General features: G+C 69.2%; 36 protein-coding genes and 2 tRNA genes. 12 read left to right on the plus strand and 26 right to left on the minus strand.

Annotation, left to right across the window (positions count from 1 at the left end; all coding sequences use genetic code 11):
• The 5 genes from VGR06_RS12790 to VGR06_RS12810 all read right to left on the minus strand — a co-directional run.
• On the minus strand, positions 1 to 2,137 hold a 2,137-nt coding region (locus VGR06_RS12790), incomplete at its 3' end, for a hypothetical protein (RefSeq protein ID WP_327559257.1).
• Positions 2,137 to 2,973: a carbohydrate ABC transporter permease gene (locus tag VGR06_RS12795; RefSeq protein ID WP_327559258.1), complete on the minus strand. Its 837-nt coding sequence runs from the start codon at positions 2,971 to 2,973 to the stop codon at positions 2,137 to 2,139. The genes VGR06_RS12790 and VGR06_RS12795, both read right to left, overlap by 1 nt.
• Positions 2,970 to 3,998, minus strand: a complete 1,029-nt coding sequence (locus VGR06_RS12800; RefSeq protein WP_327559259.1) for a sugar ABC transporter permease — start codon at positions 3,996 to 3,998, stop codon at positions 2,970 to 2,972. Before VGR06_RS12800 ends, VGR06_RS12795 begins: the two co-directional genes overlap by 4 nt.
• A gap of 73 nt (positions 3,999 to 4,071) precedes the next feature.
• Positions 4,072 to 5,388, minus strand: coding sequence for an ABC transporter substrate-binding protein (locus tag VGR06_RS12805; protein ID WP_327559260.1), 1,317 nt, complete (start codon positions 5,386 to 5,388; stop codon positions 4,072 to 4,074).
• Positions 5,385 to 6,491, minus strand: a complete 1,107-nt coding sequence (locus VGR06_RS12810; RefSeq protein WP_327559261.1) for a LacI family DNA-binding transcriptional regulator — start codon at positions 6,489 to 6,491, stop codon at positions 5,385 to 5,387. The genes VGR06_RS12805 and VGR06_RS12810 overlap by 4 nt, the downstream gene beginning before the upstream one ends.
• A 159-nt stretch (positions 6,492 to 6,650) precedes the next feature.
• On the opposite strand from VGR06_RS12810, the gene VGR06_RS12815 reads away from it, so the two are divergent.
• Positions 6,651 to 8,495, plus strand: a complete 1,845-nt coding sequence (locus tag VGR06_RS12815; RefSeq protein ID WP_327559262.1) for a glycogen debranching N-terminal domain-containing protein — start codon at positions 6,651 to 6,653, stop codon at positions 8,493 to 8,495.
• A 52-nt stretch (positions 8,496 to 8,547) separates the two neighbouring features.
• On the opposite strand, the gene VGR06_RS12820 is transcribed toward VGR06_RS12815, so the two are convergent.
• The 7 genes from VGR06_RS12820 to VGR06_RS12850 form a co-directional block, all read right to left on the minus strand.
• A complete protein-coding gene (locus VGR06_RS12820; protein ID WP_327559263.1) occupies positions 8,548 to 9,504 on the minus strand; it encodes an acyl-CoA desaturase in 957 nt (318 codons plus the stop codon).
• 111 nt (positions 9,505 to 9,615) lie between these two features.
• Entirely contained in the window at positions 9,616 to 10,398 is a 783-nt protein-coding gene (locus VGR06_RS12825) for a serine protease (RefSeq protein WP_327559264.1), read from the minus strand.
• A gap of 96 nt (positions 10,399 to 10,494) precedes the next feature.
• Positions 10,495 to 11,481 carry an SMP-30/gluconolactonase/LRE family protein gene (locus VGR06_RS12830; protein WP_327559265.1) on the minus strand — a complete coding sequence of 329 codons (987 nt, stop codon included), beginning with the start codon at positions 11,479 to 11,481 and terminating at the stop codon, positions 10,495 to 10,497.
• Positions 11,482 to 11,528: 47 nt separating this feature from the next.
• Positions 11,529 to 12,164, minus strand: coding sequence for a histidine phosphatase family protein (locus VGR06_RS12835; protein WP_327559266.1), 636 nt, complete (start codon positions 12,162 to 12,164; stop codon positions 11,529 to 11,531).
• Positions 12,164 to 13,219 carry a phosphotransferase family protein gene (locus VGR06_RS12840; protein WP_327559267.1) on the minus strand — a complete coding sequence of 352 codons (1,056 nt, stop codon included), beginning with the start codon at positions 13,217 to 13,219 and terminating at the stop codon, positions 12,164 to 12,166. Before VGR06_RS12840 ends, VGR06_RS12835 begins: the two co-directional genes overlap by 1 nt.
• Positions 13,216 to 14,010, minus strand: a complete 795-nt coding sequence (locus tag VGR06_RS12845) for an SDR family oxidoreductase (RefSeq protein ID WP_327559268.1) — start codon at positions 14,008 to 14,010, stop codon at positions 13,216 to 13,218. Before VGR06_RS12845 ends, VGR06_RS12840 begins: the two co-directional genes overlap by 4 nt.
• Positions 14,007 to 15,215, minus strand: coding sequence for an acyl-CoA dehydrogenase family protein (locus tag VGR06_RS12850; protein WP_327559269.1), 1,209 nt, complete (start codon positions 15,213 to 15,215; stop codon positions 14,007 to 14,009). Before VGR06_RS12850 ends, VGR06_RS12845 begins: the two co-directional genes overlap by 4 nt.
• Before the next feature lie 86 nt (positions 15,216 to 15,301).
• Between VGR06_RS12850 and VGR06_RS12855 the strand changes: the two genes are divergently transcribed.
• Together VGR06_RS12855 and VGR06_RS12860 are read left to right on the plus strand one after the other, a co-directional pair.
• A complete protein-coding gene (locus VGR06_RS12855) occupies positions 15,302 to 16,216 on the plus strand; it encodes a hypothetical protein (RefSeq protein WP_327559270.1) in 915 nt (304 codons plus the stop codon).
• Positions 16,216 to 17,268 carry an LLM class flavin-dependent oxidoreductase gene (locus VGR06_RS12860; RefSeq protein ID WP_327559271.1) on the plus strand — a complete coding sequence of 351 codons (1,053 nt, stop codon included), beginning with the start codon at positions 16,216 to 16,218 and terminating at the stop codon, positions 17,266 to 17,268. Before VGR06_RS12855 ends, VGR06_RS12860 begins: the two co-directional genes overlap by 1 nt.
• Here the strand turns inward: VGR06_RS12860 and VGR06_RS12865 are convergent.
• Together VGR06_RS12865 and VGR06_RS12870 are read right to left on the minus strand one after the other, a co-directional pair.
• Positions 17,226 to 18,098 (minus strand): carbon-nitrogen hydrolase family protein, encoded by an 873-nt coding sequence (locus VGR06_RS12865; protein WP_327559272.1) that lies wholly within the window; start codon positions 18,096 to 18,098, stop codon positions 17,226 to 17,228. The genes VGR06_RS12860 and VGR06_RS12865 overlap by 43 nt on opposite strands.
• A 24-nt stretch (positions 18,099 to 18,122) precedes the next feature.
• Positions 18,123 to 19,703, minus strand: a complete 1,581-nt coding sequence (locus tag VGR06_RS12870; RefSeq protein WP_327559273.1) for a carbamoyltransferase family protein — start codon at positions 19,701 to 19,703, stop codon at positions 18,123 to 18,125.
• Positions 19,704 to 19,921: 218 nt separating this feature from the next.
• Here VGR06_RS12870 and VGR06_RS12875 point away from each other — a divergent pair, with 218 nt between their 5' ends.
• Positions 19,922 to 20,854, plus strand: coding sequence for a prenyltransferase/squalene oxidase repeat-containing protein (locus VGR06_RS12875; RefSeq protein WP_327559274.1), 933 nt, complete (start codon positions 19,922 to 19,924; stop codon positions 20,852 to 20,854).
• 25 nt (positions 20,855 to 20,879) lie between these two features.
• On the opposite strand, the gene VGR06_RS12880 is transcribed toward VGR06_RS12875, so the two are convergent.
• The 3 genes from VGR06_RS12880 to VGR06_RS12890 all read right to left on the minus strand — a co-directional run bounded on the left by VGR06_RS12880 (position 20,880) and on the right by VGR06_RS12890 (position 23,716).
• A complete protein-coding gene (locus VGR06_RS12880; protein ID WP_327559275.1) occupies positions 20,880 to 21,290 on the minus strand; it encodes a PPOX class F420-dependent oxidoreductase in 411 nt (136 codons plus the stop codon).
• A gap of 46 nt (positions 21,291 to 21,336) precedes the next feature.
• Positions 21,337 to 21,897, minus strand: coding sequence for a GNAT family N-acetyltransferase (locus VGR06_RS12885; RefSeq protein WP_327559276.1), 561 nt, complete (start codon positions 21,895 to 21,897; stop codon positions 21,337 to 21,339).
• A gap of 184 nt (positions 21,898 to 22,081) precedes the next feature.
• Positions 22,082 to 23,716 (minus strand): acyl-CoA synthetase, encoded by a 1,635-nt coding sequence (locus VGR06_RS12890; protein WP_327559277.1) that lies wholly within the window; start codon positions 23,714 to 23,716, stop codon positions 22,082 to 22,084.
• Between the two features lie 241 nt (positions 23,717 to 23,957).
• Between VGR06_RS12890 and VGR06_RS12895 the strand changes: the two genes are divergently transcribed.
• Positions 23,958 to 25,580 (plus strand): bifunctional 3'-5' exonuclease/DNA polymerase, encoded by a 1,623-nt coding sequence (locus tag VGR06_RS12895; RefSeq protein ID WP_414637240.1) that lies wholly within the window; start codon positions 23,958 to 23,960, stop codon positions 25,578 to 25,580.
• Here the strand turns inward: VGR06_RS12895 and VGR06_RS12900 are convergent, their stop codons facing one another.
• From VGR06_RS12900 to VGR06_RS12915, 4 genes are all read right to left on the minus strand, one after another.
• A complete protein-coding gene (locus tag VGR06_RS12900; RefSeq protein ID WP_327559278.1) occupies positions 25,581 to 26,744 on the minus strand; it encodes a lactate 2-monooxygenase in 1,164 nt (387 codons plus the stop codon).
• Positions 26,741 to 27,133: a hypothetical protein gene (locus VGR06_RS12905; protein WP_327559279.1), complete on the minus strand. Its 393-nt coding sequence runs from the start codon at positions 27,131 to 27,133 to the stop codon at positions 26,741 to 26,743. The genes VGR06_RS12900 and VGR06_RS12905 overlap by 4 nt, the downstream gene beginning before the upstream one ends.
• A gap of 37 nt (positions 27,134 to 27,170) precedes the next feature.
• Positions 27,171 to 28,178, minus strand: coding sequence for a tetratricopeptide repeat protein (locus VGR06_RS12910; protein WP_327559280.1), 1,008 nt, complete (start codon positions 28,176 to 28,178; stop codon positions 27,171 to 27,173).
• An 85-nt stretch (positions 28,179 to 28,263) separates the two neighbouring features.
• Positions 28,264 to 29,499, minus strand: coding sequence for an NAD(P)/FAD-dependent oxidoreductase (locus VGR06_RS12915; RefSeq protein ID WP_327559281.1), 1,236 nt, complete (start codon positions 29,497 to 29,499; stop codon positions 28,264 to 28,266).
• A gap of 274 nt (positions 29,500 to 29,773) precedes the next feature.
• Between VGR06_RS12915 and VGR06_RS12920 the strand changes: the two genes are divergently transcribed.
• Positions 29,774 to 29,977: a hypothetical protein gene (locus VGR06_RS12920; protein WP_327559282.1), complete on the plus strand. Its 204-nt coding sequence runs from the start codon at positions 29,774 to 29,776 to the stop codon at positions 29,975 to 29,977.
• Between the two features lie 128 nt (positions 29,978 to 30,105).
• On the opposite strand, the gene VGR06_RS12925 is transcribed toward VGR06_RS12920, so the two are convergent.
• Both VGR06_RS12925 and VGR06_RS12930 read right to left on the minus strand, forming a co-directional pair.
• Entirely contained in the window at positions 30,106 to 31,581 is a 1,476-nt protein-coding gene (locus tag VGR06_RS12925) for a glutamate--cysteine ligase (RefSeq protein ID WP_327559283.1), read from the minus strand.
• 49 nt (positions 31,582 to 31,630) lie between these two features.
• A complete protein-coding gene (locus tag VGR06_RS12930; protein ID WP_327559284.1) occupies positions 31,631 to 33,154 on the minus strand; it encodes a helicase HerA-like domain-containing protein in 1,524 nt (507 codons plus the stop codon).
• 110 nt (positions 33,155 to 33,264) lie between these two features.
• Here VGR06_RS12930 and orn point away from each other — a divergent pair, with 110 nt between their 5' ends.
• The gene (gene orn / locus VGR06_RS12935; protein ID WP_327559285.1) at positions 33,265 to 33,876 is read left to right on the plus strand and encodes an oligoribonuclease; all 612 of its coding nucleotides are present in this window, start codon (positions 33,265 to 33,267) and stop codon (positions 33,874 to 33,876) included.
• A 40-nt stretch (positions 33,877 to 33,916) separates the two neighbouring features.
• Here orn and VGR06_RS12940 read toward each other — a convergent pair whose 3' ends face one another.
• From VGR06_RS12940 to VGR06_RS12950, 3 genes are all read right to left on the minus strand, one after another.
• Entirely contained in the window at positions 33,917 to 35,527 is a 1,611-nt protein-coding gene (locus tag VGR06_RS12940; protein WP_327559286.1) for a hypothetical protein, read from the minus strand.
• A 160-nt stretch (positions 35,528 to 35,687) separates the two neighbouring features.
• Positions 35,688 to 35,763 (minus strand) — tRNA-His (locus VGR06_RS12945).
• Between the two features lie 75 nt (positions 35,764 to 35,838).
• Positions 35,839 to 36,921 carry a L,D-transpeptidase gene (locus VGR06_RS12950; RefSeq protein ID WP_327559287.1) on the minus strand — a complete coding sequence of 361 codons (1,083 nt, stop codon included), beginning with the start codon at positions 36,919 to 36,921 and terminating at the stop codon, positions 35,839 to 35,841.
• A 254-nt stretch (positions 36,922 to 37,175) separates the two neighbouring features.
• Between VGR06_RS12950 and VGR06_RS12955 the strand changes: the two genes are divergently transcribed.
• The 5 genes from VGR06_RS12955 to VGR06_RS12975 form a co-directional block, all read left to right on the plus strand.
• Positions 37,176 to 37,248: transfer RNA gene (locus tag VGR06_RS12955), tRNA-Lys, on the plus strand.
• Between the two features lie 515 nt (positions 37,249 to 37,763).
• Positions 37,764 to 38,639 carry a helix-turn-helix transcriptional regulator gene (locus VGR06_RS12960; protein ID WP_327559288.1) on the plus strand — a complete coding sequence of 292 codons (876 nt, stop codon included), beginning with the start codon at positions 37,764 to 37,766 and terminating at the stop codon, positions 38,637 to 38,639.
• Positions 38,636 to 40,435, plus strand: coding sequence for a hypothetical protein (locus VGR06_RS12965; RefSeq protein ID WP_327559289.1), 1,800 nt, complete (start codon positions 38,636 to 38,638; stop codon positions 40,433 to 40,435). The genes VGR06_RS12960 and VGR06_RS12965 overlap by 4 nt, the downstream gene beginning before the upstream one ends.
• The gene (locus VGR06_RS12970) at positions 40,432 to 42,147 is read left to right on the plus strand and encodes a hypothetical protein (RefSeq protein ID WP_327559290.1); all 1,716 of its coding nucleotides are present in this window, start codon (positions 40,432 to 40,434) and stop codon (positions 42,145 to 42,147) included. Before VGR06_RS12965 ends, VGR06_RS12970 begins: the two co-directional genes overlap by 4 nt.
• A partial coding sequence (locus VGR06_RS12975) for a hypothetical protein (protein ID WP_327559291.1) occupies positions 42,128 to 44,457 on the plus strand: 2,330 nt, incomplete at its 3' end. The genes VGR06_RS12970 and VGR06_RS12975, both read left to right, overlap by 20 nt.

Here is a 44,457-nt window from a genome sequence, read left to right on the forward strand (position 1 = left end):
CGATCTCGGGCATGGCGCCGGGCGTCTCCCAGACCGACGGGTCGAGCTGGATCTGGGCGTTGCCCGTGGTGTAGCGCTGCTGCTGCGCCGTGCCGAGCCGGCCGAAGTTGCCTTCGGCGACGGCCATCACCGCGGTGTTGAGCGAGAAGATCGAACGCTCACTGCCCACTGTGGACACGACGCTGTCGCAGGACGGGCCGGGGTTGCCGGACGCGGCCGAGGTCGGCCCGCTACCGGTGTGGAACATCCCGTACTGCCCGGTGTAGCAGTCCCGCTCCCGCTGGGTCAGCGCCACGTTGGCGTGCCCGGCGGCGGCCAGCGGTCCGGTCGGCAACTCGACTTCCATCGGCGTGGCACCGATCCAGTGCCGCTGGAAGATCGTCGTGTTGTCGTTGGCCGGGTTGGCCGGATCATCGATGGACTCGGCATAGTTGCGCGCATCGCCGGAGGTCCACCACTGCGCCTCGAACCGGGTGCGCAGCGAGTTCGCGAGGTCACCGGCCCAGCGGGCGGTGGCGTTGTCGTGCTTGCCGGCCGCCATGTCCGCGAGGTCGAGCAGGCCGCGGATGTAGTAGACGGTGTTGTCCAGCTTCTCCACGCCCATGCCGGAGCGCTCGACGTTGCCGAGCCCTTCCGGCCATCCGTCGCCGTCGGCGTCCAGGGTGCCGGCGACGTAGCGCAGGTTGCGCACGGCGAAGTCGTACAGGTCGTCGCGGAATGCGTTGTCGCCGGTCCACCGCCACACCAGCGCGACCGTGCTGGGGAACTTCACGGTCTCGTCGGTGTTTCCGGCGTCGGCGTTGACTCCGAAGTAGACGTCCCCTGTGGACACCACCTCGTGAGCGACCTTGCCGCTGTGCGCGTTGACGATCTCGCTCACGTCGCGCAGCGCCCGGAGATGCGACTTCATCGTGTCGAACTGGCCGGCGGCCACCGCGGCGAACGCGGTGTACTCGCCGTCCGTGGCGAAGAGCCAGGGATAGTCCGGGAATCCGGCACCGTACCAGCGCGCCCGGTCCACGGTGCCGGCCGCGGCCGGGTAGGCCCGCCCTTCGTCGACGTCCCGCAGCGCCAGGCCACGGGCCTCCTGCACGGAGCTCGCCAGCATCTGCTTGCTCCAGTCGACGCTCTGCTGCAGCAGCCGGTCACCCGGCAGGTCCACCACGGAGCGCCCGGCGAGATCCCGCCGGCTGTCTACAACGGACCGCAGCGCGGACTCGGGATTCCGCGCGGCCGAGGCGAACTCCGCCTGTGCCGCACCGAGCCCGCGGTCCGAGCCGGCCACGGTGAACCAGACGGTGGTCGCGCGGCCGGGACGCAACGCGACCCGGTAGTCCAGCCGGCCACCGGTGCCGTGCCCGGTCAGCGAATCGTCGCAGCGCGCCGGGATCAACCCGTCCGCCGCGCACATGACGGCCGGTTCCTGCGGCCCGCGATGCCCGGCACCGAGCGCGTGCCCGGTCGGGGTCAACGAACCGCCGACCACCGCCGCGTAGTCGTGCGCACCGAGGCCCGGTGAGGTTCCGTTCTCCCGGAACACCAACGTTCCATCGGCGAACGAGCCGGTGTCCGGCAGGTTGACGTCGGCGGCGCCCGGTGAGGTCCAGCCCCACGGATAGGCCGGCATCAGCTCGGAATGCGCGTCCATGGCCAGGTTCACCGTGCGCGGCGCGTCGGACCGCAGCGACAGCCCGATGACGGCGGCACGTGACCCTGACGGCACGAAGTCGACCCGGTCGACCCGGACGCCACCGCGCGGCTGGTAGGCGAACTTCTGGTAACCCCAACCGCTGATGTAGCGGGCGGTGCCGACGTCGGTGCCGAGCCAGGCACCGTCCACACCGAACCACAGGCCGTCCAGCAGCTTCACCGGCGGCGTCCAGAAACCGCCCATCTCGCCGCGGACATGCCAGCCGCTCGCCGGGTACAGGCCGGATTCGTCGCCCAGGGCGATGAACCGGTCCCCCGTCACCAGCGAGCGGCGGTCGGCCAGTCTTGCCGTCTCGGATAACTCCACCAACCCGGCGCCGGAGACCACTGTGTCTACAGTGGACTCCGCGGCTGCGGCCGGGGCGGTGCAAACGGACAGGGTTAGCGCAGCCGTAGTGAGCAGGATCCTCGTGCTGCGAAGTTTCACTACTTGACTCCTCCCGCGGTGAGGCCGGCGATGATCCGGCGCTGGAAGATCAGCACGACGATGACGAGCGGGACGGTGAGGATCACGCCCGCGGCCATCTTGGTGCCGAACGGCGAGTCGAACCCGGTGAGGCCGGTGAACTTGGAGACCGCCACGTTCGCGGTCTGCAGGCTCTTCTCGTTCACCATGGTCAACGCGATGATGAACTCGTTCCACGTGGCGATGAACGCGAGGATCGCGGTGGTGAACATGCCGGGTGCGGCCAGCGGAATGATGATCTTACGGAAGGCCTGGCCGCGGGTGAGCCCGTCGACCATCGCGGCCTCTTCGAGTTCCTTCGGCATCTGCCGGAAGAACGTCGCCAGCACCCACACCGTCAGCGGGAGCGCGAACGACAGGCTGGGCACGATCATCGCCTGGTAGGTGTTGATCCACCCGATGTCGGTGAACAGCCGCAGCAGCGGCACGAGCAGCGCGATGACCGGGAACATCGACATGGCGATGATGACCCCGGCGACCAGGTTCTTGCCGCGGAACTCCATGCGCGCGATCGTGTACGCCGCGAACGTGCCGAGGATCAGGGTCAGGATCGTGGTGATCCCGGCGACGACGACGCTGTTCAACAGGTTCCGGCCGAAGCCGACGTCCGCGCGGAACACCCCCTTGAAGTTCTCCATCGACAAGGGACTGGGGAACAGCGTGTTCTCGCCCTGCTTGTTCGGCTCGCGGAAGGCCGAGGCCAGCATCCAGTAGAACGGGGCGAGGCAGTAGAGGACGATGACGGCGATGCCGACGTGCAGCAGCCAGCGGCGACCTGTCTGGGGTTTGGCGCTCATCGGGTGCCTCCCACCATGGCCGGCTCGAGCTTGGGCGCCCGGGCAGCCCGTTGTTTGACTTCCTTCCGCCTGGTCCTGGCCTCGCCGATGACGTCCGCGCCGAGCAACTTGACGAACACGAACGCGACGATCACGACGTAGATGAACAGCACGGTGGCGTAGGCGGCCGCCGGCCCGTAGCGCAGGTTCGTCGCCTCGTCCTGGGCCAGCATGGACAGCGTCTCGACCGACGTCTTCCGCGGGCCGATCATGACGTACGGCAGGTCGAACATGCGCAGCACGTCCAGGGTTCGGAACAGCACCGCGACCACCAGCGCCGGCTTCACCAGCGGAAGGGTGATCTGCCAGAACGTCCGCCAGGCGTTGGCGCCGTCCACCCGGGCGGCCTCGTAGACGTCGTTCGAGATGATCTGCAGCCCGGCCAGCGTCAGCAGCCCGATGAACGGCGCGGTCTTCCAGGTGTCGGCGATGACGATCGCCCAGAACGCCTGCGAGCCCTCGGCGGTCCAGAGGATCTGCTGGTTGAGGACCGCATTGGCCACGCCGTCGGTCTGGAAGATCCACTGCCAGAGGAGGGCGGACACCGCCGTCGGGATGGCCCACGGCACCAGGATGCTGGCCCGCACCAGGCCACGGCCGCGCAACGCGTGGTGCATGACCAGCGCCATCGACACGCCGATCAGGATCTCGATGGAGACCGAGATCAGGGTGAACAGGGAAGTGTTGGCGAAGGCGTTCCAGAACCGGTCGGCGGTCTCGCCCTGGAAGATCGCCGTGTAGTTCTTGATGCCGACGAAGTTCTCGCCCTCGCAGACGAACCCTTCCTCGTCGACTCCCTCACACTTCCGGTAGAGGGACTCGCGCAGAGCCGCGATCAGGGGGTAGGCGATCACCACCGCCAGCACGACGAATGTGGGCGAGAGCAGAAGCGCGGCGAGCTTGCCGGACCCCTGCGGACTCATCTTCGGGGCGGACCCCGGCTTCGCCCTCCCCGCGGGCGGGGCGGGCGCGGCGGTTGTGGTCACGATGACCTCCTTGCTGTCCAAGGGAACCCGGACGGACGAGCGCGATTCGCGCCCGCCCGTCCGGGAACCGCGATCACGACGAGGTCAGCTCCTCGAGCTTCTTCTGGAGGTCGGAAAGCGCCTGGTCAGGCGTCTTCGTACCGGTCAGCGCCGCGTAGGCGTTCTCCTGGATGGCGGCAGTGACGTCGCCGTACTTGACCGCCTTCGGCCGCGGCTTGGCACTCAGGATCGAGGCCTTCAGCGTGGGCAGGTACGGGAACTCCTTGATCAGCGCCTGGTCCTCGTAGAGCGCGGTGCGGGTCGGCGCCTGCGAGGTGGCCAGCAGGTTGGACTTCTCGCTCTCCTCGCTGGTGAAGTACTTGATGAAGTCCAGCGCGGTCTTCTTGTTCTTGGCGAACGCGGAGATGGCGAAGTTGTGCCCGCCGAGGGTGGAGCTGCCGGTGCCGGTGGCGCCGGGCAGCGGAGCCACGTTGAACTTGCCGGCCACCTGCGAGGAACCGTCGGTGGCGTTGGCCTTCGCCCACTGGTACGGCCACTGCCGGTGGAAGAGCAGCTCACCGGCCTGGAACGCGCGCCGGCCCTCCTCCTCCTTGTACGTGATGGCCTTCTGCGGGATGGCGCCGGTCTTGAAACCGTTCACCAGGGCCTCGAGCCCGGCCTTGGCCTGCGCGCTGTTCACCGTGGGCTTGCCACTTTCGTCCACAATGGACCCACCGGCGGACTGCACGGCCTCGGCGAAGTTCACCGTCAGGCCCTCGTACTTCTCGAACTGGCCGGCGTAGCAGCCGACGTTCGCGCCCTGCGGCGTGGCCTTCACCTTGGCGCAGTCCGTGATCATGTCGTTGAGCGTTTTCGGCGCCTCGGTGACGCCGGCCGCGTCCAGCAGATCCTTGCGGTAGTAGAGCAGCCCGCCGTCGGAGTAGACCGGCACGGCGTAGAGCTTGTCGCGGTACTTGGCGGTGTCCACGGCCGGCTTGAGGAACGCCGAGTCGAGGTCGGGGAACTCGCTCTGGGGCAGTTCGACGACCCACTTGTTGGCGGCGAACTCCGCGGTCCACACCACGTCCAGGTTGAGGATCGTGTACGCGTCGGACTTCACCTGGGCGTTCTGCACCATCTGCTGGCGCTGGCCGTCCGCGGACTCCGGCAGCTCGACGATGCGCACCTTCTGGTCGGCGTGGTCGGAGTTCCACTTGTCGACCAGCTTCTGCATGTTGCCCGAGGTGTCCTTGCCGGTGGCGAACGTGATCTCGCCGGTGCCGGTCAGCTCGGACGAGCTACCTCCACCTCCCCCGCTGCTGCTTCCGGAGTTGCTGTTCCCGCAGGCCGCAAGCAGGACCGCGGCGGCCAGCACGGTCGCGCCGCGTATGGCCCTTGCTCCAACAATCATGTTCCGTTCTCCTGTCGATCCGGATGGACAACTGGCGTCGAGCCGTAGATCGGCAACGACAAGTTGGCGGGGTTTATATCAGCGCTGGCTCGACTGATGATCGTGGCCGGGAGCAGAACGCCCTCGGTTTCACCCGGCGGTGACTCCAGCAGGCGCAGTGCCGTGGCCGCGATCTCGGCGACCGGCTGGCGGACGCTGGTCAACCCCGGGGTGACCGCGGCGGCCAGCGGTGTGTCGTCGAACCCGGTCACGGCCACGTCGATCCCCGGCCGGGCACCGCGCTGGGTGACCGCCCGCATCACCCCCAACGCGAACACGTCGGAGAGCGCCATGATGGCCGTCGGCGGATCCGGCCGGTCCAGCAGGGCGTGCGCGGCCCGCTCGCCGTGCGCCACCGTGTCCCCGGCGCAGGCCACCGACATGCGGGCGACCGGCAGGCCGCGCCGCACGCAGGCGTCGCGCCAGCCCCGCCGGCGGTCCTCGGCGGCACCCAGCCGGCCGCTGCGCCCGACGAACCCGATCCGGCCGTGCCCGAGCGCGTACAGCCCCTCGACCAGTGTCGAGCACGCCGCCGCACCGTCCACGTCGACCCAGGATCCCGGTTCCGCACCGGTTTTCGGCCAGGTCCGTCCGAACGAGACGAACCGGATGTCCCGCTCGCTCATCCAGCGGTGCCGCGGATCGTCGCGCTCGGTGTCGGAGAGCACGAACGCGTCGACCGCCTGCTGGGCGATCAGGTCGGCGTACATCGCGAGACCGGACGCCCCGGGTGGTGCGGTGAACAGCAGCACGTGCCGGCCCACCGCCTCCATCGCCGCGGACAGCGCGTGCAGGAACGAGTCCATCATGGAGTTCGCGTAGCCGACCGAGCGCTGCGGGATGCAGTAGCCGATCAGCCCGGCGCTGCCCGTGCTGAGGCTGCGGGCGCTGCGGTTGGGCCGGTACTTCAGGTCGTCGATGGCCTTGATCACCTTAGCCAGGGTCCCCGGCTCCAGGCGGTGCGGCGCGTTGATGGCATTGGACACGGTCTGCCGCGACACGGCAGCCCGAGCCGCCACCTGGCGCAGGGTCACCGCGCGGTGCCGGACCGACCGTTGAGTCATCGTCGACTCCCTTGGCCCCCTGCCGCCTTTATATCTTTCCCCTTCGTGGTGCCCCGCGCTCACCCCGGTCGTTTGACCGGTCAAACGCGGGCCTAGGGTGTCCCTACCCAAGGCCCCCTGTCAACCCCGGCCGGTCGATCTTGACTCAAGGAGTTATCCGTGGGCACCGATCAGCAGGCATTACACGACCTGGTGACTTTGGCGCACGCACCGGATCTTGTGCTGTCCGGTTCGGACGGTCAGGTCTCCCCGGGTGGCCCGCAGGGCTGGTACAGCACGGATCGGCGCGCGCTGTCCCGGCTGTCGGTCGACCTCGCGGCGGGCCGCGTCGTGCCGGTAAGCGTGCACCGTGAGGGCGCCTCGACGGTGATCGTCCACAACGTGATCAGGGGAATTGCCAGGGAGATCGCCGATCCCAAGGTCCTCCTTACCCGGCGGCGCACGGTCTCCCCGGCGTGCTTGACCGAGAAAGTGCTGCTGCGCAACCACGGCGACGCCGCGGTGTCGCTGATGCTCCGGGCACAGGTCGGAACCGACCTCGCCGGCATCGACGCGGTCCGGTCCGGCGGGCGCACTTCGCCGGTGGCGCCACTCTTGCACTCCGACGGGGTGCGCTGGGAGGCCGAAAATGTCACTGTTTCGTTGCAATGCACACCTTCGGCGGACTCAGCGTCCGTGGCGGACGGGGCGGCGGGGTTGCGCTGGGAGGTCTCGCTGCCGGCCGGCGGCGCCTGGTCGGTGACCTTGTCGGCACGGTGCTCGCCCGGTCCGGTGGCCGGGTTCGCTCCGGTCGCAGTCACCGAGAGTCCACAGTGGACAGTTTCGTCGCCGGACGAGCTGGTGGCGGCGAACCTCGCCGACCTCGAGGCGTTGCTGCTGGCCGACCCGGAGAAACCGGACGACCGGTTCGCCGCGGCCGGGGCGCCGTGGTACCTGACGCTGTTCGGCCGGGACGCGCTGTGGACGGCGTCGATGCTGCTGCCGGTCGCGCCCTGGCTGGCGGTTGGGACCCTGCGGGTGCTGGCCCGGCGCCAGGGCGTGCGCCTCGACCCGGCCGCCGAGGAGGCGCCCGGCAAGATCCTGCACGAGGCGCGGCCCGGCCCGCTGCGGTTCGGCGACCTGACGCTGCCACCGCTCTACTACGGCACCATCGACGCCACCGCGCTGTGGGTGCGGCTGCTGCACGACGCGTGGCGGGCCGGCATGCCGCCCGCCGAGGTCACGGCGCTGCTGCCGAACCTGGTGCGCGCCATGGATTGGATCACCGGACCGGCCGCGGACCCGGACGGCGACGGCCTGCTCGAGTACGCCGCGTCCAGCCCCGGCGGCCTCGCCAACCAGGGCTGGAAGGACTCCGCCGACGCGATCCGGCACCTCGACGGCCGGCACGCCACGGCCCCGGTCGCACTCTGCGAGGTCCAGGCCTACGCCTACGCGGCCGCGGCCGGCGCCGCCGCCCTCGCCGAGGCGTTCGGCCTACCGGATGGCGACACATGGCTGAGCTGGGCGGACCGTCTGCGTACCCGGTTCCACGCCGCGTTCTGGCTGCGTGACGAGGTCGGCCCCTATCCCGCCATCGCCCTCGACGGTGCCAAGGTCCCGGTCTCCGGCGCCGCCTCCAACATGGGCCACCTGCTCGGCACCGGCCTGCTGTCCGCCGAGCAGTCCGCCCGGGTCGCCGCCCGACTCGCCGCCCCCGACCTCACCACCGGCTACGGCCTGCGCACCCTCACCACCCGCAGCGCCGCCTACAACCCGCTCAGCTACCACTGCGGCTCCATCTGGCCGCACGACACCGCCATCGCCATCCTCGGCCTCACCGCCGACGGCCACCACGACCTGGCCGCCCATCTGGCCGACGGCCTCCTCCGCGCGGCCCGCCACTTCGACAACCGCCCCCCAGAGCTCTACGCGGTCCTTGACGAGGGCCCGCCCGTCCACTACCCCTCCGCCTGCCGCCCCCAGGCCTGGTCCGCCGCCGCCATCCTCGTCGCCGCCCGCTAAACCCGCGAGTCCCCAGTTCAGGACCGCGAGTTCCTAGTTCGGAACCGCGAACTCACGTGCCCGAAGTGGGGACTCGCGTGCTGGAACCGGGGACTCGCGAGATCCGGAGCTGAGCGAGGCGGGTGGGGGTGGGCCAGCGGACGTCGGTGACCCAGCCGAAGCGTTCGAAGAGCCAGATGAGCCGGGCGGAGATGTCGATCTGCCCGCGGTGCACGCCGTGCCGGGCGCAGGTGGGGTCGGCGTGGTGCAGGTTGTGCCAGGACTCGCCCATGCTCAGGATCGCGAGGGGCCAGAAGTTGGCGGAGCGGTCGCGGGCGGTGAACGGGCGGCTGCCGATCATGTGGCAGATGGAGTTGACCGACCAGGTCACGTGGTGCAGGAACGAGACGCGGACCAGGCCCGCCCAGAAGAACGCGGTGATCGCCCCCCACCAGGACCAGGTGAGCAGCCCGCCGAGCACCGCCGGGGCGGCCATCGTGACCGCGGTCCACAGCCCGAACTGCCGGTGCACGCGCCGGATGTCGTTGTCCGCCAGCAGGTCCGGGGCGAACCGCTCCTGGTTGGTGAGCTTCCGGTCGAAGATCCATCCCATGTGGGCGTGCCAGAAGCCGCGCGCCAGGGCCAGCGGGGACGAGCCGAACAGCCACGGCGAGTGCGGGTCACCGTCGCGGTCGGAGAACGCGTGGTGGCGGCGATGGTCGGCGACCCAGTGCAGGATCGGCCCCTGCAGCGCCATGCTGCCGGCGATGGCCAGCGCGATCCGCATGGGCCGCTTGGCCTTGAATGCGCGGTGCGTGAAGTAGCGGTGGAAGCCCACCGTCACGCCCAGACAGGTGCCCGTGTAGAACACCGCGGCCAGCGCGAGGTCGGTCGGCCCGACACCCCACCCCCAGGTCAGCGGGACGGCAGCGACCAGGGCCGCGAACGGCCCGAGGATGAAGAAATACATGGCCAGCTGCGACGCGGCGGTGCGTTCGCCGCCGAGCACCGGCTTCGGACCACTGGTCATGACCTCACGGAAACGTTCGCGCACACACGGAAGCAAACCAGGAGACAAACCGGGCATCAAGCCTCCGTGAACATCGTTCCCTTCAGCGGTCGTCCCGACCCGACCAACGGTTCAGCCGCCGGTGGTGAGTTCGCCGAGGGCCTTGGTGATCTCGGCGGCGTATGTGGAGAGTTGGGTGTAGACACCGGGGAACTGCGGTTGGGCGCAGCCGTGTCCCCAGCTGACGATGCCAACCTGGACGTCCGTGCCGTCCTCGAGGTGGGCGATCATGGGTCCGCCGGAGTCGCCCTGGCAGGTGTCCACGCCGCCGACCCCGAACAGCCCCGCGCAGAGCATGGCGTCGTCGACGAAGTTGGCCCCGCTGTCCCGGTACGCCTTGCCGCAGGTGGCATCGTCGACCGCGGGCACCTGCGCCTTGAGCAGGAACCGCTGCTGCTCCCCGCCCTCCCGGTCCGCGCCCCAACCCATGATCGTGAACGGGCCGGCACCGTGCCCGTCCGCCGACACCAGGGGCAGCACCGGCACCTCAACCGGTTCAGCAAGCGTGACCAGCGCCCAGTCGTCGCCCCGGTCGTAGGTCACATACTTGGGCGCCTTGTAGACGTAGGCCGAGTGCACCTTCACCGCGTCCGCGGCGGCCAGGTCGACCGCGGCCGCGGTCACCATGATCCCGGTGTTGACCCCGGTCGGCCCGGACATGCAGTGCGCCGCGGTCAGTACGACATCCGTGCGCACCAGCGCACCGCCGCACCCCACGGACAGCCGCACCACCCACGGGAACTCCCCCTTGGCCGCCGGCGTCCCGCCGACCACGACCGGCCCGGCCGACGCCACGGGCACGAGCGCGACGAGCAACGACCCAATGAGTCCAAAGAGGACAAAAAGGCGGCGCATGACCCTCATCCTGACGCGGTGCGGCACACGATCCAGCCTCTGCCCAACGCGTTTCAAAGTCCAATACACGAACGGGTGAATTTGAGGCCGATCAGTCTACCCAAGCGTGAATGTGGCGATGGCGCGTTCCTGGAGGCTGCCGAGATACACCGTGCCGTCCCGCTCGCGCACGCCGGTGACCATGTGGAATGCGTCGGGCGTGCCGTAGAACTCGTGCACCAGCCGGCCGTCGGCGCCGTCCACGGCACGCACCCAGACCGTGCGCTTCTCCTTGGGACGCAAGCGTTCCGGCAACGCCCAGACGGCCTTGCGGAGGGACGGGTGCAACGGATGCAACCGGTCGAGCAGCGGGTCGCGCGGGGTTGCCATGGCCACCCAGATCAACCCGTCGGAGCCGGTGGAGAGGTTGTCCGGAAAACCGGGCAAATTGCCATCCAGCGCCGAAACCGTGCCGGACTTCCCACCCCGCAGCCTCACCTTGTCCAGCCGGTACGCCCCGGTCTGCGCGACGACCAGGTAGGACTCGTCGGGCGCCAGCGCCACCCCGTTGGCGAACTGCAGACCGGTCAGCACCGTGTCGACCGACCCGTCCGGATTGCGCCGCAGCAGCCGCCCGGTGCCCGAGTGCTCGATCAGGTCGGCCACGTAGTGCTCGAGGTCGAAGCGGCTCGTCGAGTCGGTGAAGTAGATCGTCCCGTCCCCGGTGACTGCGGCGTTGTTGCACACCCGCAGGTCCGGCCCGCGCGGGACCAGCGTCTCGATCTCCCCGCTCGCCCGGTCGGCCAGCAGCAGCCCCTTCGCCGCATCGCAGACCAGCAACCGCCCGTCCGGGTACAGTTCCAGGCCCAGCGGCCGGCCGCCGGTGTCGGCGATCGTGTCCAGGCGCCGGCCGTCCGCGGTGAGCCGCAGGATCCGGCCGTCCGCCACGCCGGTGAACACGTTGCCCTTCTCGTCGACCACGACGTCCTCGGTGCCCAACCCGTTCACCGCCAGCACGGTCAGCGCGGGCAACGTGTTCCGGGCGGGACGGGACCGCGGCCGCGGCGGCTGCCAGACAACCGGTTCGATACTCGGACGACGCATGTGCCCTCCTTACTCGTTTGCCCATGGTTCGCTCGCAAGCTCGCTCACTAGCGGTAGCTCAGCAACTCCCGGTTCGCCCCCTCGAAATGCGCGTGCTCGTTCCAGGACACCAGCGAGGTGCCGGACCGGCCGTGCACCAGCTTGGTCAGGCTGGCGTTCACCATGGTCCGGTTGAGCGCCAGGAAACCCTGTGGCGGCAGGCCGAGCAGCACGGCGCAGATCGCCGAGATCACCCCGCCGGAGGTGAACACCAGCGCCGTGCCGCCCTTGCCGAGCCCGGCGAACAACTCGGAAAGCGCCGCGCGGGCACCGTCCCGGAACGCCGGCCAGCCCGCCCCGCCGCCCGTCATCCAGCCCAGCAACGACTCCTCGAGCAGCGCCTGGAACTCCCGTGTGGACAGTGGCCGGTCCACGGACTGCTGCACCAGCTCGAGGTGGTCGTACTCGTTCCATCTCGGATCCTCGACCACCGGCAGATCCACCCCGGCCACGGACAGGCAGGCCGACACGGTGCCCCGGTGCCGGCGGAGCGTGCCGGAACACGCCTTGTCCACGCGGACATCGCGGCGCCGAAGCTCCTCACCGAGCACTTTGGACTGCTGCTCCCCCACCGGCGACAGCACGTCGTAGTCGTCCGCACCGAACGACGCCTGCCCGTGCCGGATCAGGTAAGCCGTGGGCATCAGCGCTCCATCGCCTGGCGGCAGCGCCATTCCAGGTATCCCGCGTACATCCAGAGATCCTTGAACGCCGGGTTGTGCGTCTGCCCGTGGTGGTACCGGTAGTAGATCTGCTGCATGATCACCGCCAGCCGGAAGAGCCCGAACACCTCGTAGAACGTCCAGTTCCCCGCGGAGAGCCCCATCTTCGAGCAGTAGTAGCCGACGATCTCCGCGCGGGTCGGCATGCCCGGCAGGTGCGTGGGCTGCTTGCGGGAGCGGTGCGCCACCTCGTCGTCGTCGGCCTGCACCCAGTAGGCGACCACCCCGGCGAGATCCATCAGCGCGTCGCCGAGCGTGGCCATCTCCCAGTCCAGCACGCCCACCACCTGGAGCGTGTCCGGGCCGTCCAGGATGAGGTTGTCGAACCGGAAGTCGTTGTGGATGACGCAGATCCGCACATCGTCCGGCCGGTTCTCCTCCAGCCAGGCCATGACCTCGGTGAACTCCGGCACGTTCTCGGTGCGGGCCGCACGGAACCGCTCCGACCAGCCGCGCACCTGGCGCTCCACGTAACCCTTGCCCTTGCCCAGGTCGGCGAGCCCGGCCATCTCCGGATCGACCTGGTGCAGCTCGATCAGCCGGTCGATGATCTCCAACGCCAGCGAGTGCGCCCGGTCCGGCGGGAGCGTCATCCCGGCCGGCAGGTCGCCGCGCAGGATGATGCCCGGAATCCGCTCCATCACATAGAAATCCGAGCCGAGCACACCGTCGTCCTCGCACAGCGCGAGCACCTTCGGCACGTACGGGTACACCGGGAGGAGCTGGCGCTGCACCCGGTACTCCCGCTTCATGTCGTGCGCCGAGCGAGCCTTCTTCCCCACCGGCGGCCGGCGCAGGATCAGCTCCCGGTCCGGGTAGCGGAGCAGGTAGGTCAGGTTCGACGCGCCACCGGGAAACTGCCGCACCTCCGGCAGTCCGCTCAATCCGTCCACATGAGACGAAAGCCAGCCGTGCACCGCGGCCGTGTCGAAACCGTCCTCCTCGCGCACCTCGCCCGGCTGATCAACGAGTGTCACGCGCCGCCCTCCAGCACCTTCCGGAACCTGTCCCAGTACCGGCGCACCTCGCGGTCCACCAGGCCCGGCAGGTACCGCTTGAGCCTGGTCGACCGGCGCCCCTCCTTGTGCGTCAGCACCAGGAACCGCTTGCGCGCCACCGCGTCGAACACCTGCTCGGCGACGTCCTCCGGGGTCACCGTGGAGGTCTCCATCAGCTTCTGGTTGAGCTTCGCCACGGCCGGGTTGGTGCCGCGGATCCGGTCGCCGAGGTTGGTCTTGACGTAGCCCGGGCAGACCACGGTCGTGGTGATCCCGTACGGCGCCAGCTCGTGCCGCAGCGTCTCCGACAGCGAGATCACGCCAGCCTTGGTGACGTTGTACGAGCTCATCGCCGGCAGGTTCATGAACCCCGCCAGCGAGGCCACGTTCACCAGGTGCCCGGAACCCTGCTTCTTGAACAGCGGCACGAACATCCGGCAGCCGCGCACCACGCCCTTGAGGTTGATGTTCAGGATCCAGTCCCAGTCCATGAGGTCGATCTGCTCGAACGGCCCGCCCGCTGCCACCCCGGCGTTGTTGACCAGGACGTCCAGCCCGTCCCACTCCCGCTCGCACCACTGCAGGGCGGCCAGCCACGTCGCGTTGTCCGTGACGTCCAAACGAAGGAAGCTCGCCTCCAGCTCCTTGGCCACCGACTCGGCGGCCGCTTCGTCCACATCGGACACCAGAACGCGCCAGCCCGCCCGCGCGAACCGGGTCGCCATGGCTTTGCCCAGCCCGGAACCCGCTCCGGTAACCAAAACTCTCACGCGAGGTATCCGGCCAGTTCCGCGCGGGCCACGAGGTTGAGGTGCACCTCGTCCGGGCCGTCGGCCAGGCGCAGCGCCCGGGCGCCGGTGTAGGCCGCGGCCAGCGGGAAGTCGTCGGTCACGCCGGCCGCACCGTGCAGCTGGATGGCCATGTCGATCACCTGGGTGGCCACGTTCGGCACCACCACCTTGATCTGCGAGACCTCGCTGCGCGCGCCGCGCAGACCCACGGTGTCCAGCTTCCACGCGGTCTCCAGCACCAGCAGCCGGGCCTGGTTGATCGCGATCCGGGCGTGCGCGATCCGCTCCCGGTTGCCACCGAGGTTGGCCAGCGGCTTGCCGAACGCCACCCGCTCGGTGGCCCGCCGGCAGCCCAGCTCCAGCGCCTTCTCGGCCAGCCCGATCAGCCGCATGCAGTGGTGGATCCGCCCGGGTCCCAACCGCCCCTGGGCGATCTCGAAGCCGCGGCCGGGCCCGGCGATCACCGCGTCGAGCGGCAGCCGCACGTCGGTGAACGTGACCTCGCCGTGCCCGAACGGCTCGTCGTGCCGGCCGAACACCGGCAGCATGCGCTTCACCTCGACACCCGGCGTGTCCAGCGGGACCAGCACCATGGAGTGCTGGGCGTGCCGCGGCGCGTCCGGGTCGGTCAGCCCCATGAAGATCGCCACCCGGCAGTTCGGGTGCCCGATCCCGCTGGAGAACCACTTCCGTCCATTGAGGACGATCTGGTCGTCCTTGACGATCGCGGTGGCGGCCATGTTGGTGGCGTCGGAGGAGGCCACCTCCGGCTCGGTCATGCAGAACACCGAGCGGATCTCCCCGCGCAGCAACGGTTCCAGCCACTGCTCCTGCTGCGCCGGGCTGCCGTAGAGGTGCAGCACCTCCATGTTGCCGGTGTCCGGCGCGCTGCAGTTGAAGATCTCCGGCGCGATGAACGAACGGCCCATCAGCTCGGCCAGCGGCGCGTACTCCACATTGGACAGTCCGGCACCGCGCCCGGTGCCCGGCAGGAACAGGTTCCACAGGCCCTGCCCGCGGGCCTTGGCCTTGAGCTCCTCGATGACCGGGAGCACCACGTACGGGTTCTCCTGGGCGTGCAGGGTGCGCAGGTACTCGGGCTCGACCGGCTCGATCTCGGTCCGGATGAACTCACCGACCCGCTGGATGTAGTCCGCCGCCTTTGCCGAATGCGCGAAGTCCATGAGTGCTCCTGTCAGGTGGGCGTTGCCCCGAAGTTACCCCTACTATCGAGTAATACCCAAGAGACACGGAGCGTGACGGGAGCACCATGAGGCGTCAGCCGTCGACGGTGTATGTGCTGCATGAGAACCCGGACTGGTACCCGCCGTTCGCCGCGGCGTTCGACGCCGAGGGGGTGCCGCACGAGCCGTGGCTGCTCGGCGACGGCACGCTCGATCTGAACGCGGTGCCGCCGCCCGGCGTGTTCTGGTCCCGGATGAGCGCCTCCGCCCACACCCGCGGGCACGTGCACGCCAAGGACCACACCCGGGCGGTGCTGGCCTGGCTGGAGGCCTCCGGCGCCCGGGTGGTGAACGGGCGGCGGGTGCTCGAACTGGAGGTGAGCAAAATCGACCAGCTCACCGCGCTGGAGGCGGCCGGGTTCGACGTGCCGTACACGCTGGCCGTGGTCGGGTCCGGCGACCTGCTGGCCGCCGCCCGCAAGCTCCCGGCGCCGTTCGTGAGCAAGCACAACCAGGGCGGCAAGGGGCTCGGGGTGAAGCGCTTCGACAGCGTCGAGGAGTACGCCGAGTACCTGGAGTCACCGGGCTACCAGCCGCCGGTCGACGGGATCACGCTGCTGCAGGAGTACGTCCGGCCGGCCGAGCCGTTCATCACCCGGGTCGAGCTGGTCGGCGGCGAGCTCGTCTACGCGATCACCGCCGACGTGGGGCGCGGCGGGTTCGAGCTCTGCCCCGCCGACGCCTGCGCGGTCGACGACGACCCGCCGCTTTTCGCGCTGCGCAAGGACTTCGACCACCCGGTGATCGGCCGGTACCTGGACTTCGCCGCCGCGCACGGCATCGAGATCGCCGGGTTCGAGTTCATCGAGTCCGCGGACGGGCGCCTGGTCACCTACGACGTCAACACGAACACCAACTACAACCCCGACGTCGAGGCCACCGCACCGCGCTCCGGCCCGCGTATGATCGCCCAATTCCTCGGCCGACTCCTGGAGCAGTGATGCGCTTCGGATACTGGATGCCGGTCTTCGGCGGGTGGCTGCGCAACGTGCCGGACGAGAGCATGAGCGTCGACTGGCCCTACATCCGGCACCTGGTCGCGGCCAGCGAGCGGCACGGGTTCGACCTGACCCTGATCGCCGAGCTGAACCTCAACGACATCAAGGGACACCGGGCCCCGGCGCTGGACGCCTGGACCCTCGCCCCGGCCGTGGCCGCGGTCACCGCCACCCAGGAGCTGATGCTCGCGGTGCGGCCGAACTACCACTCCCCCGCGGCCACCGCCAAGGCACTGTCCACACTGGACCTCATCGCGCCCGGCCGGCTCAGCCTCAACGTGGTCTCCTCGTGGTGGAAGGACGAGGCCAGCCAGTACGGCGCCCCGTTCGACGTGCACGACGCCCGCTACGCCCGCACCGAGGAGTGGCTCACCGCCCTGCGCCGGCTGCTCACCGAGGACACCGTGACCCACCACGGTTCCCTGTACCGGTACGAGGAAACCGTGCTTGAGCCCAAGCCGTCCCGGGTACCCACCGTCTACATGGGAGGCGAGTCGCCCAAGGCCAAGGAGGTCATCTCCACCCACGGCGACGCCTACGTGATGCACGGCGACCCGCCCGAGGTGATCGCCGCCAAGGTGGCCGACCTCAACACCCGCCGGGCCGCTGCCGGCCGCCCACCCATGATCTTCGGCGTCTCCGGCTACGTCATCTGCCGCGACACCGAGTCGGAGGCGGACGCCGAGCTGGAACGCATCCTCGACGTGCGCTCCTCGCCGGAGGCCTACGCCTCGTACCGCGACTTCATCGAGGGCTCGCACCTGGAGTCCGAGGTGTCGCTGCGCGAGTACAGCGTGTCCAACCGCGGGCTGCGCGCCGGGCTGGTCGGCACCCCCAAGCAGATCACCGAGCGGATCCGCGACTACGAAGCCGCCGGCGTCGACCTGATGCTGCTGCAGTTCTCCCCGCAGCACACCGAGATGGCCCGGTTCGGCCGCGACGTCATCGCCCACTACCCCGGGCCGGCCGAGGACCGGCCGAACTTTTCCAGGTAGCCGACCACCTGATCGAGGTCGACGGTGGCGGTGAGCAGCTGCTCCTCCCTCCTCGGCGCGGCGAGTTCGGAGCCGTCCGGGAAGAACAGTGTGCTGCGGCCGAGATAGATGATGCCGTCGAGGTCCTCGCCGATGCGGTTGCAGAAGACGCTGACCACCTGATTCTCCAGGGCCCGGGCTTTGTGAATCGTGCGCAGGAAATCAACGCTGACCGTGGACGGGCCGGCCACGACGCGTGCGCCACTCGCCACGGCATGGCGGACCGGCAGTGGATCGACGATGTCCATGCAGATCTGAATCGATACGCTGAGCCCGTCTACCAGGGTCATTCCGCGGTAGCCACCCGGTGCGAAATTACCTTCCTCCTTCCCGAATAGGTGACTCTTGTCCTGCACCGAGAACCGCGTGGTGCCGTTCTGGATGATGACAACATTGTTCGCGGCATGATCGGCTTTGCGCACGGGCAGGCTACCGATCAGGTTGACCCGGTTACTCCGCGAGAGCAGCTGCAGGGGATGGAGCAGGCCGGCGAGCGCGGTGCGATCCATGACATCGCGCTCGAACTGGGTGTAGCTGCCCAGGAAGAACTCTGGGAGGACGATGGTCGCGTCGCGCACGCCGGCGAGGTGCGCACTGATGAAACCGACATTGCCGTCCGCCGAGCGTAGTTGCGGGGCGTACTGGAGCAGACCGACGGTTGCGCCGCGCGCGCGTGGCAACGGAGGGTTGACCGGCCAATTCTGATGGTAGTGACCGATAACCGAGTCCGGTTCACGCCCTGTCCCAAGTTCGAACAGGGTTTCCGATTGGTCACCTCTCAGTTTCTTCATCGGCGCCCATCCTAGCAGACAGTTCTACATTACTGATCGAGGCGTGCGTTCGAGGATATGATCTCCCAATACCAGGTAGTTCAAATTGAGGCGCACCGCGGTGCGTATCGCGTCGACCGGTGTTTCAACAATGGGCTCGTCCGGCCCGTTGAACGAGGTGTTGAGCAGGACCGGCGTGTCGGTGAGCCGGCCGAATTCGAGCAGTAGCCGGTGCACCAGTGGTTCCTGCCCCGCGGCGAGCGTCTGCACCCGTGCGGTGCCGTCGACGTGCACCGCCGCCGGGATGGCGGATGCGCGCTTCGGGCGGACCGCCACCGCGAACGCCATCACCGGTGACGGCCCGGTCAGCTCGAAGTACTCCGCCGCCACCTCGACGGGCACGATCGGAGCGATCGGCCGGAACCACTCGCGACCTTTGATCCGGTTCACCCGGTCGCGCATCTGCAGCCGGCGCGGATCGGCCAGGATGCTCCGGTGCCCCAGCGCTCGCGGGCCCAGTTCCGACCGGCCCTGGAACCAGCCGACCACGTTGCCCCGGGCGAGAATCCCGGCGCACAGTCGCGGCAGCAACTCGGCACCTTGCGGCCCGGCGGTGGTGAAGTCAGTACCGTGGCAGCGGATCGCATCCGCGATCTCACGCTCGGTGTAGTCGGGGCCGAGATACACCGAATCGAGCGGCGGGCAGTCCATGCCCCGGGCTGCGAGCAGCGCGTAGAGCTTGCCCACCGCCTGCCCGTCATCCCCCGGCGCGGGCACCACGAACACCTCGTCGAAGAGCCCCGACCGCCGGATCCGCTCGTTCGCAACGCAGTTCAGCGCCACCCCGCCGGCGAGGCAGAGCCGGGTTCTTCCGGTGCGCTCCCGCGCCCGTCCGGCCAGACCCACCAACACGTTCTCCAGCACCGCCTGACCCGCGAACACGATGTCCATGTCGTCCTGAGTCGGCCAGCACGCCCCGGGCGGCGCCTGGCGGAGGGCGTTGAGCTCCCGCCAGACCGCGGCCTGCTCGGCGGACGGCCCCGGCCAGCCGTAGAACTTCGGCCCGAGCGTGTGGCCCAGAATGCTGCGGGTGAGCAACGGGTTGACGTCGAACGCGCCGTCCGGCCGCGTACGGACGTATTCCCGAAAGAGATCCAGGTACGGCGACGGGCCGCCGTATGCGGCCAGCGCCATCGCCTTTCCTTCAGCAAAAAGCTCACCGAAGCCGGCCAGTGCGGTGACCGCGGTGTAGAAATGGCCGATCGAGCGTGCCGCGAATGGCCCGGGATCGCTGTTCAGATCGTCGACCTGGTTAATTCTTCCGCACCGCCCGTCCCAGATGGTCGTCGTGGAAAGGTGGTCACCGGCCGGTCCCTGCCCGTCAACGACGAGGATCGCGGCGTCGGTAAAGCCCGACCCATAAAATGCACTGGCCGCGTGGTACAGGTGGTGGTTATCTGTCTCGAGGCCGCCGGCCGAATCAACAAAATGGTCCCCGTCGCCGCCGAACTCATGCCCGGGCAGCCGTTCCTTGAGATAGTCGTAGGCGAGCTTGGAGTTCCAGCTGTGCTTGTACCGTTCGCCGACCCGTTCGGAGGCGAGGGCCAGCAGCTCACCGGGTGACATGAGAATGGCAACACCGCCGTCATGCCAGCTTGTCGCGTGGCTCGCGACAATCGCCCGAAACATGATCTTTCTCCGTGCCATGTAACGTCGGAGGAGCCTGTCAGTAATCCAGATCGCTCGCTCCCGACCGCCGTTACAAATTGCAGATCGCCAGTTGCAGAACCGTGCTCATCGAGGGTAACGTCGCTCTCTCTCGCCGCCAACACAAGGAACTCCTGATGCGAAGACTGTTGGTAGTCCTCATGATCCTCGCGGCCGGCGTCGCGGTGCCGATCCCCGACGCCAGCGCGGCCCCGGCCATTTCCGCAGGGTTGCCTACCTGTACCCCGGGCGCCGCGATCGACCGGATGGTCGGCTACATCCGAACCCAGCAGCGGCCCGACGGCTCGTTCCCGAGCATCGGGCAGAGCTCCACCGCCGACGCGGTGTACGCGCTGGTCGCCTCCGGCGTGAACCCGTCACGGGTGCGCACCGGCGGCAACTCGGCGATCGACTGGATCTACACGCAGACCGGCAGCCTGGACAGCACCGGCACGGCCGCGAAGTTCCTGCTGGCGCTGATCCTCGCCCGGCGCTCCACCGTGGCGCCGAACGGTTTCGACTACCTGGCCCGGGTGCGGAACGCGTTCGACCCGGCCACCGGGCTCTACGACGCCAACCCCACCGGCAACCACTACGCGCTGATCGCCCTGCGCGCGGCCGGCCAGCGGGTGCCGGCGGCCGCGATCCAGGCACTGCTCGCCCAGCAGCAGGCCGACGGCGGGTGGAGCGCCTACCTGCCGCCGCAGAACACCGACACCAACACCACCGCGGTCGCGATCATCGCGCTCATCCTGAACGGCCGGTCCGGCGCGCCGGTCACCCGGGCGCTGGGGTACCTGCGTACGCAGCTCGCCCCGGAGGGCGGGTTCACCTTCTCCACGGTGTTCGGGAACGCGAGCGACGCGAACTCCACCGGCCTGGTGATCCCGGCGCTGCTGGCCGCCGGGCAGAACCTGCGCCGCTGGGAGGTCGGCGGGATCGACCCGGTGGAGCGGCTGCTGCAGCTGCAGGAGCCGAGTGGCGCGTTCCGGTTCAGTGACGCCTTCCCCGGGGACAACGCGTTCGCCACATTCCAGGCCGGCCCGGCCGCCGGTCTCACCCGCTGCTGAACCCCTTGCCGATGATGAGCCGGGCTCACCCCTGGCGGTCGGGGCCGGCGCGGTCGATCCGGATCCGGATCAGGCAGCGCTGGTCCCGCACCATCGCCGCGCGGTAGTCGTCCCAGTCCGGGTGCTCGCCGGAGATCGACCGGTAGTAGTCCACCAGCCCGTCCATCGCGTCGGGCAGCGAGACGATCTCCACCGGCCCCTCGGCCTGGATCCACTGGCCGAAGAACTGGTCGTTGAGCGCGCACACCCAGGCCCGCGGGTCGCGTCGCAGGTTCTTCACCTTGTACGCGGTCTCCCGGGTGGAGATCACCGCGTAACCCTCGCCGTCGATCCCCAGCGTCACCGGCGAGAGCTGCGGCGTCCCATTGGATCGCAGGGTGGCCAGCACGGCACGGTGGTTGGCGCGCAGGAAGTCCCGCGCCTTGTCAAGATCCATGCCGCCAACCCTAGCGCTCGGCTGGCGCCATCGGCTTGTTGCGACATCAACGAGCGCTGCCCGTGTCGAGATACAAGACCATCGCGTCGAAATGTGGTGAATCGGCATAAGGCTGGAGCTTGCCGACCTTCTGCCATCCCCACCGCGTATACGCTGTTTGAGCGGCCGCATTGTCCTCCCGGACCAGAAGCGTGGCTCGCTCTTCCCGACGGCTGCCGAGCAGTTCGTCGGGCAGGGCGTGTGCTACGCCTTTTCCCTGCCAATCGGGCACAACCATCAGCTCATTGAGGGCGAACGTCCGTGTCCCGGTCTCTTCGATGAATCCCTCTGGCACCGGAGTAGTGAGGCCTTGCCACCACCGGGCGTTCGGCGGGAGGGCATAGCCGAACGCCTGCCCGACAGGAACGTCCCCGATGTAGGCCACCACCAAGGCGAAACCCGGTGCAACCAAGTAGCCACGCACGCGCTCGATGAACCTCTCCGCCGAGTAGAACGGATTAGCGATGACATCGCCATGGCTGGCCTCATACAAAGGTCCAACGATGACGGCAAGGACATTCTCGGCCGATGCTGAATCATAACGACGAAAGGCCGTTCTCGCCGGCATCACTGCCTATCCTTCCCGGCAGGGGTAACAAGTTCCCACGCCTGCTGATAGCCCGGCTGGCGGCGCTCGCTTGGCGACACCGTGTCCAGAGTCGAGAGCGCGCTACGCAATACGATTCCATCGCGCCGCTGCCACGCTGAAGCCGCTCCATCGTCATGGTGAGATGACGTGTTCCCACCAACGCTCAACTGAGTTCGATCAGCTTGTTGCGGAGGAGCTTGCCGGTGGCGTTGCGGGGCAACTCGGCCAGGAACACCACCTCGCGCGGAACCTTGAACCGGGCGAGGTTGGCCCGGACGTAGGACTTCAGCTCGGATTCGTCCACCGTGGACTTTTCGTGGAGGACCACGAAGGCGCACAGCCGCTGGCCGAACTCGTCGTCGGGGACGCCGACGACCGCGGCTTCGACCACGGCCTCGTGCTCGGCGAGCAGGTTCTCGATCTCACCGGGGAACACGTTCTCCCCACCGGAGACGATCATGTCGTCATCCCGGCCGTCGATGAACAGCCGCCCGCCCTCGTCGAAATGCCCCACGTCGCCGCTGGACAGCAGCCCGTCGATGATCTTCTTGTGCCGCCCGTCGGTGTAACCCTCGAAGCTCAGCCCGCTGCCGACGAAAACCCGGCCCAGCGCGTTCGGCTCGGTGACCCGGCGGTCCGACTCGTCGTAGAGCGCCACCCGGCAGCCGACCGGCGGCCGGCCGACCGTGCCCGGCGCGGCCCGCCAGTCCTCCGGCGTGGCCACCGTCGCCACCGCCACCTCGGTGGAGCCGTACAGGTTGTAGACCACGTCGCCGAACGCGCGGACCGCCCGGTTGCCGAGCTCCGGGGACAGCGCCGAGCCGGCGGAGAAGATGATGCGCAGCGACGACGTGTCGTACCGGGCCAGCACGACCGGCCCCAGGTCGAGGATGCGCTGCAGCATGGTCGGCACCAGCACCAGCGCGGTGGCGCGGTTGTCCGCCACCGCGGCCAGCGTCGCCTCCGCGTCGAACCAGCGGCGCAGCACCACCGTGCAGCCCAGCCCGAACGACACGATGAACTGGGACAGCCCGGTGCCGTGGAACAGCGGCGCGGCCATCATGGTGCACTCATTGGCGCGCAACGGGATCCGGTCCAGGAACTGGGCGGCGATGAGCGGGTTGCTCACCTTGCGCTGCGCGCCCTTCGGGGTCCCGGTGGTGCCCGAGGTGAGCAGCACCAGGCCGCCGGACTCGCCAGGCGCCGGCACCGGGCGATCGCCGGTGCTGGCGATCAGCTCCTCGAGCGAGGTGGTGGCCGGCGGCCCGGAGTCCACCCAGGCCAGGAACCGCGGCAGGTCGCCGGGCAGCGCCGTGGCGAGCTCGGTGAACTCCTCGTCGTGGATGAACGCCGAGACGCCCTCCCGCTGGGCGACGTCCACGAGTTGCGGCCTGGCGAACCCGGTGTTCATCAGCAGCAGCCGGGCACCGAGCTTGCCGGCGGCGATCATGGTGTCGACCGCGCCCCGGTGGTCCCGGGCGAGCAGCCCGATCGTCGAGCCCACCCCGATCCCCTTGGCGGCCAGGGCCCGGGCCAGCGCGTTGGACCGCAGGTCGAGCTGCTGGAAGGTGAGCGGGCCGAGCTCGTCCACCAGCCCCACCGCGCGGTGGTCCCGGGCCGCGGCGTTGCGCACCGCGCCGGCGATGGGTCCCGTCTGCCGGACCGCGACCAGCCCGCGCAGCACAAGGTCCGGCCGCGACAGGTGCAGCAGCCCGGACCTTCTCAGCACGTCGAGGCTCCGCACCGCCGTCGGCACCCGTCCGGCCAGCTCCTTGGCCTGCTCGAGATAGGTCGACATCGACACCACATCGCCTCCGTCCTTTTGTTGCACCGTGCCTCAGGCTCGCCGAGATCGTCAACCGGAGCCGGGCTCGGCACGACCCCCGGTTTCCAGGGGCCTTCTCCTCTCCGTGGACTGTTCGTTCGAACGAACAGTCCGCGGAGAGGAGAGGGCCCAGGAAATTCGTGCCGGACCCGCGTCGCGGTCAACTGTCAGTGGTGTCGCGGAGAATGCGTGCGTGGAGATCGGCGAGGTCACGGTGGTGCCGGAGCCGGGCGGCGCGGGGCTGGTGCGCGGCGCCGGGCTGGACGGGCGGGTGCCACACCTCGCCGCGACCATGGCCGAGCTGGAGCGGGCGCACGCACCGCGCTGGATCCTGCCGGCGGCCGAGGAGCTCTACCCGGCGCTGCTGCGCGCCGGTGTCCGGTTGGGACGGTGCCACGACCTGGCGCTGACCGAGGGCATCCTGCTGGCCTGCGCAGGAGACGGCGGACGGCCGCGGAACCTGGCGGCGGCCTGGGCCCGGCCGCGCGGGCTGCCCGAGCCGCCCGATCCGCCGCCGCCCGGGCGCGGCGAGACGCTCGCGCTGTTCGAGGTCGACCGGGGCACGGTGCCGGCCGGGGGTCTGGACGCGGCCGCCGAGGTGTACGCCGACCAGCAGCGCCGGATCGCGGCCGACCCGCACCCGGACCGGCTGCGGCTGCTGGTCGCCGCCGAGTCGGCCGGTGCACTGGCCGCCGCCGAGATGACCCACCACGGCCTGCCGTGGCGCGCCGACGTGCACGACGCGCTGCTGGTCGAGCTGCTCGGCCCGCGCCCGTCGGCCGGGGGCCGTCCCGCCCGGCTGGTCGAACTGGCCGAGGAGATCACCGCGGCGTTCGGCGGGTACCCGGTCAACCCGGACGCGCCGGGCAGCGTCGTGAAGGCGTTCAAGCGGGCCGGCATCGAGGTGCCGTCCAGCCGGGCCTGGGTGCTGCGCGAGGTCGACCACCCCGCCGTGGCGCCGCTGCTGCAGTACAAGGAGCTGGCCCGGCTGTGGGTGGCGACCGGCTGGACCTGGCTGGACGCCTGGGTGCACGGCGGCCGGTTCCGCCCGGACTACGTCGTCGGCGGCGTGGTGTCCGGCCGCTGGGCCACCCGCGGCGGCGCCGCCCTGCAGCTGCCGAAGGCGCTGCGCACCGCCGTCCGCGCCGACCCCGGCTGGTCTCTCGTGGTCGCCGACGCCGCCCAGCTCGAGCCCCGGGTCCTCGCCGCGCTCGCCGGCGACCACCGGTTCGCCGAGGTCTCCGCCTCGTCCGACCTCTACACCAGCCTCGCCGCCGACGCCTTCGACGGCGACCGCGCCCGGGCCAAGACCGCCATGCTCTCCGCCATGTACGGCGGCACCGCCGGCGGCGCCGGCCCGCTGCTCGCCGTGCTGCGCAAGCGTTTCCCGGCCGCCGTCGACTACGTCGAGCGCGCCGCCCGCGCCGGCGAGGCCGGCGAGGTGGTCCGCTCCCGCCTCGGCCGCACCAGCCCGCCACCGAGCGCCTCCTGGCGTGCCCTCATCGGCTCCCCCGACGAAGCCACCGAAACCCGCTCCCGCCAGGCCGCCCGCAACTGGGGCCGCTTCACCCGCAACTTCGTCGTCCAGGCCAGCGCCGCCGACTGGGCCCTGACGGTGCTGGCCGCCCTGCGCCGCCGCCTCCTGCCCACCGACGCCCAGATCGTCTTCTTCCAGCACGACGAGGTCCTCGTCCACTGCCCAGTTGACCTGGCCGAACTGGTCGCGTCCGAAGTAGACAGTGCGGCACAGGAGGCGACCCGGCTCGTGTTCGGCGCCACACCCGTCCGATTCCCGTTACAGGCCAACATTGTCGACTGCTACGCCGACGCGAAGTGATCACGTCCGGCGCAGGGTGTCCGGGGAGAGATCGGCGAGGGTGCGGTGGCCGGACAGGCCCATGGTCAGGTCGAAGTCGGCCAGGATGCTGCGCAGGGCGTGGCGGACGCCGCTTTCGCCGTCCATGGCCAGGCCGTAGGCGTAGGGGCGGCCGACGAGAACGGCCTTGGCGCCCAGGGAAAGCGCCTTCACGACGTCGGCGCCGGTGCGGATGCCGGAGTCGAACAGGACCGTCAGGCGGTCGCCCACGGCGGCGGCGATCTCGGGGAGGACGTCGAGGGCGCCGACCGCGCCGTCGACCTGGCGACCGCCGTGGTTGGAGACGATGATCCCGTCGACGCCGGAGTCAACCGCGCGGCGGGCGTCGCGGGCGTGCTGGATTCCTTTGAGGACGATCGGACCGGACCAGTGCTCGCGGAGGAACGGGAGTCGGTCCCAGCGCTTGTCGGTGCCGGTGAACATGGGAACCCAGCGCAGGATGGCCGACTGCGGGTCCTCCTCCGGAGTTTTCTCAAGGCCGGCAAGGAAAGCCGGGTCGGAGAACGGGATCGCGGTGCCGATGCCGCGGAGGAACGGCAGGTAGGAGTGGTCCAGGTCGGCCGGGCGCCAGGCCAGCGTCCAGGTGTCCAGGGTGACCACCAGCACGGTGAAGCCGGCCGACTTCGCCCGCTGCAGCAGGCTGATCGTGACGTCGTCGTCGTTGGGCCAGTAGAGCTGGAACCACCGGGAACCGTCCGCGCCCGCCGCCGCGACATCCTCGATGGTGTTCGACGCGGCCGTCGAGAGGACCATGGTCAGGCCGAGCGCCGCGGCCGCCCGCGCCGTCGCCAGCTCGCCGTCGGGGTGCAGAATCGACTGCGCGCCAACGGGTGCGAGCAGCACCGGGGCCGGCATCGCGGTGCCGAGCACGGTCGTGCCGAGCTCCCGGTCGGTGGCGCCGGTCAGCATCCGGGGCATGAGCCGCCAGCGGTCGAACGCCTCCCGGTTGGCCCGCACCGTGGCCCCCGACCCGGCGCCGCCGGCCACGTAACCGAACGGTCCCGGCTCCATCCGGCCGCGCGCCGCGTCCTCCAGCCTCGCGGTGTCCGTGGTGAACGCCGGGACCTGGCCGGCCAGACCCCGCAGGTAGATCTCGCTCTGGTAGGCGCCGAACGGGCTGCTCATCGGTCGCGGGGGGCGGCGTGGCCGGCCGGCGGGCCGTACTGCGCCGGCGGTCGCGGCGGGAACTGCGGCACCGGGCCGCGCCGGGGCATCTGCGGCGGGTACGGCGTCTGCGCCTGGACGAACGGCTGCCGGGGCGGCTGCGGGAACGGCTGGGTCGGCGCCGCGTACACCTGCTGCCGCGGCGGCTGCTGTGGCTGCTGCTGCTCCTGCGGGCGCCGGCGCAGCACCGCCGGGAGCACCGCGATCAGCACGCCCACCGCGCCGATGCCCAGACCCAGCGCGGGCTGCCCCTCCTCGGCCCACATGACGAGCCGGAACTGCACGTCGGTGAAATGCAGCACCGACGACCCGAACCCGATGACGGCTAAGAACACCCCGAACCGCAACATGCAATGCCCCTCTCCCCGGTCATGGTGACGACGCACCCTAGCGAGTGTGGGACATCAATCGCCACAGACACACCCAACCGAGCGCGGCCGGTCCCAGCGCGCCGGCCAGCACCCCGCCCAGCAGGCCCATTCCCTGTGCCCCCAACACAAGCGCGCCCGTCCACACGAGCAGCAGGAGCATCGACACGCACAGCGACACCACCGCGATCGGCGCCAGCGGCTCGACCCGGCGCAGCACCCCGAGGCCCACCCGGGACCCGGCCGGCAGCCGGAGCCAGCCGTGCGCCGCCACGCCCGGCACGAACAGCAGCAGGCCCAGACCGAGCCAGCCCAGCAGCGGGCTCGGCCGCGGCAGCCCGGCGACCAGCAGCAGGAACGACCCGACCGCGAGCCACATCGCGACCCGGCGCACCAGCAGCCACACGGCGACCCGCTGCACCCGCCCGAACCGGACCGGCCGGCGCACCGGCTGCTCCGCGACCGGCGCCGGGCGCTCGCTGAGCCGGGCGAGGCCGGCCTGGACGTGCCCGTTGCCGGGGTCGAGCCGCAGCGCGTCCCGGTACGCCCGCCGGGCCATCGGCACGTCACCGGTCCGCGCGGCCGCGTCGCCGAGCACCTCGTGCGGGCGCACCTCGTTCGGCGCCAGGTGCACCGCACGCCGGGCGGCCACCACCGCGCCGCCGGGCGCCGTGGGGCCCAGTGCCTCGGCCAGCGTCACGTGGCAGCGCCAGTCCATCGGCTCCCGGCGGGCCGCCTCGCGGGCGCTGGCCACCGCCTCGGGATACCGTTCGAGCTCCACCAGCGCGAGGCTGGCCAGCCGGTGCGCCCACGACCGCTCGCCCAGCATGATCGCCCGCTTGGCCGCGTCCAGCGCCTCGTCGAGCGCGCCGGCGTCGAGGCAGGCGACGGACAGCCGGCACCAGGCCGCGGCGTGCTCCGGGTGCGCCGTCAGCATCGGTCGCAGCAGCTCGATGGCCGCACGCGGGCGGCCGGACGTGGTGAGTTGTGCCGCGCGCACCAGCACGGCCTCCAGCTGCTCGGCCATTACCCCTCCCGCGCCCGCCCTGCGCCGGAAAGGCAACAGTGTGCCACCTGGACGGTGCGAAGCGCGAGCAGGCGCGCTGTTGTTTTCAGCCGGCCAGGCTCGCCAGATCGGCGTCCTGGAGCTGCTTGGCGTCGGCCTTGGTCTGGTTGTCCACCAAGGACTGCAGCGCGTCGCCGTCGTCCCACATGTTCACGTTCACGGCGGCGTGCACCGCGCCGTCGCGCAACCAGAACGCGATGAACTCGCGGGCCGCCAGGTCGCCGCGGACCACCAGGTCGTCGCGGAACGGGTTGGCCAGGCCGCGCACCTCCATGCCGAGGTCGTACTGGTCGGAGAAGAAGAACGGGCTGGCGGTGTACGGCTCGGCGCCGCCCAGCAGGTTCCCGGCCACGTGGGCGCCCTGGTCCTTGGCGTTGGCCCAGTGCTCCACCCGCAGCCGCCGCTCGTACCGCGGATGGAAGTGCGCGGCGATGTCCCCGGCGGCGAACACGCCGGGCGCCGAGGTGCGCAGGGCCGCGTCGGTGTCCACGCCGCCGCCGGGTACCGAGTCGGACAGCTCCAGGCCGGCGGCGTGGGCCAGCTCCACCCGGGGCACCGCGCCGATGGCCACGATGACCACGTCCGCCGGGAGTTGCGTGCCGTCGTCGAGCCGGACGCCGGTGACCCGGCCGCCGTCGCCGGTGAACTCGGCCAGCCCGACGCCAAGCTTCCAGGTCACCCCCTGCTGGGCGTGCAGGTCGCGGAACACCGCGGCCACCGTGTCGCCGAGGATCGGGTGCAGCGGCAGGGGAAGGCGCTCCACGATGGTCACCTCGGCCTCGTGCTTGCGGGCGGCCGCGGCCACCTCGCAGCCGATCCAGCCGCCGCCGATGATCACCACGCGGGTGCCGGCGGTGAGCGTCTCCCGCAGCGCCAGGGAGTCGTCGAGGGTGCGCAGGGTGCGGATGCCCGCCAGGTCGGCGCCGGGGAGGCTGGGCATGCGCGGCCGGGAGCCGGTGGCCAGCAGCAGCCGGTCGAAGGGGTGCCGGGTGCCGGTGTCGTCGACCACGACCCGGTCGCCGAGGAGGACCTCGCGCGCCTCGGTCCGTGACGCCACTTGGATGTCGTGCTTGGCGTAGAAGTCCTCGTCGTGCACCCAGTCCGGGGTGTCGGTGTCGCCGAGCAGGATCCCCTTGGAGAGCGGGGGCAGCTCGTACGGGCGGTGCGGCTCCTGGCCGATCAGCGTGACCTCGCCGGAGAAACCCGAAGTTCGGAGCGCGCCGGCCGCCGAGGCCCCGGCCAGCCCGGATCCGACGATGACGATGCGCTGTGGCTCGGCCATGCTCCAGCCTTCCGTGCGGCGATTCGAACGAGATCCCAACGCTAGTACCCCCGCAGATGACGTGCTGGAAACGGATCCGAAAAGCCGTTCACTTCGCCGTCACGGTCCGAGGGTGCACTCGTTTCCTCGTCAGTAGGTGGCAGGGTGCCAAGTAGTTCAGGTCGTGAAGGGTGGTCGCGGTGAGCGAGCCTGCGAGCGAACGATTGGGCACTGCCCCGTCGCCGAGCTTGCGAGGAGACGGGGTCCACCATCACCGAGCTTGCGAGGTGACGGCGTGAGCAGCCACAGGGAGTGGTGGATCACGTGCCGCGATATCGCGGGGCGGCGGCGCGACCTGCAGGTGATCGCCAGAAAAGGCCAGGTCGTGCTCGTGGCCCCGCCCGGCGAGACCGCGATCCTCTCCCCGCTCGACGTCGGCCGCCTGCGCGCGGCCTTACGCGACGCCGTCGTCGACGCCTCCCTCAACACTGATCACTAACCCGGCGAGTCCCCACTTCAGGACCGCGAGTCCCCGGCTCAGGACCGCGAATTCGCGGTTCGGAACCAGGAATCTCGGGTGCTCGAACCGGGGACTCGCGTGCTGGAAACGGGGACTCGCCGGATCCCCTAGACCGCGGGCCAGGTGTGGACGGGTTCGTTGGTGTGCATGTGGGAGGCGTAGCGGCGGGTCATCTCGCGGAGCGCGCGTTCGCGGTTGACCATCGTGGTCTCCTCGAGCCGGCGCACCGTGTCGATCTGCCAGCTCGCGCCGTTCCGGCCGCTGATGCAGCGTTGCTCGATCACACCGAGCAGGCGGTCGCGGTCCTCCGCAGAGACACCCCAGGCGTCGAGGCCCTCATGCGCCATCGGCAAAAGCCGGCGCAGCACCAGCTCGGTCACCGGCACCTCCCCGATTCCCGGCCAGTACACCCGCGCGTCGATGCCGCCCTTCGCCGCCGCGTGGAAGTTGTCCTCCGCCGCGGAGAAGCTCATCTGTGTCCACACCGGACGGTCCTGGTCCACCAGGGCGCGCACCAGCCCGTAGTACAGCGCGCCGTTCGCCAGCGTGTCCACCACGGTTGGCCCGGCGGGCAGCACCCGGTTCTCCACCCGCAGGTGCGGCCGGCCGTACACCACGTCGTAGATCGGCCGGTTCCACCGGTAGATCGTGCCGTTGTGCAGCCGCAGCTCGCCGAGCTCCGGGGTGTCCCCGTGGGCGAGCACCTCGGCCGGGTCCTCGTCGTCGCACAGCGGCAGCAGCGCCGAGTAGTACCGCACGTTCTCCTCGAACAGGTCGAAGATCGAGGTGATCCACCGGTCGCCGAACCACACGCGTGGCCGCACGCCCTGCGCCTTCAGCTCGTCCGGCCGGGTGTCGGTGGCCTGCTCGAACAGCGCGATCCGGGTCTCCGCCCAGAGCTGCTTGCCGAACAGGTACGGCGAGTTCGCGCCCAGGGCGATCTGGATCCCGGCGACGGCCTGGCTGGCGTTCCAGTACCGGTCGAACGACTCCGGCGCCACCTGCGTGTGGTATTGCACGCTGGTGCACGCGCTCTCCGGGGCGATCGTGTCGGCCGTGGTCACCAGCCGCTCCCCGCCGGATATGTTGATCTCCAGGTCCTCCCCGCGGGCGGCGAAGATCTGCTCGTTGAGCAGCGTGTAGCGCGGGTTGGCGGACAGCGTCTCCCAGCTCATGTGCCGGCGCCGCAACGTGGGCAGGATGCCGATCATGACGATGTGCGCGTCCACCGTGTTGGCGTGCGACTCCGCGGCGTTGAGGCTGTCGCGCACCTCCTCCTCGAAGGTGAGCAGCCCGCCCGGCCCGAGCTTGCGCGGCGGCAGGTTGATCTCGATGTTGAACTGGCCGAGCTCGGTCTGGAACGCGGGGTCGGCGATGGCCTCGAGCACCGCGGCGTTGCGCATGGTCGGGTCGCCCGCGTCGTCGACCAGGTTCAGCTCGATCTCCAGACCGGCCATCGGCCCCACGTCGAACCGCGACTCGGACAGCATCTGGGCGAACACGTCCAGGCAGAGCCGGATCTTCTGCCGGAACCGCTGCCGGTCCGCCCGGGTGAACTCGGTCTGCTCGACGTCCTTACCCATGAGGACAAGCCTGAACGCTGACCGGCGTTCCCGCTAGGGGTTGAGTTGATCAGCGACGCCGGCGGTTGCCGAACATGCCACGCGTGATCTCCCGGCCCAGCGCGCTGGCCGCGGAGCGCATGAACGACTTCACCGCCGGGTTGCCCAGCACCTTCTCCATGAACCCCGGCTCGTCCTTCTCCGGCTCGGGCCGTTCGGCCTCCTGCTCCTGTTCCGGAGCCGGCGCCTTGTTCGCCATCAGCTCGTAGGCCGACTCGCGGTCCACCGTCTGCCCGTACTTCCCGTGCAGCTCCGAGGACTCCGCGGCCTGCTTGATCGCCTCGTCGCCGATGGTGTCCATCAGCGACCGCGGGGCACGCAGCCGGGTCCAGGCCACCGGCGTCGGCGCGCCCTTCTCGGACAGCACGGTCACGATCGCCTCGCCGGTGCCGAGCCCGGTGAGCGCCTTGTCCAGCTCGTAGTGCGGCGTGGTCGGGTAGGTCTTGACGGTCTTCGCCAGCGCCTGCTGATCCTCCGGGGTGAACGCGCGCAGGGCGTGCTGCACGCGCGCACCGAGCTGGGAGAGCACGGCGCCCGGGATGTCGGTGGGGAGCTGGGTGCAGAAGAACACGCCGACGCCCTTGGACCGGATGAGCTTCACGGTCTGCTCGATCCGGTCGAGAAACGCCTTCGACGCGTCGTGGAACAGCAGGTGCGCCTCGTCGAAGAAGAACACCAGCTTGGGCTGCTCGACGTCGCCCTCCTCGGGCAGCTCCTCGAACAGCTCGGCCAGCAGCCACATCAGGAACGTGGAGAACAGCGCGGGCTTGGCGGTGAGGTTGGCCAGCTCGATCAGGGTCAGCACGCCCTTGCCGTCCACCTGCCGGATCAGGTCGCCGACCGCGAGCTCCGGCTCGCCGAAGAACTCCTCGCCGCCCTGCGCCTCCAGGTTCGACAGCGCGCGGAGGATCACCCCGGCCGTCGCCGAGGACACCCCGCCGATGCCTTCCAGATCGGCCTTGCCGGCATCGCTGGTCAGGTGCGTGATCACCGCCCGCAGGTCCTTGGTGTCCAGCAGCGGCAGGCCCTTCTTGTCCGCCCAGTGGAAGATCAGCCCGAGGGTCGACTCCTGGGTGTCGTTCAGCCCGAGCACCTTGGCCAGCAGGATCGGCCCGAAGCTGGTGATCGAGGCGCGGATCGGGACCGCGTTGCCGCTGGTGCCCAGTGACACGAACTGGACCGGGAAGCGGGTCGCCTGCCAGTCGTCGCCGGTGTCCTTGGCGCGCTGGGTGATCCGGTCGTTCGCGGTGCCCGGCCGGGAGAGCCCGGAGAGGTCGCCCTTCATGTCGGCCAGCACCGCGGGCACGCCGGCGAGGGCGAGCTGCTCGGCGACGAGCTGCAACGTCTTGGTCTTCCCGGTGCCGGTCGCGCCGGCCACCAGCCCGTGCCGGTTGATCATCGACAGCGGGATCCGCACGCGAGCCGCGCTGTCGGCCTGGTCGCCGACCACGACCGCGCCCAGCTCGACCGCCCTGCCGGACGTCGCGTACCCGGCGGCGATCTCCTGGGCGGCGCTGGGCTTCACCTCGGTCACGCGCACTCCCTTTCACTCGACACCTCGCGCGGAAGCCTAGTCGCGCTTTCGGAATCCGCAGCCCGAGCGGGTTCGCGCTGGCAGGGCGCCTGTCCGGCTAAGCTCGTCCGGTGCCTGACAACCTGGTGTGGATCGATTGCGAGATGACCGGTCTCGATCTTGGCAAGGACGCCCTGGTCGAGATCGCCGCGCTGGTCACCGACGCGGACCTGAACATCCTCGGCGACGGCGTCGACCTCGTCATCCACGCCGACGACGCGCTCCTCGACGGCATGCCGGACGTCGTCCGCGAGATGCACGCCCGCTCCGGTCTCACCGAGGAGGTGCGCCGCTCCACGGTCACCGTCGACGAAGCCGAACGCCAGGTCCTCGACTACGTCCGCACCCACGTCCCCGAGCCCAGAACGGCCCCGCTCTGCGGCAACTCCATCGCCACCGACCGCGGCTTCATCGCCCGCGACATGCCCACCCTGGACAACCACCTGCACTACCGCATGGTCGACGTGTCCTCGATCAAGGAACTGTGCCGCCGCTGGTACCCCCGGATCTACTACGCCCAGCCCGACAAGGGCCTCGCCCACCGCGCCCTCGCCGACATCAAGGAGTCGATCCGCGAACTGATCTACTACCGCCGCACAGCGTTCGTCGCCGCCCCTGGCCCCTCCAGCGAAGAAGCCAAGGCCATCGCCGACATCGTCCTGCGCGATGGAGGCTCCGCCTAGAGGGCTTGGGCCAGCGAAGCCGGCAAGATCGGGTCAAGTTTCATGTTGCCAGGCCGGATTGTCGGGTGAGGTGGTCGATGGCGGTTTGGTAGTGGCGGTTGGCGCTGTGCAGTGGGCCGGGTTGGGGGTCGGTGAGGTGGGCCAGGCCGGTGCGCAGGAGCCGGTCGTGGGTGCGGGTGAGGAACAGGGCGTGGTGTAGTCCGGTGTTGGTGACGTGGTAGCGGTGGGTGTGCGGGATTCTGGTGATCAAGCCGTGGGTGCGGAGCCGGCGGAGGTCGTAGCTGATCTGTCCGGCGGAGATGTGGCCGGGTGGGTGGCCGAGGAGTTCGGTGAGCAGGCTGCGTAGGTCGCGGTTGTGGAACCCGTGGGGCAGCAGCCGGAAGACCAGCAGGGCGCTGAGCAGGGCGTGGGCGCGGGGGTCGGCGAAGCGCAGCCCGGCGATGCGGGTGCCGGTGGGGGTGAGGATCGGGTTGGTGACCGCGGCGAACACCGCGGCACCTTGGGTGGGGTCGTGGCTGAGTTGTTGGACGCCGAGCAGGCGCCGGTTGGCGGAGAAGCCGATCTCCCGCAGGGCGGGCAGATTGGTCAGCCGTTTCCCGATCCGGAAGTCGCGGGTGTCGTTAATGGTGGTTTCGGTGCGCAGCGCCCTACCTTCCTTGTGGTACTGCTTGATCGTGGCGTGCTTGTAGTCCACGTGCAGGCTCGGGGTGACGCCTTCGGTGATCACCCGGGTGCGAAACCGGCCCGGGGTGGCGCGGGGCCCCTTGCTCATCAGCCGCCGGTTGAAGACCAGGCTGACCTGGTCCGGGCGGCCGATGTCGAGATTGTCGCGGATGACCTGCTCGAAGAAGATCCGCCCCGACACAGGCCGGTCGAGCATCTGGGTCAGGGAGAACTCGACCTGCAGCATGGACAAGTCATAGCGGTAGCCGGCGGCCCGGTCAGCGGGACTGAACGGGTGCGGCAGGATCGCCAGCCACTTGCGCAGCAGCGCGTCGATCTTGTCGGGTCCCAACTGGTCGCAGACGGCCTGCACCGCAGCGGGGTCGTCGACCGCGGCGAAGGCGTTGTCCAGGGCGGTGAAGCCGATCCCCGCCCGGGTGGCCTGCCGCTGCGCCCAGTGGTGACCGTTGAGACACAGCTTGGCGTTGTAGGGAAAGTAGGAGCAGAACTTCAGAAAGAACGGACCGAACTCGGCGTCGACACAGTAGAAGTAGAACTGGTTGACCAGGCCCGTGGTCTTGACGATCCACGGATAGGAGTTGCCCGCGGTGTCGCGGCGCTTCTCGGTGCGAAACAGCCGGGTCTTCTCCTGCGCCCGCCCGATGAACACCACCCCCTCAGTCCCGGGGAAACCGGCCAGGTACTCCTGCATCACATCGTCCTTGCGCTGCCCCTTGACGAAATCCACCCACGGCACCCGCCGATCACGAGCGAAGCGGCGAACCGCGTCGCTGAACCTGTCGGTGATCTTGGCCAGCGGAGCGGTCGAGGCAATCGGCAACCCCAACTGCCGATGCACATAGCCCAACAACCCGCCGGTGTGCTGCAACTGCGGCACGTACACGTTGAGATACATCCGGTCGATGCACTCGATTTCGAACCTGACGTGCTCGGACAACACCTCAGACACCGTGCGCGGTAACGTCATGACAGGCTCCGGTCGGAACGGGCGGCTCACCGAGCCAACCACCGCCAACCAGCGGTACCACAACGGGCCCTCGGGCACCGTCACCCCGCCGACCGGAGCCGCCACCGCCAAACCGACCCAGACATGCCTCGTCGGGCTGGGGCGCAGCCCCGTTAGGGATTGGGGTGAGTGACGGGACTCGAACCCGCGACATCCTGGACCACAACCAGGTGCTCTACCAGCTGAGCTACACCCACCATGCCTGCAAATACACGTTACTTCACGCGCATGCGCGCACATCGTAGCGTGCGCCGTTCACGCGCTGAATTGGGTTAGGTCTTGCCCCCGGTCTGCCACTGCTCCCAGGTGAGCTGCCAGTCGCCGAGGCCGTCCCATACCTCGAGGTTGGGCCCGCCGCTGTTCTGCACGATCACGACGTCGCCCTTCTGCGCGATGCTCTGCATCCACGCGGCGTTCTCGGTGGACATGTTGAGGCAGCCGTGGCTGACGTTGCTGTGCCCCTGCTGCCGCACCGACCACGGCGCCGAGTGGTAGAACACCCCGCTGTTCGACATCCGGCTCGCGTAAGCGATCTTGGTCCGGTACCCCTGCGGCGAGTCGACCGGCACCCCGTACGTCGACGAGTCCATCACGTAGTTCGTGTGCTCACTCATCAGCACATAGGTGCCGTGCGGCGTCTCGTGCCCCTTCTTCCCCATCGAGATCGGAATCGTCCGCGCCACCACCCCGTTGATCGACACGGTCATCTGGTGCGCCGCCCCGTCCGCCAGCGCGATCACCGAGTTCCCGATCGCGACCGTGGCGTGCCGGTCCTCCCGCCCGTACAGCCCGTTCCCCAGGCTCTTCCCGTACATCGCCGCGTTGATCGTGACCGTCGTCCCCGTCTTCCAGTAATCCCGCGGCCGCCAGTGCACCTCCCGGTCACTGAACCAGTAGAACCCACCCTCCGTCGCCGGCGAGGTGGTGATCTGAATGGCCCGCTGCGCCGCCGCGCGATCCACCGCCGTGTCGAAGTAGAAGGCCAACGGCTGCCCCACCCCCACCGTCTGCCCGTCCAACGGATTCATCGACAGCCCCACCTGCCGCCGCGGCTTCGCGGTGGCGAACGTCGACGTCACCGTCATCGCCTTGCCGTCCGTCCCCTCCCCGGTCGCCTTCGTCGTATACGACTTCCCGTACCCCAACGCCTCCGTCGACCGCCAGGAACTCCCGTCCGCGGCGAGCTGCCCCGCCACCACCCGCCCGTCCGCCCCGGTCACCACGACCTCGGTCACCTTCCCCCCGGTAGCCCCCACCGTCACCGGCTCCCCCGGCGCCACATCCCCCACCCCGTTCTGCGGCACCAACGCCAACACCACAGCCGTCCGCGCCGGCACCGCACTCGACGACGCCACACTCGAACTACTCGGAGCCCCACCACCCCCCGACCCCTGCGCCGGCGCACTCGTACACCCCGCGACGAGCACCCCGACCACCCCCAACCACACACGCGCCCAACCAGACGTAACGGCGCCGATCCCCACGGTCATCCCACTCGTCCGATCTGCTCTCACCGGTAGTCCGTACCGCCCACCATCCTGCCGTACCCACACCCCTATCCGATTTCAACCCCACCCCTCCCCTGTGCTACGGTTCCGCCGTCCAGAGGGCGCCGCTAGCTCAACTGGCAGAGCAGCTGGCTCTTAACCAGCGGGTTCGGGGTTCGAGTCCCTGGCGGCGCACCCGCAAACCGCAGGCCAACATCACAGTTGACCTGCGGTTTTGCCGTTTCAGGCAATCTCTGGGAACTTCCCGGACCGTCCACTTCGGTCTGATGGCGTCTCCGTGGCGTCTCCTAGGCGGAACCCGGGACGGAATGAAGATCGACATCCAGGCTCGCTCACTCGCGAGATGCCGCGCTGAACAAGCGCAGGTTCGAGTCCTGCCGGGGCACTCCAACAGGACTGCGACCTCATGACAAGCGGTTTCTCGGCTCGTCGCTGGTCATCACTGCTCGTCCCCCACTCGGACCACGCTAACTTCGACGGTTGGATCTTGGCGCACCCAGTAGTTATACCCACACCTGCCGGCCTGTGACACGACGGCGTGTGGCCGGGGGCTTGCGGGTGGCGTGCACCTGCAGCACACTCTGACCCTAGGTAGTCATTCGACTACGGACTGACACAATTTGCCTTTTGCGCAACGAGCAACACAGCCGCCTGCCTCGACTGAGGCGATTCGGTGAATACTTGTGTCCGTGACTCTCAACGCAGCGGAACCGTCGCAGCGCAGTGTCGCCCGTCCCTTCAGCGTGGCCAGCGGGCACGACCTGGCCAGTTCGGTCCGCCGTGCACGGGACGCATGCGGCCTGTCGATGTCCGAGTTGGCCCGCCGGATTGGTGTGACCACCAGTCATCTCAGCCGGATCGAAAGCGGCGAGCGCTCGTCTGTCAGGCGGGACGTCCTGGACCGTATTGTGGCGACGACCAATGACCATTCGATATGGGCAGCAGCACGATGCTTGCCGCCGCATGCTGAGTTGGAACTGGCGCGCTGGCATTCGGCATTTCGGGTTGACGCGTTGAGCCGCACGCTGCCGCTTGTGCGCCAGATCCATTTGGGAGAAGTCGGCGCCGTGCTCCTCAGGGATGCCGGAGCGGAGAGATCGGACAGGATTGAGCTGCAGGCCCTGACGGGACATGTCGGACTCCGCGTTACACGGAGACGTGCTACTGGCGGTTGCGCCGTTGAGTTCATCGAACGTAATGCGATTGCCGTCGCCGATGAACCGGACCAGCCAGTGAGTTTCCGCTTCTTGGTTGCACATGCCGTCGCACATGTCGCGCTGAACTCGCATGCCTGCGCCTATCCCCGGCGAACTGAACCACAAGAGGATACCGCCACCGATCTGGCGTGCTGGCTGCTGGCTCCCCCGGGGCTGCTCGATCGCGTCGCGCGGCGTGTCATGGCCAGACGAGATTCTTGGGCTGTCGGTGGAACCGATATTGCCGGCGCGCTCGCCCGGGAACTGGGCGTGCCGCTCTGGCTGGCGATCCGGCGGCTCGGCGAGGAGCGAACCCTCGACATCTACGCCGAGGAGACCTTCGGTCTTGAGAGCGGAGCTGAACTGTGACACAGCCTGAGCCATTCGACCGGACCCTGACCAGTCCGCTGGCGGAACTCCGCGACATGCGTGCTTCCTCGCCCGGCGCGGTGGTCAGCGCCGGGCGGCTGAGCGAACTGCAGCAGCGTGCCTATGTCCGCAGTGCCTCAGAGGAGCGCATCGCTGCACTGCTCGAGGCACCGCAGCCCCCAGATCTAGTGGTGCTCAGCGGTTCCGCGGGCAGCGGCAAGAGCCATCTGATCCAAGTTCTGCATGAGCGTTGCGGCGGCCAACTCGGCCAAACCATCACCGACGCCACGCACGCGGAGTCCCCAGACACCGAGCAGGCCGACCGGTTACTCGGCTTCTTCGCTCCGTTCGCCGACGGCAGCCAACGGCCGGGCGGGCCAACTCGGCTGATCGCAATGAACACCGGCATGGTCTTGAAGTTCTTCTCCGATGCCGAGCGTCGGCCGGGCGGACATCCCCTCAGTGCTCTCAAGGAATACTTGCTGGAACGCCTCGGTGTTCCTGGCGCGAAGTCCGTGGGGAGCCGGCCAGACTGGCTGGAAGACGCTGTTCTGGTGGTCAACCTCGACCACCGGCCGACAGCCGGCTCTCCAGGCTCGCTGCTTCGCCCGATGCTGGAATCTCTGGATCCAGCGAAGCCCGACGGGCTGCTCCGCGGCGCCGAACGCTGCGAGACGTGCTTGGTGAGGGAATGGTGCTATCCCCGCGCGAACCTGGAGATCATCAGCTCGCCGACGGCCGTTGACGTCCTCGACCGCACCCTCGGCACCGTCGCGCTCAAGCGCGGCAGGGAAATCGCCCCGCGCGACCTGTGGGACTTCCTGGCCGGTCTGGCACTCGGGGCCTCAGCCCGCAGAAACGACCCTTGCGACGAGGCCGCCTCGCTCGCTTCGAAAGGCGGCGGCGACGCTGCAGAACAGCTACTGGACGGTCTCGTCGTAGCTCGGCCCCTAGACCATCCTGACGGAGATCTCGCCGTGCGCGTCGCCCGCTTGGACGAGTCCTTCACCCCGTCATCCCAGGCGCATGACATCATCGCTAGCGCAGGAATCTCTCCGCCGGAGGACGCGCGCCGGCTGCGCGACTGGATCGGGTCCGACCGGCCCGGTACGCGGTTGGCAGTGGAGCGCCTGGCTCAGGCTGTAGAGCAAGGGCGCCTGGAATTGTCCGGCCGTTACCTGGCGCGTGCTGCGTGGCTAGGTGGCTATTTGCGAGACGAGGACGAGTCGTCCGTCGACGAGTTCCGCAGGATCCTCGCCGCAGTCGAACGCGAGATAGTGGACGACGAACTGCTGGAGATGCGGGACACCCTGGCAGATGGGCTGGCGCGCGCGTTCGGTCTGAGCGTCGGCCCGGAGACCTTCTTCCCCACTGACAGCGCAGAAGGAGAGACAGCTGTGCTGGTGAAGGCCTCGCTTCTCGACGATACGGCCACGGAAATGTGCTTAGGGATCAGACGGGATCCGGCGTGGCGGTCCAATGGTATTGGTTCCCGTGCAGTTAGCTACCGGCCGCTGGGACTGCACGTCGACCTGGGAGGACAGGCCGTGCAGATCACCTACCCACTATGGACGCTGCTGCAACAGGCACGGAACGGAGCCGTGGCCAGTTCGGTTGACCTTGAGCGGTTCCACGGGCTTCGGCGCGCACTCGAGGAGATTGGGAGGCTCGGATCCACCGACCCAAGCCGCCCTCTGCTCGTGTCGGACCTGGAGTCGGGCAGGGCTTTCCGGATCGCCCGCCAATCCCTCTTGGGCAAGGAGACCCTGCGAGCGAGCGAGGTTTATCCGTCATGACAAAGCCGACCCGCAAACCGAAGATCATCGACCTCGGTGAGGTGCGTTCAGCCCTGGCAATCGTCAGCAAGCGCACAGGCGTGCGTGTGGATCTAGACTCGGACGACCGTCTCACAGTCGCGGGACGTCCAGTTCGCCTGCCCGCGCGCAATGACCCCTTGCCAGGAGAGCCGCCGTGGCGGTTGGAGGGGGAGCGCGAAGAGTTGCTGGGCACCGAGGGCGCGCTGCCGACCGTGCCACGTGCCGACGTCCGGGAGAAGCTCCTGTGGAGAATGCTCCAGGATGCGATGCCGGATAACGGCACGGGGCGTGCGCTGGACGCCGAACTGCTGAATGGCCTTGAGGGTAGCCTTGTGCCGGTTCTGCGGGATCCCAACGCGGCCCAGATTATCGGAAAGGCCCTGAACGCTCGCTTTTTCTCCCGTACAAGGGACGCTCGGGTCCTGCTGCCTATGCATACCGATCTCGTGCACGCCTTCCGCCACAGCAAGACAAGCATGGGCAGCGGGAAATCGGCACCAGCCGGCTACCGGCTGTTCAGCGGGGTTCTGCTGCCGTTCCTGTTGTGGAACGGCCAGAGTCCCGACAAAGCTCTGATTCAGAGGTTGTTCGACCTGCTTAACGACGACAGTGCGCTGAACCGCTTGGACATCCTCTTTCTTGACCGCGCACGGGATATCGGCGGGTCGGGACGGGCCACCGCAAATGCGGATCATCTCGTGTCTCGCTACCGGACGCAGCTCGATGACGATTTCGCGGCGGGAGCGTTCTGCCAGCCTGCGCTGTCCCAGTTCGCCGACGATCTCCGCACTGTGTTGGACAGCAAACTGTCGAGAACCGATGCGGTCGAGTGGGTGACACTACTGGTCAGCCTGCACGTGACTGTCTTGTTTTACCGTCTTGCGCTGGTGCGCGGGTTGCAGCTGGATCATGTCATCGCCGCCGCCGGTGATCTGTCGCCACCCGCCGAACAGCCGGTCGGCTGCTGTTCGGCGGGACTGCTGGGCTGCCCGCTTGCCGGCTCGATCAGGTTCCGGCTGGGGACGGGTGCCTTCCAGCCGGTTAGCCTCCGCGATCCCTGCCACACGTCCTATTCCGAGTTGGACGGGATGCGGCTGCTCGCGTTGCCGGCCACGCTGGTCACCGTCAACCTCGCCACCCGAATCTGGCATGCGCTCGGTGGTCCCGAACCGCAGCAGCGCGATCTCGCCGGCCTGGCCGGCGCGCTCAGGGTGGACAGCGACCTGCGTTCCCAGTTCAATGCCGGATGCGCCGCAGCTGCCGTGCTGCACCACGCCAGCCACCGCCCGTCGGCGGACGCACACGAACTGTGGGACGCGGCTGCGCCGGAGCCCGGCGCACACGCCCTTCGGCAGGACGTGCTGCTCATGCGGGGCAAGGACCTGCGCCACCAGTCGCGGGACATCGTCAACCAGTTGCTTGCGGCCGACCCGGTCGGCCGTTTGCTTGGCCGCAACGGGCCGTACACCTTCTACGAGATCGACGAAGCGATGCTGGTGCTGCTGGTCCGCATCGTCTGCGCCAGACGCACGTTGCCGTTCGGCGACTTCCTGCTCGGCCTTCGGAAATACGGGCTCGCACCCCAGCACGAGCTCGAGAAGGACCGGCTTGCCGACTCGCTCGAACGGCTGGGACTCCTGATTCGATACTCCGACGCCGGCGAGGCCGCATATGTCCACGACACCCACTGACCACCACCTCACCCGCGCTGCCGCTATCGCCGCGCAGGCCATCCTCGAGGAGGCAGCCAACTGGCGCAGCCACGAACGCCTGCACCTTCCCAGCTGGTACGGCCTTACCCCGCAGCAGGTTTTCGACGGCCTGTGGACCAATGCCACAGACACGGACACGGTCACTGTCAGCACGCCACATGGAAAGTTCGACCTCGAGGGCATCAGAGCGGGCCGCACTCTGTTGGTCCCCTACCTGGTCGGTGCACCAGGCCGCAACGCTGGGTCGGCCGGTTTCGCCGCCCTGCTGCGCGATGAGTTCGCAGCCCGCAGCGCCAGCACATCACCGACGGCGCTGCTGATTCTGGACGCTGATCCGATCGAGACCGTCCGCACCGCAGCCCGCGACGGCCGCCGCCTGAGCGCACTTGACTGGTCCAACGCCCTCCAGGCTGCTGTGGGCGGTGCCGGAGCGGACCCCGTGCTTGCCGCTGTCGCCGACGACCTAGTGAGGTACGACCGCGTTCCGCACGACGCCCGCATCTTGGGTGTGCTTGCCGAACTCGCCGAAGTGGCCTCTACCTCCGACTACGAGGTGCTGGGCAGCGCGTTGGCCGAATTGCCGTGTTACCTGCCCGATCCGCAGATCATGCCGCAGTCTGCGCCTCGGCGGCTCGCCCTATCGGCCCGGTGGCGAAGCTGGCTCACCGCAAGGCTCTCCCCGGGGCGCGACCTCCGGTCCGAGCTGAACCGCACGGTACGCGACCCGTACACCTCGGAGAGAGTACTAACCGCCCGCCGCCCATTCGGGCTGGACTTCTCCGCTCTCTCCCTGGACCTGTTCCTCGGGACTGAGGCTTCACGCAGGCCTGATCTTGACTTCGCGCGTCCTCTCGTTGTCGGCGGCGCCGCTGCGCGGACACGGGACAGCGCGGCGGCTGTTTGGCTGCCGGAAGGAGACCGCTTCACCGTAGGGATCCGAGGTGCCGAAGCCGCCTCCGAGACCGCTGAACTCATCTGGGCAGGCGAGTCTGCTCAGGTCCTCCCAGTCGATCTCCAACGCCAGTCCGTCACCGTTCCCGCTGGGCACACTGGATGGCGCTTCGGCACGCTGCGCCTGCCACGCACTGGCAGCGAGATTCGCCTCGCTGTCTACCGGGGGCAGGGAACCTGGTTTCCGATCGAGTCCCGCCTTGACCTCGACATCCACAACCGGGTCTTCCGCTGCGAGGGTGACTCGGATGTGATCGCCATGTCCCCGGAAGGCGTTGTCGTCGGCTACCCCGAGATCCGTGGCGAAGACGAGGCAGCCCGGCAGCCAGCCGAGACTGAAGCACACCTGGACGGCGAGACGCACATCCTTCCCCTGCTTGTCGTCGGCGGCACGGTCATCGACGGGCCCATCCGCTGGTCTCCGCCCGGAGGTTCTGCCCCTGGTGACCGGCCCGCCGACGCCACCGAAGATCCCAACAAGGAGGAGGAACCCGACAGCCCGGTCGCCATCGTCGCCAGCCCCGGAGCGGACGCGGCAGATGACGCGGCAGATGACGATGGCGATGGCGAATCTCCGACTCCGGTGCGTATCGCGCGGTCGGTTCCCCACGCCGTTCTCGACCTCGCCAAGCTCGGCGCGGCAGAGCGGATGAGGGATCCCCGATTCAGCGTGCCGGGCAGCCGGGGAGTGATCCAGTTCCCGGGGAGCGAGGCATACTTCCTCGAGGACCAGGACCTCGGCGCGGCTAGCGGTCTCGCGGTGGAGAAACAGATCCTGGATATGCCGGCAACCCTCGCATTCGAGATTGTCCGGACCAGCGCCGGGCTGCGTGTGGAACCTGACAGCAGGCTGGAGCGCCTCCGCTTGGACCGCCTCGACGGGGGCAAGCTGCAGGAGTTCATACGCAGCAGAACCGAATTGTTCGCGGCCCTGCACGACGTCGGATCCGTACACGCAGTGGGCGCGGGCACGGCGCGCGCCGAAGCCGAGCGCTACTGCGACGCCTACGTGTCGCTCCTGCAATCTCTCTCGGCCGGAAGCCAGTTCGAAGCAGAGTACGAACGGCTGCTGTTGTGCGATTCCGTGACGGATCCAGAAACTGGCGAGATCCTCCTGGCGCCGACCAATCCGTGTGCCGTTGCTTTTCTGCTCGCCCTGTCTGATATGGTCGCGGACTGGCTTCCCGGGGCAACCGAGGTGCCGCCCGAAGATCTCGCCAGCATCGGGATGCGCCATCTGCTGCCCGCGTTCGCCGTGGGAGAGGATCCACGTTGGTACGAATGCGTGCCGCGGCCGGGCCAGCCTCTTCTGTGGCGCCGCTACGCCCCGCTGGAAGA

Source organism: Actinophytocola sp. (assembly GCF_036002505.1).
Taxonomy (GTDB): Bacteria; Actinomycetota; Actinomycetes; order Mycobacteriales; family Pseudonocardiaceae; genus DASYTH01.

What these genes read in the sequence shown, in the direction of transcription:
- VGR06_RS12795 (WP_327559258.1), bottom strand. Translation starts at nt 2,973, where the DNA reads ATGAGCGCCAAACCCCAGACAGGTCGCCGCTGGCTGCTGCACGTCGGC.
- VGR06_RS12805 (WP_327559260.1), bottom strand. Translation starts at nt 5,388, where the DNA reads ATGATTGTTGGAGCAAGGGCCATACGCGGCGCGACCGTGCTGGCCGCC.
- VGR06_RS12810 (WP_327559261.1), bottom strand. Translation starts at nt 6,491, where the DNA reads ATGACTCAACGGTCGGTCCGGCACCGCGCGGTGACCCTGCGCCAGGTG.
- VGR06_RS12820 (WP_327559263.1), bottom strand. Translation starts at nt 9,504, where the DNA reads ATGACCAGTGGTCCGAAGCCGGTGCTCGGCGGCGAACGCACCGCCGCG.
- VGR06_RS12825 (WP_327559264.1), bottom strand. Translation starts at nt 10,398, where the DNA reads ATGCGCCGCCTTTTTGTCCTCTTTGGACTCATTGGGTCGTTGCTCGTC.
- VGR06_RS12830 (WP_327559265.1), bottom strand. Translation starts at nt 11,481, where the DNA reads ATGCGTCGTCCGAGTATCGAACCGGTTGTCTGGCAGCCGCCGCGGCCG.
- VGR06_RS12835 (WP_327559266.1), bottom strand. Translation starts at nt 12,164, where the DNA reads ATGCCCACGGCTTACCTGATCCGGCACGGGCAGGCGTCGTTCGGTGCG.
- VGR06_RS12850 (WP_327559269.1), bottom strand. Translation starts at nt 15,215, where the DNA reads ATGGACTTCGCGCATTCGGCAAAGGCGGCGGACTACATCCAGCGGGTC.
- VGR06_RS12855 (WP_327559270.1), top strand. Translation starts at nt 15,302, where the DNA reads ATGAGGCGTCAGCCGTCGACGGTGTATGTGCTGCATGAGAACCCGGAC.
- VGR06_RS12860 (WP_327559271.1), top strand. Translation starts at nt 16,216, where the DNA reads ATGCGCTTCGGATACTGGATGCCGGTCTTCGGCGGGTGGCTGCGCAAC.
- VGR06_RS12865 (WP_327559272.1), bottom strand. Translation starts at nt 18,098, where the DNA reads ATGAAGAAACTGAGAGGTGACCAATCGGAAACCCTGTTCGAACTTGGG.
- VGR06_RS12870 (WP_327559273.1), bottom strand. Translation starts at nt 19,703, where the DNA reads ATGTCACCCGGTGAGCTGCTGGCCCTCGCCTCCGAACGGGTCGGCGAA.
- VGR06_RS12875 (WP_327559274.1), top strand. Translation starts at nt 19,922, where the DNA reads ATGCGAAGACTGTTGGTAGTCCTCATGATCCTCGCGGCCGGCGTCGCG.
- VGR06_RS12880 (WP_327559275.1), bottom strand. Translation starts at nt 21,290, where the DNA reads ATGGATCTTGACAAGGCGCGGGACTTCCTGCGCGCCAACCACCGTGCC.
- VGR06_RS12885 (WP_327559276.1), bottom strand. Translation starts at nt 21,897, where the DNA reads ATGCCGGCGAGAACGGCCTTTCGTCGTTATGATTCAGCATCGGCCGAG.
- VGR06_RS12890 (WP_327559277.1), bottom strand. Translation starts at nt 23,716, where the DNA reads ATGTCGACCTATCTCGAGCAGGCCAAGGAGCTGGCCGGACGGGTGCCG.
- VGR06_RS12900 (WP_327559278.1), bottom strand. Translation starts at nt 26,744, where the DNA reads ATGAGCAGCCCGTTCGGCGCCTACCAGAGCGAGATCTACCTGCGGGGT.
- VGR06_RS12905 (WP_327559279.1), bottom strand. Translation starts at nt 27,133, where the DNA reads ATGTTGCGGTTCGGGGTGTTCTTAGCCGTCATCGGGTTCGGGTCGTCG.
- VGR06_RS12910 (WP_327559280.1), bottom strand. Translation starts at nt 28,178, where the DNA reads ATGGCCGAGCAGCTGGAGGCCGTGCTGGTGCGCGCGGCACAACTCACC.
- VGR06_RS12915 (WP_327559281.1), bottom strand. Translation starts at nt 29,499, where the DNA reads ATGGCCGAGCCACAGCGCATCGTCATCGTCGGATCCGGGCTGGCCGGG.
- VGR06_RS12925 (WP_327559283.1), bottom strand. Translation starts at nt 31,581, where the DNA reads ATGGGTAAGGACGTCGAGCAGACCGAGTTCACCCGGGCGGACCGGCAG.
- VGR06_RS12940 (WP_327559286.1), bottom strand. Translation starts at nt 35,527, where the DNA reads ATGACGTTACCGCGCACGGTGTCTGAGGTGTTGTCCGAGCACGTCAGG.
- VGR06_RS12970 (WP_327559290.1), top strand. Translation starts at nt 40,432, where the DNA reads ATGACAAAGCCGACCCGCAAACCGAAGATCATCGACCTCGGTGAGGTG.